Origin of the sequence: Pseudomonas sp. Y24-6 (assembly GCF_020295325.1) — a bacterium.
GTDB lineage: Bacteria > Pseudomonadota > Gammaproteobacteria > Pseudomonadales > Pseudomonadaceae > Aquipseudomonas > Aquipseudomonas gregormendelii.
Map to the genome: position 1 here is coordinate 1 of NZ_JACBXG010000010.1, position 57,543 is coordinate 57,543.

Below are 57,543 nucleotides of genomic sequence, written 5' to 3' on the forward strand. Positions count from 1 at the left end.
TTTCCGTTTCGACTGCGCCGGAAGTGGGGCGAATTATAGACCGTTACAATTCGCCGTCAAGCGCTTATTTCAGCTTTACTCGGATTTGAGCGTAATGCGCGCAAATGCCTTCTTGCCAGCCTGGCAAACGTGGGTTGCGCCCAGTACGTATATAAAGGTGCGATCAACCACTTCACCATCTATACGCACACCACCGGAATTGAGCAGGTCACGCGCCACTGCCGAATTCTTCACCAGGCCTGCCTTATTAAGGACGGCTGCGATCGGCATGTCTTCAGCTGCGGTCAATTCGATTTCAGGCAGGTCATCCGGCAACTCGCCCTCTTTCATCCGGTTGCCTGCAGCACGATGGGCATTGGCCGCCGCTTCTTCGCCGTGGAAACGCGCAACGATCTCCTCGGCCAGCTTGATCTTGATGTCACGCGGATTAGCGCCCGCTTCGACGTCGGCACGCAAGGCATTGATCTCATCCATCGAGCGGAAGCTGAGCAATTCGAAGTAGCGCCACATCAGCGCATCAGGAATCGAAACCAGCTTGCTGTACATCACGCCCGGTGCTTCCTGGATACCCACGTAGTTGCCCAACGACTTGGACATCTTCTTCACGCCATCCAGACCTTCCAGCAGCGGCATGGTCAGGATGCACTGAGGCTCCTGCCCGTAACCCCGCTGCAACTCACGCCCCATCAGCAGGTTAAACTTCTGATCAGTACCGCCCAACTCCACATCCGCGCGCAAGGCAACGGAGTCATAGCCCTGAACCAGCGGGTACAGGAACTCATGGATAGCGATTGGCTGGTTGGTGGTATAGCGCTTGTCGAAGTCATCGCGCTCGAGCATGCGAGCCACAGTGTATTGCGACGTCAGGCGAATGAAATCCGCCGGCCCCATCTGATCCATCCAGGTAGAGTTGAACGCCACTTCGGTCTTGGCCGGATCGAGGATCTTGAACACCTGGGTCTTGTAGGTCTCGGCGTTGTCGAGAACCTGCTCGCGCGTCAGCGGCGGACGCGTGGCGCTCTTGCCGCTCGGATCGCCGATCATCCCGGTGAAGTCACCTATAAGGAAGATCACCTGATGCCCCAGCTCCTGGAACTGGCGCAGCTTGTTGATAAGCACCGTGTGACCCAGGTGCAAATCCGGCGCAGTCGGATCGAAGCCGGCCTTAATACGTAGCGGCTGGCCACGCTTGAGCTTTTCGATCAGCTCGGACTCGACCAACAGTTCTTCCGCACCACGTTTGATCAGCGCTAGCTGCTCTTCAACCGACTTCATAACAGACCCGCAAGGCTCGAATTCAAAGGGAACCAACCATACAAGATCACGGGTCAAATACAAAGTTTGGCCGGCGCAATGACGCCAATCCGCCGGCAGAGTGACCGCGGACTTGCTTCAAGGATGATTTGGTTATATTTTATACAGTTATTTCATCTTCATCATGTCATTCATCTTTTCCAATTCATCTTTTTCAAAGTCAAAAATTACCTATGACCAAAGAATCGTCTAAAGCGCCACCGCTTTACCCGAAGACCCATCTGCTCGCTGCAAGCGGTATCGCCGCCCTGCTGAGCCTGGCACTTCTGGTATTCCCTTCCAGTGATGTAGAAGCCAAAAAGACAACCCTGAGCCTTGAACTGGAAAGCCCTGCTGAACAACTGACACAAGATCAAGACGCCGCAGAAGCCGTTCAAGCCACAAATGAAACCGCCGCTTCGCCTTTCGCACAGATCGACAACAGCGCTGAACAGCCCCAGGAAACCGCTCAAGCCGAGCCCGCGCCCGCGCCAGTGGTTGAAGAAAAGAAAGCGCCAACCCATCGGGAAGTGATAGTTGCCAAGGGGGACACGCTGTCCACCCTGTTCGAGAAAGTCGGCCTGCCCGCCACTTCCGTGCACGATGTTCTGGCCAGCGACAAGCAAGCCAAGCAGTTCAGCCAGCTCAAGCGCGGCCAGAAACTCGAATTCGAACTGACCCCGGACGGCCAGCTGACCACTCTGCACAGCAAGGTCAGCGATCTCGAAACCATCACCCTGACCAAGAACGACAAGGGTTATGCCTTCAACCGTGTTACCGCCAAGCCGAGCGTGCGCTCTGCCTACGTCCACGGCGTGATCAACAGCTCGCTGTCGCAGTCTGCCGCTCGCGCCGGCCTGTCCCACAGCCTGACCATGGACATGGCCAGCGTATTTGGCTACGACGTCGACTTCGCCCAGGATATTCGCCAGGGCGACGAGTTCGATGTGATCTACGAACAGAAAGTCGTCAACGGCAAGGCCGTGGGCAATGGCCCTATCCTCTCTGCGCGCTTCACCAACCGTGGCAAGACCTATACCGCTGTTCGCTACACCAACAAGCAAGGCAACAGCAGCTATTACACGGCTGACGGCAACAGCATGCGCAAGGCGTTCATCCGTACTCCGGTAGATTTTGCGCGCATCAGCTCCAAGTTTTCCATGGGCCGCAAGCACCCGATCCTGAACAAGATCCGTGCGCACAAGGGTGTCGACTACGCCGCCCCTCGCGGCACGCCGATCAAGGCCGCCGGTGACGGCAAGGTATTGCTGGCCGGTCGTCGCGGCGGCTACGGCAACACGGTGATCATCCAGCACGGCAACACTTACCGTACGCTGTACGGCCACATGCAAGGCTTCGCCAAGGGCGTGAAGACCGGCGGCTCCGTCAAACAGGGCCAAGTCATCGGCTACATCGGCACCACCGGCCTCTCCACTGGCCCGCATTTGCACTACGAATTCCAGGTCAATGGCGTGCACGTCGATCCCCTGGGCCAGAAAGTCGCGATGGCCGACCCGATTTCCAAGGCCGAACGCGCACGCTTCCTGGCCCAGAGCCAGCCGCTGATGGCCCGCATGGACCAGGAAAAATCCACCATGCTGGCTTCGAAGCGCTAAGCCATGACGCTCTACATAGGCGTGATGTCTGGAACCAGCCTGGATGGCCTGGACATCGCGCTGGTGGAGCTGGACCCGGCGATCAATCTGATCGCCACCCACTACATCCCCATGCCCGACCCCTTGCGCTGTGAGCTGCTGGCGTTGTGCGCCAGTGGCCCCGACGAAATAGCCCGCTCGGCAATTGCCCAGCAAAACTGGGTCAAGCTTGCGGCGCAGGGCATTGCCACCCTCCTCGCTGAACAGAACCTGCAGCCTGCAGATATCCGCGCGATCGGCAGTCACGGCCAGACCATTCGGCACGAACCGGCGCGGGGTTTCACGGTACAAATCGGCAACCCTGCCCTGCTCACCGAGCTGACCAACATTACCGTAGTCAGTGATTTTCGTAGCCGTGACGTAGCGGCTGGAGGTCAAGGTGCGCCGCTGGTTCCCGCTTTCCACGAAGCGCTATTTGAAGAACAGCCTGGCAACCGCGCAGTCTTGAATGTCGGCGGCTTTAGTAATCTGAGCCTGATCGAACCCGGCAAAGCGGTATCGGGTTTCGATTGTGGCCCGGGAAATGTGCTGCTGGATGCCTGGATTCACCAGCAACGCGGCGATAATTACGATCGTGATGGCCAGTGGGCGGCCAGCGGCAAGGTTGAACCAGCGTTATTGCGGGCCTTGCTGAGCGATCCATTCTTCGTGACCCAAGGCCCGAAAAGTACCGGGCGCGAGGTGTTCAACCTGCCATGGCTGACACAGCATCTGTCCCGGCTGACGGCATTCGCTGCACAAGACGTGCAGGCAACGCTGCTGGAGCTCACGGCACTGACCATCGTCGAGTCGCTGCAACAGGCGCAATCGGCGACTCGGGAACTGCTGGTCTGCGGAGGTGGCGCGCATAACCTCGCATTGATGGCACGCCTGGCCAGCCTGCTGCCGGACGCAACAGTCAGTAGCACCGGCGCCTATGGCGTAGATCCTGACTGGGTCGAGGCCATGGCTTTCGCCTGGCTGGCTCACTGCTGCCTTGAAGGCATCGCAGCCAATCGCCCTAGCGTCACCGGCGCTCGCGGCTTGCGCGTGCTTGGCGCCATCTATCCCGCCTGACCATCCACCGAATCCCGCACAGCAAAACGCCGCACAACCCAATGGGAGTGTGCGGCGCTTGATTTGGAATCGACGTGCGATCAGATCGAGAACGAAGAACCGCAACCACAGGTGGTCGAGGCGTTCGGATTCTTGATCACGAAGCGCGACCCTTCCAGCCCTTCCTGATAGTCGACCTCGGCACCCGCCAGGTACTGAAAACTCATAGGATCCACAACCAGGCTGACACCTTCGCGCTCGACGATGGTGTCGTCATCGGCCACTTCTTCATCGAAGGTGAAGCCGTACTGAAAACCTGAACAACCGCCGCCCGTAACAAATACGCGCAGCTTCAAGCGATCATTCCCCTCTTCATCGACCAGGCTCTTCACCTTGTGCGCAGCACCGTGGGTAAATTGCAAAGCCGTGGGGGTGAAGGATTCGACGCTCATGCTAACTATCTCCCGGCGTTACGCCGCCATAATGCGTGATGACGGGCATTATCCGCTTCTCCTAGAAAATTGGTCAACTATTGTTACGGTATATCAATCACACCTATTGTCAGACCAGAATGCAAAAAGGCCCGCTTTACGGGCCTTTTTGCCGATCAAGGGAAGGCGTTACGGCAGCATGCCCGCGTGGGACAGGCCCAGGCGCTCATCGAGGCCGAACAGGATATTGAGGTTCTGCACCGCCTGACCGGAGGCCCCCTTCACCAGATTGTCGATGACCGACAACACCACGACCAGATCACCATCCTGCGGACGATGCACCGCGATACGGCAGACATTCGCGCCGCGCACACTGCGGGTTTCCGGGTGGCTGCCAGCGGGCATTACATCGACGAACGGTTCGTTGGCATAGCGCTTTTCGAACAGCGCCTGCAGGTCGACGGAGCGATCGACAACCGTTGCATACAGCGTCGAGTGAATACCGCGAATCATTGGCGTCAGGTGCGGAACGAAGGTCAGACCGACTTCCTTGCCCGAGGCACGACGCAGGCCCTGGCGAATTTCCGGCAAATGACGGTGCCCTTTGACGGCGTAAGCCTTCATGCTTTCCGAGGTCTCGGAGTACAGCGAACCGACTGCAGCCCCACGACCGGCTCCGCTGACACCGGACTTACAGTCGGCGATCAGGCGAGAGGTGTCGGCCAGACCGGCTTCGAGCAGCGGCAGGAAACCCAATTGGGTAGCGGTCGGATAGCAACCCGGCACCGCGATCAGGCGCGCCTGGCTGATTTGCTCGCGGTTAACTTCCGGCAGACCGTATACCGCTTCCTCAAGCAACTGCGGGGCACCGTGAGGCTGGCCGTACCACTTGGCCCACTCATCTGCGTCCTGCAAGCGGAAGTCTGCCGACAGGTCGATGACCTTGGTGCCCGCCGCCAGCAACTCGCCAGCAAGGGCGTGCGCGACACCGTGGGGCGTGGCAAAAAACACCACGTCGCAGGCGCCCAGGGTCTTGATGTCCGGAACGCTGAAGGCCAGGCCGTCGTAATGACCGCGCAGGTTGGGATACATATCAGCCACGGCCAGACCGGCCTCGGATCGGGAAGTGATCACTGCCACTTCAGCTTGCGGATGCTGTGCCAACAGACGCAGCAGTTCGACACCGGTGTAACCCGTGCCGCCGACGATACCGACCTTGACCATAAACCTGCCCTCAACGAACCCACTGGAAAGCCGACGATAATAGGGCCCGTATCGTTCTGCGACAACCGGCAAGGTGACGTGCGGGCGCTCAAGCCTCTACTATTCGGGCTACCGTGAACCTGGGAATAACTAAAAATGCTTTATCTGTGGCTCAAAGCGCTTCATATCGTCAGCATGGTCTGCTGGTTTGCCGGCCTTTTCTACTTGCCGCGCCTGTTCGTGTATCACGCGCAAAGCGAGGACACCGTCAGCAAGGAACGCTTCAGCCTGATGGAACGCAAGCTGTACCGCGGCATCATGGGCCCGGCGATGATCGCCACGCTGGTCTTCGGTGTCGCTCTGATCTACCTCAACCCCAGCATCTTCACCCAGGGCGCCTGGATTCACGCCAAGCTCACGCTGGTCGTGTTGCTGATTGGCTACCACCACATGTGCGGCGCCCAGGTGAAACGTTTTGCCCGTGGCGAAAACACCCGCAGCCATGTCTTCTTTCGCTGGTTCAATGAAGTGCCGGTTCTGTTATTGCTGGCTATCGTAATTCTGGTAGTGGTTCGGCCGTTCTAAACTCAACAGACACAACTCACCGGGGTACTTCCAATGTCGCTGCCCGCTTTGCTCGAACAACGTCTGCGCCTGCCTGTTGTGGCGGCGCCGATGTTCCTGATCTCCAATCCGCAACTGGTGCTGGCCTGCTGCAGAAATGGCGTGGTTGGCAGTTTTCCAGCTCTGAACCAGCGCGAAAGCAGCGGCTTCAAGGCGTGGCTGGAAGAGATCGAAGCGGGCCTGGCGGTTCTGGACAACCCGGCGCCTTACGCAGTAAATCTCATCGTCCACAACAGCAACCCCAGGCTGCAGGCGGATCTGCACATTTGCGTCGAGCATAAAGTGCCGATCGTGATTACCAGCCTGGGCGCGGTCAAGGAGTTGGTAGACGCGGTTCACAGCTATGGCGGCCTGGTGTTTCACGACGTGACGACCCGTCGTCATGCCGAGAAAGCTGCCGAGGCAGGAGTGGACGGCCTGATCGCGGTAGCGGCCGGCGCCGGGGGCCATGCCGGAACATGGAGCCCGTTCTCGCTGATTGCGGAGATCCGCCAGTTCTTCGACAAGACGCTGCTACTGGCTGGCTGCCTGAACCACGGCCACGAGGTCCTCGCCGCGCAACTGCTGGGGGCTGATCTCGCCTATTTCGGTACACGGTTTATCGGTACGACCGAAAGTCATGCGCCTGAAGCCTATAAACAAATGCTGCTGAACTCCCGGGCGGCGGATATCGTCCATACTCCAGCCGTGTCGGGCGTGCCGGCCAGTTTCATGCGCCAGAGCCTGGAAGCGGCCGGATTCGATACCGCGGCTTTGCAGGGCAAGGGCGAAGTGAACTTCGGTGCCAAACTGAAGCCGATCAGCGACGAAGCCAAGGCGTGGAAGACGGTGTGGTCCGCGGGCCAGGGCGTTGGTGAAATCGACGACCTGCCAAGCGTGGATGAACTGGTGGCACGCCTTGATGCCGAATACCGCAAGGCACTGGAACTGGCCTCGACGCTGCCCAAACGCTGGCCACGATGAGCCCCCACCCGCCTCCTCAATGACCACTCGCGACAAGGATGCCTCGCAATGAGCGAAAACCGTTTCAAGATCATGTTCGACGGCGCTCTGCTGCCAGGCGTTGACATCACCACCGCCAAGCTCAACCTTGCCCAGCTGTTCAAGAGTGATGTAGCTGCCATCGAACGGCTGTTCAGCGGCCGACCGGTTGCGCTCAAACGCGACCTGTCGCACTCCGATGCCCAGACCTATCTGCAGGCACTGGCAAAAACCGGCATTGATGCACGGATCGAAAGCGAACCTTCGATCGAGCTGAACCTGTCTGACGTCCAGGAACGCGCCCCTGCGCCAGCCTTCGTCCAAGATCCGCAATCACCTTACGCGCCCCCGCACGCAGCAGTCGGTGAAACGGTGACGGGGTTCGCCCCACTCAAACCGTTCAGCTTCCAAGGTCGTATCGGTCGCTTGCGCTTTCTCGCCTGGACGATGGTACTGACGTTGGTGACACTTGGCCTGGGCACCCTATTGGCGCTCACAGGCCTGGCCGTCTTCAGTGCAGACTCGAGCGGCGGCCTGATTCTCGCCGGTCTGCTGGCTTTCGTCCTGATCGCCGCGCTCGGGTTCGTGAGCATTCAGTTCAGTGTCCAGCGCCTGCATGACATTGGTTGGTCGGGCTGGCTGTGGCTACTGAACCTGGTGCCTTTTGTTGGCAGCTTCTTTCCTTTCGTCATGATGATCATGCCGGGCAACACTGTCGCCAACCGCTATGGTGCTCCGCCTCCGCCCAACAGCAACGCTGTCAAAGTCCTGTCTTGCTTGTGGGTGGTCTTTATTGCCCTGGTTTTCATCGGCGGCCTGGCCGGTGGCCTCTCGGCCATTCAGGATGAGTACCAGAACGCGACCCAAAGCGCTTATGAAAGTGACTCCGTCAGCCCCTCCGAAATCGAAGATCAAACCGAAGTGGAAACAGAGCCGGTGCCGAATTCAGCTGACGATGCAGCCGAAGAAGCCCAGCCACCTGTAGACTCTGCGAAAGAATGAACAGCACTCCCCGCCGGTGACACCCGCGTCGCGGGTGCGGAGCTGTTGCGATGGAGAATTGCATGACCCGTTACGCTCTGATCACTGGTGCCTCCAGCGGTATCGGCCTGGCGATGGCCGAAGCGCTGGCCCGGCGCGGCCGTAGCCTGCTCCTGGTGGCCCGACAGCGTGATCAGCTGGAAAGCATTGCCATTGAACTGACTCAACGTTTTGGCGTGGAGGTGCTTTTTCGCGCCTGCGACCTGGGCGAGCCATTGCGGCTGTCCGGTTTCCTGCTGGAGCTTGAAGAAGGCGACCGGCAGATCGACCTGCTGGTGAACTGCGCCGGCATTGGCACCTGCGGCCCGTTCCTCGCACAGGACTGGATGACCGAGCAGGACCTGATCGAAGTGAACATCCTGGCGATGACTCGCCTGTGTCATGCCATCGGCAATAGCATGGCGCTGCACGGTGGCGGGCAAATCCTCAATGTGGCATCGGTCGCAGCCTTCCACCCAGGCCCCTGGATGAGCACCTATTACGCCAGCAAAGCCTACGTACTGAATTTCTCCGAAGGGTTGCGCGTAGAACTGAAGAAGTGTGCGATCCAGGTTTCGGTGCTTTGCCCTGGCCCTACCCGTACCGGATTTTTCCGCACGGCCCAACTGAACACCGACAAGCTGAACAACACCCGGCTGACAATGAGCCCCGAAGAAGTCGCGCTCTATACCGTTCGCGCCCTGGAAAAAAATCGCGCGATCATCATCCCGGGGCGACGCAACCGCTGGCGGGCCTTCCTGCCGCGCCTGGGTTCACGCTGGCTCAACCGGACAATCGCGGGCATGGTCAACAAGGCCTATTGCCCGCGCTGATACCCTGCAAGGTAAAACCCTGGGCCCGGACTAGCTCCGTGGGTACACTCAGGCCAGACCAAACAACGGAGAAAACAGCTGTGGATACTCTGTTCACCAAGATCATCAACCGGGAGATCCCGGCCAGGATCATTTACGAAGACGACCAGGTTCTGGCCTTCCACGACATCGCGCCACAGGCACCGGTGCATTTCCTGGTGATCCCGAAGAAGCCGGTGCGCACCCTCAACGACCTCACCGAGGAAGACAAAACGCTGGCCGGGCACATCCTCTTCACCGCCCAGCGCCTGGCACTGGAACTGGGTTGCGAGAAGGGTTTTCGCGTCGTGATGAACTGCAATGAAGATGGCGGGCAGACCGTTTATCACATCCATATGCACGTACTGGGTCAACGGCAGATGACCTGGCCGCCGGGCTGATCGGTGGGAGCAAGGCTTGCCCGCGACGGCATCCTCGAGACTGCCATCGCGGGCAAGCCTTGGATCCACAGAATCACCGGTATCAAAGGTATAGGTTCTGCCCCTCCCTCAAATGACCCAACGCAAACCTTCCCCGGCCGATTCGGTTAAACTGGCCGCCGAGATTCTTCCCGGAGGTCAGCATGACTACCCAACGTCACTACTCGCCCATTGACCGTCTACTGCTACAAGCCGATGCTGCCATGCGTACCCTGCTGCCCTTCAGTGGCCAGCCGTACCGCCCATCGCCCGCTATCGTGCAACCGGATGTGCAGATGAGCGACGAAGACACCCGGCATGTCGCCGGCCTGATGCGCATCAACCATACCGGCGAAGTCTGCGCCCAGGCGCTGTACCAAGGCCAGGCCCTGACCGCCAAGCTGCCGCACGTGCGCGCTGCCATGGAACATGCTGCAGAAGAAGAGATCGATCACCTGGTCTGGTGCGAACAACGCATCCACCAGTTGGGGAGCCACACCAGCATCCTCAACCCGCTGTTCTACGGGATGTCGTTCGGTATTGGCGCAGTGGCCGGTTTGATCAGCGACAAGGTGAGCCTGGGCTTCGTTGCCGCCACCGAACACCAGGTGTGCAAACACCTGAACGAACACCTTGAGCAGTTGCCGGCCGAGGACGAAAAGTCCCGGGCGATATTGCAGCAGATGCGCACTGATGAAGAACACCACGCGGAAAGCGCGCTGGATGCGGGCGGGTTTCGTTTTCCGGCGCCGGTGAAGTTCGGGATGAGCTTGTTGGCCAAGGTGATGACCAAGAGCACCTACCGGATCTGATCTGCTCCCACAAGAGCGCTGCATCAGCCAGAGGTGTGCGGAAACCATAAAAAAGGCGACTACCGTGAGGAAGTCGCCTTTTTTTGTACCCGTAAATCTTAGGTCGGCATGTTGCGCGCGTAGAAGATTTCCAGCATTTCGTGCTTCACACGGTCGGTCACCTGGGCGCGTTGCTCAGAGGACAGGCTGTTGGTGGCATCGCCGAACAGATAGTTATCCAGTTCGAAGTTCTTCAACAGCATTTTGGTATGGAACAGGTTTTCCTGGTACACGTTCACGTCGGTCATCTGGTAACTGGCGCGGGTGTCTTCGGAGAGGTAGTTCTGGATCGAGTTGATCTCGTGGTCGATGAAGTGCTTCTTGCCCTCAACGTCACGGGTGAAGCCGCGCACACGATAATCCACGGTCACGATGTCCGAATCGAACTGGTGAATCAGGAAATTGAGCGCTTTAAGCGGTGAAATGACGCCACAGGTCGACACGTCAATGTCTACACGGAACGTTGCAATACCGTCATCCGGATGGATTTCCGGGTAGGTGTGCACCGTGATGTGGCTCTTGTCGAGGTGGGCCAGGATAATTTCAGGCAACGGCCCCGGAGACTCTTCGATCTGGCTGTCGGTCGGGGTGACCGGCTCTTCCGAGATCAGAATCGTGACGCTGGCACCCTGGGGTTCATAGTCCTGACTGGCAATGTTCAGGATGTTGGCACCAATGATATCGACAACTTCAGTGAGGATCTGCGTCAGGCGCTTGGCGTTGTACTCTTTATTGATGTACTCGACGTAAGCCTGTTGGTCTTGCGGGGTTTCCGCGTAGCAGATGTCATAGATGTTGAAGCTCAAGGTCTTTGTCAGGTTATTGAACCCGTGGAGCTTGAGTTTGCTTTTCACCGTTAAAAACTCTCTATGTATTGCGGCCCGGGCCGCGTGATCAAGCATGCCCGTCAGATGCGAACAACGCAGCTGCGTAGGACGGTTAACACCTCTTCGCGATGGCGATTTTGGTTGTCTGTTCGGGTGAGTGGCCTGTCGGCAGACGGTCCACGACCCTGAAAAAAGTGGCGCATTATGCAGACGTCAGCTTGGGATCGCCAGAGTCTGCACTGCATTTATGATAGTTGAATGTCGATTCAACCGAGTTCGATGATTTCGTAGTCGTGGGTGATGGCCACGCCCGCCGCCCCGAGCATGATCGAAGCCGAGCAATATTTCTCTGCTGACAGCTCGATGGCACGCTTGACCTGAGCCTCTTTGAGCCCGCGGCCCTTGACCACGAAATGCATGTGGATCTTGGTGAATACCTTTGGATCCTCAATGGCGCGCTCGGCCTCGAGGAAGGCTTCGCAGCTTTCGACCGCCTGGCGCGACTTCTTGAGAATGCTGACTACGTCGAAATTGCTGCAACCGCCGACGCCCAGAAGGAGCATTTCCATCGGCCGGACGCCCAGATTACGGCCGCCGGCATCGGGAGGACCGTCCATGACCACGACATGACCGCTGCCGGATTCGCCGAGGAACATGGCTTCGCCAGCCCATTGGATGCGTGCCTTCATCGCCCAGACTCCACTACATAAAAAAGGGTCGCCAGCTTAGCACAGGGCCCGTGGTTGACAGCGTTCACCTGTGCAGGACATAACCACAGGCCCCAGGCAAAATCTCGAAAACTGCAGAAAGTGTCTGTTATGCTGGCGCCAAATCGCTGGCGCCTTGCCAGACCTGAAGCGAACAACAAGATCGTCCGATCGCGGCCAGAACTGTCGTCAGCTCCTGCACATAAATCCAACTTACCGCGCAGTCTTTTCGGGATACAACCATGGTTGCTATTGCCCCCACCCCCAAGATCAAGAACCTCGACAAGCTGCTCATGCACTGCCAGCGCCGTCGGTATCAGGCCAAGAGCAACATCATTTGTGCCGGCGACCGCTCCGATACCCTGTTCTTCATCATCAAGGGCTCGGTCACGATCCTGATCGAAGACGACGATGGCCGCGAGATGATCATCGCGTACCTGAACTCCGGGGACTTTTTCGGTGAGCTGGGCCTGTTCGAACAGGCCGGCCAGGAGCAGCAACGCAGCGCCTGGGTGCGGGCGAAGATTGAATGCGAAGTCGCGGAAATCAGCTATGCGAAATTTCGCGAATTATCCCTGCAGGACCCAGACATTCTTTACGTGCTCAGCGGACAGATCGCCCAGCGCCTACGCAATACCACCCGCAAAGTCGGTGACCTGGCCTTCTTCGACGTGACGGGCCGCGTCGCGCGCTGCCTGCTGGAACTGTGCAAGCAACCGGACGCCATGACTCATCCCGACGGGATGCAGATCAAGGTAACCCGTCAGGAAATCGGGCGGATTGTCGGGTGCTCCCGGGAGATGGTCGGTCGCGTGCTCAAGGATCTGGAAGAGCGCAACCTGGTAAACGTCAAAGGCAAGACCATGGTGATCTTCGGCACGCGTTAACCGCCGAACATCTGCTTGAGCATTTGCCGGTAGAGTTGGTCCAGTCGCATCAATGCTTGCGGTGCGGCGAATTTCTCATGCAATGCAATGTGGCTTTCGGCGCGTACTCGCTGCTCCAGGCCACAGGCTTGATTAAAACGATTGACCGCAGCCACCATGGATTCGCGCTGGTTATCGAGCAGCAACGCCCCATGCACCAGGCCGACCGGCCGCGTACCACCCTTGCTTTGCCGCCAGCGTTGAGCGGTGCCAACCATTTTCCGACCGTCCAGGTTGACGTTGAAGCGACCATCACAGAATGCGCCTTCCACTTCACCGATGGACGACGCCCCGCCCAACTCATCCAGCAACTGACAGATAGGATCGCAGAGGCGGCGATAGGCTGTTTCGATACGGTTCTGGTCACCCTCGCTGCGCGGTGGAGCATAAACCAACGCAATGTTGATCGTGGCAGCGGACTGCGGCACGGGCTCGCCTCCGGTTTCACGCAACAAGACTGGCCAACCGGCGGCAGCGGAAACTTCGCAGGCGGATTCGAACTGAGGCAGCCGATTGAGACGACGCGGCATGACCAGCGCCTGATCATTGGGCTGCCAGAACAGCAGGCCGAATTCCGATTCACCGGTGCAGATCTGCGCCAGCAGGTCCTGTTCGGCGAGCAAGCCGGCTTCTACAGAATGAGAGATTGGCTGGGGCATGGATGACTCAGCAAGACATGACGTCTGTGGGGTTCTTGATGGCCTCTTCGCGGGCAACCCCGCTCCCACAGGGATTGGGTTGCCTACGAAAATGCACTTAGTCGAGGGTAGAACCGCTGACTGCAGTACCACGCTCGGGGAAAAACAGACGCTGCAGTTCAGTACCCGGGCTTTCCGCGCGCATGAACGCTTCACCCACGAGGAACGCGTAGACGTCGCTGATTTCCATCAGTTCCACATCGGCACGGTTGAGAATGCCGCTTTCGGTAATCACCAAACGATCCCGCGGAATTCGCGGCAACAGATCCAGGGTAATCTCCAGGCTCACGTCGAAGGTATGCAGGTTGCGGTTGTTGATGCCCACCAGCGGAGTGTCGAGGGTTTTCAAGGCCCGCTCCAGCTCGTCTCCATCGTGAACTTCCACCAGTACGTCCAGGCCGACACCTTTGGCGACAGCCGCCAGCTCGGCCATTTTCACGTCGTCCAGGGCGGAAACGATCAACAGCACACAGTCGGCGCCCAATGCCCGGGCTTCGACGATCTGGTAAGGGTCGATCATGAAGTCCTTGCGGATTACCGGCAGTTTGCACGCCGCTCGCGCCTGCTGCAGGTAAGCATCGGCACCCTGGAAGTAATCGATATCAGTGAGTACCGACAGGCAGGTAGCGCCGCCCTTTTCGTAGCTTCTGGCGATATCGGCAGGTACGAAGTTCTCGCGGATCACACCTTTGCTGGGTGAGGCCTTCTTGATTTCAGCGATGACGGCAGGCTGCTTCGACTTGGCCTGGGCGATCAATGCGTTGGCAAAACCACGGGGGGCATCGGCCGCCTTGGCCAGGCTTTCCAGCTCGGCCAGACTCACACGAGCACTGCGCTCGGCGACTTCCTGGACTTTACGCGCCAGAATGTTTTCCAGAACCGTCGGTACACTCATCCTTCATTCTCCACTCTGAATACCGCGGTAAATGCACCCAGCTCCTCAAGCTTTTCCCGAGCAAGACCTGTGTGCAGCGCATCGTGCGCCAGGGCAACGCCCTCTTTCAAACTGGTGGCATGGTCGGCGGCGTACAACGCCGCACCGGCGTTGAGCACAATCATCTCGGCCGCTTTCTGACCGTTCTCGGTCTTGCGCTTGCCCAGGGCATCGCGAATCAGCTCCAGCGATGCCGCCGGACTCTCGACAGCCAGGCCGTGCAGGCTCTGGCTCTTCATGCCCAGGTCTTCAGGCTCTACCCAATACTCTGTGATCTGGTCGTTCTTCAATTCCGCAACGAAAGTCGGCGCGGCAAGACTGAATTCATCAAGGCCATCCTTGGAATGCACCACCAGCACGTGCTTGCTGCCAAGCCGCTGCAAGACTTCGGCCAAGGGACGGCACAACGCCTGGCTGAACACACCCACTACCTGATGTTTGACACCGGCCGGATTCGTAAGCGGGCCGAGCATGTTGAACATCGTGCGCAAGCCCAGCTCGCGGCGCGGGCCGGCGGCGTGCTTCATGGCACTGTGGTGGGTCTGGGCAAACATGAAGCCAATGCCGACGTTGTCGATGCAGCGCGCCACCTGGACCGGCGTCAGGTTCAGGTAGATACCGGCTGCTTCCAGCAGGTCCGCGCTGCCGCTTTTACCCGACACTGCGCGGTTACCGTGCTTGGCCACGGTGCAGCCGGCGGCCGCGACTACAAACGAAGACGCAGTCGACACGTTAAAGATGTTGGCACCGTCACCGCCGGTACCCACCACGTCGACCACACCGTCAAGAGTCTTGAGTTCGACCTTGTCTGCCAGCTCGCGCATGGCTGACACCGCGCCGACGATCTCGTCGATGCTCTCACTTTTCATGCGCATGGCCATCATGAATGCGCCGATCTGCGCATCCGTGCATTGTCCGGTCATGATTTCGCGCATCACATCGCGCATCTCGTCCGTGCTCAGGTCGAGTTGGCCGACGATACGGCTCAGGGCTGTCTTGATATCCATGGAAAGTCCTTAGCGCGTGCCGCCGGTTTGTTTGAGGAAGTTGGCGAACAGTTCGTGGCCCTGCTCGGTGAGGATCGACTCAGGGTGAAACTGCACCCCCTCGATGTTCAGCGTCTTGTGGCGCAAGCCCATGATTTCGTCGACCGAGCCATCTTCCAGCTGAGTCCAGGCCGTCAGCTCCAGACAGTCGGGCAGGGTCTCGCGCTTGACGATCAGCGAGTGATAACGAGTGACCGTCAGCGGTCGGTTCAGGCCGGCGAATACGCCCTTGTCCTCGTGGAATACCGGGCTAGTCTTACCGTGCATGACCTGGCGCGCGCGAACCACGTCACCACCAAAGGCCTGGCCGATGGATTGATGCCCGAGGCACACGCCCAGGATCGGCAGCTTGCCGGCGAAATGCTTGATGGCTTCGATGGAAATGCCGGCTTCGGTGGGTGTGCAAGGACCGGGGGACACCACGATGCGCTCAGGGTTGAGGGCTTCGATTTCGGCAATGGTGAGCTCATCGTTGCGCACGACTTTGACCTGGGAGCCGAGCTCACCAAGGTACTGCACAACGTTGTAGGTAAAGGAGTCGTAGTTATCGATCATCAGCAACATGGCGCTGGGAACCTCTTGAATTCACTGATTTTTGAACATGACCTTCAGATGATTACCCGCAGGGCGCTGCGCTTTGTCGGGTGCTGGAGTGGCGCCAGCGAAGCGGCAGGTAAAACGGGCAACGAAGGTCAATCGGTACAGGTCCGGCGAGGCCGGCAAAGAATTCAGGCGCGCCAACGCCAGCGGGCGTGTGCCTTGATGACTTGATCCAGGAGTTTGCTGATGATCAACACGGGGAAGGTCTCATTCATACGTCTTGGCACAGTAACTTAGCTGGGCGGAGCGTGCAATATCGCGGTGACGCCCGCAGGCGAATCATTAGAAGGGATCGCGACGGATGGCGAAAGGCCGGTTTTTTTTGGTACTGTCGTTTCGTTCACTACAACAATAAATAAACGGACTTGCTCATGATCAAACAGACGCTGTTTGTACCGCTCGCCGGATGCTTGCTCGCAATGGCCTGCACCCAAGCGATCGCCGCTCCCAACCCATACTCCAATTTTGTCGTGTTCGGCGACAGCCTCAACGATGCCGGGACCTTTACCGATTCGGGCGGGCCGGCAGGTGCGACCCAGCGCTTCACCAACCGGACGGGGCCGGTTTATCAGGATGGCAGCGGCGAGTCGCGCTCGCTCAACTCTACCCAATTGCTGGGTGGCCGACTCGGGTTCTCTGCCGACGAAACCGCAGCGTCGACGTCGGCCGTGCGGGCCAACCAGGGTTTGGCGGATGGTAACAACTGGGCGGTCGGCGGCTACCGCACCGACCAGATCCTTGACTCGATCACCACCCAGTCCGCTACAGGGGAGCGCACCCGGGTCGGTTATCTGCCGTCGAACAATTTCCAGGCTGACCCAAACGCGCTGTACTACCTCTCAGGAGGTGGTAACGACTTCCTTCAGGGGCGCATCCTCAACCCCGCCCAGGCGAACGCCGCCGCAGACCGCCTGGCCGACAGTGTGCAAGTGCTGCAGACCGCCGGCGCGAAATACGTGATGGTCTGGTTGCTGCCGGACATCGGCCTGACGCCGGCCATCAATGGCACCGGCCTGCAAACGGCCGCCACCCAGCTCAGCAATCAGTTCAACCTGCAGCTGGTGCAGCGCCTGCAGGGCATCAACGCCGAAATCATCCCGCTGAACATCCCCCTGCTGCTGCAGGAGAGCTTTGCGGATCCGGGACGTTTCGGCCTGGCGACTGACCAGAACCTGACGGCAACCTGCTTCAGTGGCAATGGCTGTACGGAAAACGCTACCTATGGCATCAACAGTGCAACGCCAGACCCGACCAAGCTGATCTACAACGATGGGGTCCATCCGACCGAAGCCGGGCAAAAGCTGATCTCCGATTACGCCTATTCCCTGCTCGCCGCGCCATGGGAGCTGACGCTGCTGCCGGAAATGGCCCACGCCACCTTGCGCGCGCATCAGGACGAACTGCGCAGCCAATGGCAATCGGACTGGGAAGACTGGCAAGCGGTCGGGCAATGGCGAGCGATTGTTGCCGGCGGCGGCCAGCATCTTGACCTCGACAGCCAGAGCAGCAGCGCCAGCGCCGACGGCAGCGGTTACAACCTGAATGTGGGCGGCAGCTACCGGCTCAATGACGCCTGGCGCGTAGGTGTGGCCGCAGGTTTCTACCGGCAGAACCTGGAAGCCGGCAATAACGACTCGGACTACAAGCTCAATAGCTACCTGGCTACGGCATTTGCCCAGTTCCAGCAGAACCGCTGGTGGGCGGATGCTGCACTGACAGGCGCAAAGCTGGACTACGACAACCTCAAGCGCAAGTTCGACCTGGGCGCCAGCGAAGGTGCCGAGAAAGGCGATACTGACGGGCATTTGTGGGCATTCAGCACGCGCATTGGCTACGACATTGCCCAACCAGGCAGCGAGTGGCACCTGTCACCGTTTGTCAGTGCCGATTACGCCAAGGTGGAAGTCGACGGTTACTCGGAGAATAGCAATCGCGCAACCGCGTTGAGTTTTGATGACCAGACCCGTAACTCGAAACGCCTGGGCGTTGGCCTGCAGGGCAAGTACCAGATCACCTCGCAAACCCGGGTGTTTGGTGAGTATGCCTACGAGCGCGAGTACGAGGACGATGTGCAGAAGATCAACATCGCCCTCAACAGCTTGCCGGCCAATGATTTCACCCTGCAAGGCTATACCCCGCAGAGTCATTTAAACCGGGTGAATCTGGGGGTAAGTCACAACCTCACCAGAGACCTCGCACTGCGCGCGAGCTACATCATTCGCAAGGATGACGACTTTACCCAACAAGGCGTAAACCTGGGTGTGGCGCTGGATTTCTGATCCGCCGGTCGACAGGCAAAAAAAAGCGGCGCCCTTTCAGGCGCCGCTTTTTTTTTGGGCCCCCCCCTTTGTGTCAACTCATGCGTCCGGGGTTTGCTCGGCCAGCGCCACCGCGCGGAACATGGCGCGTCGCTTGTTCAACGTTTCTTCCCATTCCAGTGCCGGCACCGAGTCGGCAACGATCCCGCCACCGGCCTGCACGTGCAGCTCGCCATCCTTGATCACCGCCGTGCGGATCGCGATGGCGGTGTCCATATTACCGTTCCAGGCAAAATAACCCACCGCTCCACCGTAGACTCCGCGTTTGACCGGCTCCAGTTCGTCGATGATCTCCATCGCACGAATCTTCGGTGCGCCCGATAAAGTGCCAGCCGGCAGAATTGCCCGCAGCGCGTCCATCGCGGTCAGCCCGGCTTTCAATTGCCCGGTGACGTTGGAAACGATATGCATCACGTTCGAATAACGCTCGATGACCATCTTCTCGGTGAGTTTCACCGAGCCGATTTCCGATACGCGACCGGTGTCATTACGTCCCAGGTCGATGAGCATCAAGTGCTCGGCGATTTCCTTGTCGTCGGACAGCAGGTCCTGCTCCAGCGCCAGGTCCGCTTCTTCGTTGGCGCCCCGTGGACGGGTGCCGGCGATCGGGCGCACGGTGATCAGGTTGTCTTCGACCCGCACCAACACTTCCGGTGAACTGCCAACGACGTGGAAATCACCGAAGTTGAAGAAGTACATGTAGGGCGTCGGGTTGAAGCAGCGCAGCGCCCGGTACAGATCAATCGGTGCCGCCTTGAAGTCGATCGACATGCGCTGGGAAGGTACGACCTGCATGCAATCACCAGCGAGGATGTATTCCTTGATGGTGTCGACGGCTTTTTCGTAATCGTCCTGGGTGAAGCTGGAGCGGAACACCGGGTCCGCCGCTTGCTGCTTGCTGAAGTCCAGGCCACGGCGCGGAGTGATTGGCTGGCGCAGTTGCTCCAGCAACTCCTGCAGGCGTGCCTGTCCCTGCTCGAATGCACCTTCCTGCGCTGGATCAGCCAGGACAATGGCGTGCATCTTGCCGGCCAGGTTGTCGAAAACCACCACCGCATCCGAGACCATCAGCAGGATATCCGGCACGCCCAGCGGGTCCGGGTTCGGGCACTTGCCCAGGCGTTTCTCGACATAACGCACGCAGTCATAACCGAAATAACCCACCAGGCCGCCATTGAAGCGTGGCAAACCAGCAATGGTAGGCACGTTGTAGCGCGCCTTGAATTCTTCGACGAAGGCCAGCGGGTCTTGCGTCTCGTGGGTTTCGATTTCGACTCCGTCGTGGGTCACGCTGACGTGGTGATCATGCACCCGCAACACAGTGCGGCACGGCAGGCCGATGATCGAATAACGGCCCCACTTTTCCCCGCCCTGCACCGATTCGAGCAAGTAGGAGTTCGGCTGGTCGGCCAGTTTCAGATAGATCGACAGCGGCGTATCGAAGTCGGCCAGGGTTTCGCAGGCCAGGGGAATGCGGTTATAGCCGGCAGCGGCCAAACGCAGGAATTCTTCGCGGATCATGGGGTAGCCTCGTGGCTTGAGGTGCTAACAGTCAGGTATGCACACGCGCCGGAAAGCCGGCCAGAATCGAGTCAGGCGCGCCAACGCCAGCGGGCCAGGGCCTTGATGACTTTCATCCAGAGTTTGCGGGTGACCACCACGATGGCGTTTCCATTTGGGGATTGAACAGCGTCGGGCAACGTTATCCCAGAGGCCGTATCCAGGCAACCGGGAATTAGCTTGCGCAGGTCGTCAATCACCAGTGCCGGCGATTCTTCGGCAATAGGCCGGCCGTGGTTATAGCCGTAGCTCAGCGCGACGCACTTGACCCCTGCCGCTTTCGCCGCCAGCACGTCGCTGCGCGAATCACCGACGAACAACGACTGCGAAGCCGGAATGTTGGCCATTTTCATCACAAAGAACAGCGCGGCCGGGTCGGGTTTTTTTTGCGGCAGGGTATCGCCGCCGATGATCCATTTGAAATAGCGACCGATCTTCATCTGGTCCAGCAGCGGCGCGACGAAACGCTCCGGCTTGTTGGTGATCAGCGCCATTTCCACGCCCTGCTTGTGCAACCATTTGAGCGTGTCGCGAACTCCAGGGTAGACCACCGTGAGCTCATGACTCTCGCTGTAGGCTTGCATGAAGATATCCAGCGCGCCTTCGGCTTCACCGTCATCTACCGTTGAGTGATCGATGTCACCGGCCAGCGCACGTCGTACCAGCACCGGCGCGCCGTTGCCGACCCACCTGCGCACCGACTCGAGGCCCGCAGGCTGGCGGCCGAGCTTGAGCAGCATGTTGTCCACGGCGACAGCCAGGTCGGGGACCGAATCGATCAGCGTGCCATCCAGATCGAACATCACCAGGCGCGGCAACGCCCCTGGGAACAGCTGCTCAAAGCCACTCATGGACGGGTCAACGCCAGTTCGGAGCGCATCTTCTCGATCACTTCCTGGTAGTTCGGCGCGTTGAAGATGGCCGAGCCGGCGACGAAGGTGTCAGCTCCCGCCGCCGCAATTTCACGAATGTTGTTCACGTTCACGCCGCCGTCGATTTCCAGGCGGATGTCGCGACCGCTGGCATCGATCAGTGCCCGCGCTTCGCGCAGCTTGTCGAGGGTGCCAGGAATGAACTTCTGCCCGCCGAAGCCGGGGTTGACGCTCATCAGCAAAATCATGTCGACCTTGTCCATCACGTACTTGAGTACGTCGAGCGGAGTCGCCGGGTTGAACACCAGGCCAGACTTGCAGCCGCCTTCGCGGATCAGTTGCAGGGAGCGGTCGACATGCTGCGTCGCTTCCGGGTGGAAGGTGATGTAGGTCGCGCCGGCTTCGATGAAGTCGCCGACTATGCGGTCTACCGGGCTGACCATCAGGTGCGCGTCGATAGGCGCGGTCACGCCGTATTTACGCAGCGCCGCGCAGACCATCGGACCAATGGTCAGGTTCGGCACGTAATGGTTGTCCATGACGTCGAAGTGGACGAAGTCGGCGCCAGCGGCCAGGACGTTGTCCACTTCCTCGCCCAGGCGGGCGAAGTCGGCGGAGAGAATCGACGGAGCAATTACGAAGGGCTGCATGACGCACCTTTTCTGAGCAGAATCACGATGGCGCGCATTGTATACCTCATGCTTTGACGCGTGCGACGTGACTGCGATGATCAGTAAGCCGCCCGGTAGATCTTCTCGATATCGACGGCGCCCAATTGACGAGGATTGTTGCGCATCAGGCGTTCGATCCCCGCGGCTTCCACGGCCATGGCCGGGATCGCATCCTCGGGAACGCCGAAACTGCGCAGGCCCTGGGGAATTTCAACCGCAGCGCACAATGCCGCCATTGCCTCGACGGCTTTGTGCGCGGCCTCATTGGCACTCAGATGAGCGGTCCGGACCCCCATGGCCTCGGCAATATCCTGCATTCGCTCTACGCAGGCCATCTTGTTCCACGTCATGACATGGGGAAGCAACAACGCATTGCTGACGCCATGGGCGATATTGAAGCGCCCGCCCAACGGATACGCCAGTGCATGCACTGCACCGACCCCGGCATTCCCGAACGCCATGCCGGCCATCAGGCTGGCAGTGGCCATGTCTTCGCGGGCCTGCAGATTGGACGGGTTGGCGTAGGCCTTGGGCAGCGCCCCGGAAATCAGCTTGATCGCGCCGATGGCCAGGGCATCGGTAATGGGCGAAGCATTAACCGAAAGGTAGGACTCGATGGCATGCACCAGCGCATCGACGCCGCTCGCTGCCGTGACGCCGCGCGGACAGGTCAGGGTCATCTGCGGGCTGACCAGCGCCACGTCCGGCAACAGATAGTCGCTGACAATTCCTTTTTTGAGCTGTGCGACCTTGTCGGACAGGATCGCCACATTGGTCACTTCCGAGCCGGTACCGGCAGTCGTGGGGATGGCGATCAACGGCGGGCCTTTGCGGGGCACCTGGTCGACACCGAACAAATCCTCAAGCGCACCGTGATAACCGGCATAGGCTGCGACACTCTTGGCGATGTCGATCGCACTGCCACCACCCAGGCCGATGAGCCCGTCGTGCCCGCCTTCGCGATAGACCTGCATGCAATCTTCAACGATGGCGATTTCCGGATCCGGCAACACCCGGTCAAAGATCTCATAAGTGCGACCGCCCAATTGCGCCAGCGCGAGCTCGACTGTGCCGGATTTAACCAGCGCAGCGTCGGTGACGATCAGGGGGTGGTCGATGTCCAGCCGGGTGAGCTCAGCGGCCAGCTGCTCGATGGCACCTGCACCGGTGATCAGTTTGTGGGCAATTTTGAAAGAGGAAAGACTCATGTGCGCAGCCTCTTATAGGTAGGAGCTGGGCAACAATAGTAGCTGGGGATTGGAGGTTGTCTTGTATTCAGGGTGTGAATGACCTGGGACACTCAATCCCGCACAAACCCTCTGTAGGAGCTGCCGAAGGCTGCGATCTTTTGACCTTGATTCCTAAGATCAAAAGATCGCAGCCTTCGGCAGCTCCTACAGGACGGATCGTGTCAGACCTGTGCGGTCCGCAGTTTTTCGCTGCGCCCGCGCAGCCATTCCAGGGTCAGCAGCAGGATCACCGAGAAGGCGATCAACAGCGTCGCAGCTGCGGCAATCGTCGGGCTGAGGTTTTCGCGAATCCCGCTGAACATCTGCCGTGGCAAGGTCGCTTGTTCAGGACCGGCCAGGAACAGCGTCACGACCACTTCATCGAACGAAGTCGCAAAAGCAAACAGCGCCCCGGAAATCACCCCCGGGGCAATCAACGGCAAGGTCACACGACGGAACGCAGTCAGCGGCGAAGCCCCCAGACTTGCTGCGGCGCGCACCAGGTTCTGGTTGAACCCCTGCAACGTCGCCGACACGGTGATAATCACAAAGGGCACACCCAACACCGCGTGCACCACGATCAGCGAAAAGAAACTGTTGCCCAGCCCCAGTGGTGCGAAGAACAGATAACTCGCCACGCCAATGATCACCACCGGCACGACCATCGGTGAAATCACCAGGGCCATCACCAGCGCCTTGCCCGGGAAATCGCCCCGGGTCAGGCCGATCGCTGCCAGTGTGCCGAAGATCATTGCCAGCACCGTGGCCGCCGGGGCCACGATGATGCTGTTCTTCAGCGCCCTCATCCACTCCGCCGAAGCGAAGAAGTCGTGGTACCACTGCAGCGAGAAGCCTTGCAGCGGATACACCAGGAAACTCCCCGAGTTGAATGACAGCGGGATGATCACCAGCACCGGCAGAATAAGGAACAGCAGGATCAGACCGCAGAGAATCCGCAAGCTGTAGAACCACACCCGTTCGATGGGCGACATGTAAGGACTCAGCATTTCGTTCTCCCCTTAGCTCAGGCGCAGGCGACTGGCGCCCACCAGCCAGCTGTAAATCAGATAAAGCACGACGGTCGCCAACAGCAGCAGCCCACCCAGTGCGGTCGCCATGCCCCAGTTGATACTGGTATTGGTGTAGAAGGCGACGAAGTAGCTGACCATCTGGTCGTTCGGGCTACCCAACAACGCGGGCGTGATGTAGTAACCGATGGCGAGGATGAACACCAACAGGCAACCGGCACCTACACCGGCATAGGTCTGCGGGAAGTACACCCGCCAGAAACTGGCGAACGGATGGCAGCCCAGGGAAATCGCCGCACGCATATAGGTAGGCGAGATGCCTTTCATCACGCTGTAGATCGGCAGGATCATGAACGGCAGCAGGATGTGCACCATCGAGATGTAGACCCCGGTACGGTTGAACACCAGTTCCAGCGGCTTGTCGATGATGCCCATGGCCATCAGCCCGCTATTGATCAGGCCGCCCGATTGCAGCAACACGATCCATGCTGCGACTCGCACCAGAATCGAGGTCCAGAAAGGCAACAGCACCAGAATCATCAACAGGTTGCTTTGCCGTGAAGGCAGGTTGGCCAGCAGGTAAGCCAGTGGATACGCCAGCACCAGGCAGATCGCCGTGATGACCAGACCCATCCAGAAAGTACGGGCGAAGATGTCGAGGTAGATCGCCTGGTCGGGAGTGGCCGGGGCGACTTCGCCGAGGTCGTCGATGCGGTGATCGACGGCCGCCAGCAGGTAATAAGGCGTGATGTTGCTGGTATTGCGGCGCACGGCTTGCCAATAGGCTGGGTCGCCCCAACGCTCGTCGAGGCTTTCCAGCGCTTCTTTATAAGAGGCTGGTTCCGTGGCGAACGGCAAGGCACGCGCAGTCTTGGTCAACAGGCTGCGGTAGCCGGCCAATTCCATGTTCAGGCGCTTGGACAGGTCACCCAGGGTCTGATTCTTGCGCGCTTCGGCAAGGTCTTCGCTGGCGGCTTTATAGACCGGTTCAGCGGGCAGGCCTCGACCATCCCAACTGGCGATGGCAGCCACGGTGCGCGGCATACCGCCGACCACCTCCGGGTTGCCAACACTTTTATAGAGCAGCGCCACAATCGGCACCAGGAACACCAGCAGCAGGAACAGCACCAGCGGCGCGATCAAGGCTTGCGCTTTCCAGCGGTTGATCCGCTCGGCGTGCTTGAGCCGCTGCTTCAAGGTGGGGTCAGTGCCCGCGTTCAGGGGAATGGCGGTGGCCATGGCGTACTCCGGAAATCTTTGGATGGGCGGCATCACCGAAGTAATGCCGCATTACATCAACATTCATGAAACACGCCGCCCCCTGTAGGAGCTGGCGCAGCCTGCGATCTTTTGGCGGCCTTGAGATCGCTGGAGATCAAGATCAAAAGATCGCAGCCTTCGGCAGCTCCTACTTGGCCGCCCAGGAATTGAAACGCTGCTCCAGTTGCTCACCGTTGTCAGCCCAGAAGCTGACGTCGATCTGCACCTGGTTGGCGATGTTTTCCGGGGTGGTCGGCATGTCCTTCAGGACATCCTTGGCCAGCAACGGTACGGCCTGGGTGTTGGCCGGGCCGTAGGCGATGTTTTCCGAGTAGGTCTTCTGCTGCTGTGGCTGCACCGAGAACGCGATGAATTTCTTCGCCGCTTCAGCACGCGCCTTGTCCAGACCTTTAGGAATGGCCCAGGCATCGAAGTCGTAGATGCCACCGTTCCACACGACCTTCAGGTTGCTTTCCTTCTGCACGGCAGCGATGCGGCCGTTGTACGCCGAGCTCATGACCACATCACCCGAGGCGAGGTACTGCGGCGGTTGTGCGCCCGCTTCCCACCACTGAATGCTTGGCTTGAGCTCGTCGAGCTTCTTGAACGCGCGGTCCTGACCGTCTTTACCCGCCAGCACTTTGTAGACGTCCTTGGGCGCTACGCCGTCGGCCATCAAGGCGAATTCCAGGGTGTACTTGGCGCCTTTACGCAGGCCACGCTTGCCCGGGAACTGCTTGGTGTCCCAGAAATCCACCCAACTGGTCGGCGCGGTTTTGAGCTTGTCGGCGTTGTAGGCCAGCACGGTCGACCACACAAAGAAGCCTACGCCGCATGGCTGGATGGCGCCCTTGACGTAGTCTTCGGTCTTGCCGAACAGTGCCGGGTCGAGTTGCTCGAACATGTCTTCGTCGCAGCCGCGGGACAGTTCTGGCGATTCAACTTCCACCAGGTCCCAGGACACGCTCTTGGTGTCGACCATGGCCTTGACCTTGGCCATCTCGCCATTGTATTCGCCCGCCACGATCTTGCCGTTGCCCGCCGCTTCCCAAGGTGCGTAGAAGGCTTTGACCTGCGCCGCCTTGTTCGCCCCGCCAAAGGACACGACAGTCAGGTCGGGACCTGCCGCCATTGCGTGTGCCGCACCGATCATGCCCATGACCAGGGCGGTGAATTTCAGGGATTTCAACATTTATATTGTTCTCCACGTGCAGGGTTGGTGTTGCAGGGGGCGATTAATTCGCCTCTAGAAGTGGGTCGAGCGCGCGAACGTGTTCGACTTGCCAGCCAAGCGGTACTACGTCGCCAACGGCCAGCGCGGGATCGAGCTCGGCAATCGGCTGTTTAACAAAGAAATCGGTCTTGCCGCAGACCTCCAGGCGTACCCGGACGTGGTCGCCCAGGTAGATGAATTCCGCCACCCGTCCTGAGAAGCGGTTGACGCAGGATTCGCTCGAACCGTTGAGGCTTATGCGCTCCGGGCGAATTGACAGCGTGACTGGCTCGCCGGTCTTGCCGACGTTCACTGCCAGGGCTTCAACCTTCTCGCCACGGCCCAACTCGACCACGCAGCGGTCACCGGTGTGGCTGTGCAGGCGGCCATTGAGGCGATTGTTCTCACCGATAAAGTTGGCGACGAAGGTGTTCTTCGGCTCTTCGTAGAGGCTGCGCGGCGGGGCGATCTGCTGGATTTCGCCTTGGTGGAACACGGCCACGCGGTCCGACATGGTCAACGCTTCTCCCTGGTCGTGGGTCACGTAGACCACGGTCACGCCCAAGCGCTGGTGCAGATGCTTGATCTCCATCTGCATGTGTTCGCGCAGTTGTTTGTCCAGTGCGCCCAGCGGTTCGTCCATCAGCACCAGTTGCGGCTCGAACACCAGCGCCCGGGCCAGGGCCACGCGCTGCTGCTGGCCACCAGACAGTTGCGCCGGATAGCGTTGGGCGAAGGCGTCGAGCTGAACCATGCTCAGCACTTTTTTCACCTTGTCGCTGACATCACTTTTGTTCAGGCCGCGCACGCTCAGCGGGAACGCAAGGTTCTCGGCGACCGTCATGTGCGGAAACAACGCGTAGTTCTGGAACACCATGCCGATGTCACGCTTGTGCGGCGGCACGTTGTTGATGGAGCGCCCGGCCAGCAGGATTTCGCCAGCGGTCGGGGTCTCAAAACCGGCGAGCATCATCAGGCTGGTGGTCTTGCCGGAGCCGGATGGCCCGAGCAACGTGAGGAATTCGCCTTTGCGAATATCCAGGTTGAGGTCTTTGACGATCAGGTTCTCGCCGTCGTAGCTCTTTTGCACTCCACGAAAGCTGACCAGAATGTCGCTGGCCCCTGCGCTTGAATCGACCTGGCTCATACCCACACCTTTGTTGTTGATGACTGCTGTGGACTAAGCCTAGTGGACGCTGGGGACCACGCAAATCGGGGGGCAGGAGAGAATCGCCTCAGCCGGCTGGAAGGTTGGGGGTAGGGATTGCCCTACAAGGATGGCGCGTTTGGGCAAATACACCGGCACCTTGCCAGCTACAGGCTTGAAGCACAGGTAAAAGCGGCTTGAAGGAATGTCGCAGATAGATATGTCGCCACATATCCCCGTACGGGTCTCAGCGCAACTAGAGCAGTTTGTGTTCCATCGCGTACTTCACCAGCTCCGCCAGGGAGGTGATGTTGAGCTTCTGCATCAGCCGCGCCTTGTGGGTGCTGATGGTTTTGCTGCTCAGCGCCAGTTGCTGGGCAATGTCGTTGACGTTGGCGCCCTGGGCCAGGCGCTCGAACACCGAGAATTCACGCTCCGACAGCAGCGAATGCAGCGGCCGCGAATCGGTCAGCCCCACCTCGAAGACCATTCGGTCAGCCAGGTCGGGGTCAATGTAGCGCCCGCCCGCTGCGACCTTGCGGATGGCCGTCAGCAGCAGCGCCGGGTCACTGTCCTTGGTCGCGTAGCCTGCCGCGCCTACTTTTAAAGCGCGGGCAGCCATTTGCGCCTCGTCATGCATCGATAGCACCAGGATGGCCGGGGGGTTGTTCAGCGCCCGAATCCGCGGAATGGCTTCCAGCCCATTGACCCCGGGCATGGAGATATCAAGCAGCACCACTTCGCAGGGAACATGACGCAGGGTCTCGAGCAACTGCTCGCCATTGCTCGCCTCCCCTACCACCAGCAAGTCTTTGGCCAGGCCGATCAACTGCTTGATGCCTTCGCGGACAATGGTGTGGTCTTCAGCTACCAGTACACGGATCACAGTGTTCTCCATTCTTCTTGTTTCAGATCCAGGATCATTCGCGGGCAAGCCCGCTCCCACAGGGAGACCGGTCGGGACACAGACCCCCATTACACTGCGACTACCGTGGTAGCGGACTTGCTCGCGAAGGCCTCATCGCTGACAACCCAAACCTTCAGGCCCCATCCAGCGGCACTCGCACCATCAGCGTCGTACCCTCACCCGGCTCGCTCTCAAGCGACAACTCGCCGCCCATGATCAACACTCGTTCGCGCATGCCCACCACGCCAAAGGAAGTAGGCCGACCGGTTGAGGCGACAAATCCTGCGCCATCATCGCTGACTGTCATGAGCAACGCGTTGCCCTCGCGCACCAGCGTCAGTTCGACAGTATGCGCCTGAGCATGACGCATGACATTGGTCAACGCTTCCTGAAGGATCCGGAACAGGCCAATGGCCATGGCGTCGCTGAGCACTGGCAGGTTGTCCGGCACCTGCACCAGGCAGGGAATATGGGTGCGCGCCTCGAAGCGCCGGGCCTGCCATTCAATCGCCGAGGCGATCCCGGCGTCGAGAATTGGCGGGCGCAACGCTGTCGCCACGTCCCGCACCAGCTGGAACAGCTGTGCAATCAGGCGCTTCATACTGTTCAAGCGATCCTGCAGGCCAGGATCAAGCTGCGCGTAGGACAGTTCGCACATCGAGGTCTCCAGCTTCAGCACGGTGAGCATTTGCCCCAGCTCATCGTGGACCTCCCGGGCGATCCGCGCCTTCTCCTCTTCCCGCACGCTTTCCAGGTGCGCGGACAACTCCCGTAGCTGCTCGCGCGAGCTGGCCAGCTCCAGTTCGATGCGCTTGCTCTCACTGATGTCCCAGACGATGCCATCCCAGACGTAGGCGCCGTCTTCCAGTTGACGGGTAATCGCCTTGATCTCGGCCCAGCGCTGTTCGCCCTGGCGGGTAAGTATTCGTCCTTGCCATGACCAGTCGCTGTCGGTGTCCAGCGCCAGGTCCTGGGTCCGGTGGTAGCTGGCCTTGTCATCCGGATGCACCAGGCTGCGCAGACCCTTGTCGCGATGGGCGAGAGTCGCCGGGGAGTAACCGACCAGGGTTTCGCTGCCTTCACTGATGTAGGCAAAGTCGATCTGCCCTGTCACCGGTGCCCGCTCCAGACGAAAGACCAATCCCGGGACGTTGGCGGCAATCCCCTGCAGCCGCGCTTCACTTTCCTGCAGTGCGGCCAGGGCACGGCGACGTTCAGTGACGTCGTTGAGGTAAACCACCAGGTACTCGCCTTCGCGAAATCGCAGGAAGCTCAACGACACGTCCGTTGGCAAGATACTGCCGTCCGCCCGCACGCAGTTGGTTTCGAAACTTTGCGGCCCCTCCTCGCTGGCACGGGCTCGCTTCCACAGGTTCAGCCAGCGATCCATGTGCAGGCCGGGTTCGAAATCGATCAATGGCCGGTCAATGATTCCGCCGGCGGCATAACCCAGCATGGTCTCGGCTGCGCGGTTGGCATAGCGCACATGGCTGTCCCAATTCACCCACAGGATGCCGACCGTACTTTGATCGATGGAAAACTGCGTGAGCCGCAGCGCTTCTTCGCTGGCTGCACGCAAGGCAATGTCTTCACGTGCCGCGACCAGCCGCTGCTCCAGGCTGTGCTGTTGGCGCCGTTGCCAGAAGACGATGGCCATGCTGCTGAACATCAGCACCGCAAACAACAGACACAGGTTTTGCCAGAAGCCTGGCGACTCGGCCAGCCGAGGGTATTTGGGCTGCAGCCACTGGTTGTGCAACTGCTCGAGGTCCTTGGCCGGAATCGCCCGCAACGCCGCCTCGACGATGCCTGCCAGCTCAGGCCAGTCACGGCGAGTCGCAACCCGCAGCAACTGCGGCAAGCCAATGTCACCCACCACCACCAATCCGGCAAACTCCGGTTCGGCGGACAATCGACCGAGCTGCGCCTCATCGACTACTGCGTAGCTGGCCTGCTGGCTGAGCAGCAGTTGCAAGGCCTGGCGCTCGATCGGCACGCCCTGCAAATTCAGATGCGGGTAATTGCCGCGCAGGTAGTCAGCGGTCGCACCAGGCATGCGCACCGCCACCCGGGTCTGGCTATCGAGTTTTTCCAGCTCTACCACGCCAGCGCTCTTCTGATCACTGACCACCAGCTGGGGCACCCGCATATAAGGGTCGGAAAACTGCCATAGCCGCAGACCTCCCGGCGTTTGCGTCAGTCCAGGGGCAATGTCGATTTCGTCTTCTCGGGCCGCTGCCTCCAGTTGCGCCAGGTCGGGGAAATTGCGCCAGCTCAATTCGACCTTGAGGGATTTGGCCACCCACTTCATCAGCTCGACATTGACCCCGGACAGCCGCTGCAAGCGCCGATCGTATTGGGCATAAGGCGTTTGCAGCACCACCCCGACGCGCAATTCGCCATGACTGGCCAACCACTGGCGCTGCGCCGGCGACAGTTGCGCAAGATGCTCGGGGGGCGCGGAGGCCGCCCAACCCGCCAGGGAAAAGCACAGACAGGCAATCATTAACAGGCAGCGCACAACCATCATTAAAGCCCCACACACTGACAAATACTGACTAACCCATTAGGCTGCCGGAATCACTTCTGGCCTGGAATATCCGATGCCCATTGTCTACCGCCTGGCACTGCCAGCATTGTGCCTGTCGCTGATCCTGCCTTGCGCGTTTTCCGTCAAGGCGGCCGACCCGGCCCCTGCTGCTGATTCCCCTGCTGCATCTGCGCCAACACAACGCCAACCGCTGCTTGAGCGTAGTCAGGAAGACGCGGCCGCACTCGAACGCACCTTGCCCGCGCAGGAACAGCAACAGCTGCAAGCGGGCAGCGAGACCTTCCTGGCGCTGTGGAAGCCGGCGAATACTGCAGAGCCCAAAGGTGCGGTGATTATCGTCCCGGGCGTCGGCGAGACAGCTGACTCACCGCAAGCGATCGGCCCATTGCGTCGTAAATTACCGGATGCCGGCTGGAGCAGCCTGAGTATCACCTTGCCGGACCTGCAAAGCGACGCCATTGCCCCTCGCGTCCTCGAAGTGCCCCCGGCGATCAAGGCCCCTGACACAGGGACCAAGGATTCGACCACTTCCACGCCCATCGAACAGGCCGCCGGCGGCGAGGCCGATGTGGCAGACAAGGCTGTGGTCGAAAGCGTCGACGAACAGCGAAGGGTCGATGCCGAACGGATTTTCGCGCGAATAGACGCGGCAGTGGCCTACGCCGAAGGGCAAAGCGCTCGCAGCATCGTCGTGCTGGGACATGGTACCGGCGGCTACTGGGCAGCCCGATACCTGAGCGAGAAGCAGCCGCCGCAGGTCGAGAAGCTGGTCATGGTCGCGGTCAAGACGCCGGCATCCACCAAGCCCGAGCTGGTCGAGCTGACCTCGACGCTCAAACTGCCCACCGCAGACATTTTCTACATGGACAAGCCGCTCGACCGCGATGAAGCGCTCAAGCGATTGCACGCGAGCAAGCGGCTGAAGACGGCAGCGTTCAGCCAGGTTTCGTTGAAAGCCTTGCCAGGAAATGCCAAGGATCAACAAGAGCAACTGGTCCGCCGGGTGCGGGGTTGGTTGAGCCCTCAGCCGGCGGATTGAGATCGCTAGCGAAAATCCCGACGCTGACGGATCACCGTGTAGGCGTTATGCAACTCACGGGTTTTGTCCGTCGCCTCGCGCACCTGCGACGTGGTGGCCCCACTGCCGGCGATCTTGTCCGGATGATGCCGACTCAGCAGGCGACGGTAGGCGCGCTTGATCTGCGCCGGCTCACTGGTAGCCGACACCCCCAGCAGCCGCATCGCGTCCTGATAGGTCAGCGCGCTGCTGATCGCAGGTCGTTTCTGCGGTTCATATTCGCTCGCCAGGGCCTGCACCTGCTGTGGTGTCCAGCCCAGCCAACGACCCCACTGGGCAATCAGCTCCAGCTCACTGCGACCGGCACGCCCATCCGCCCAGATCATGCGCCAACAGGCGCGCAACACGCCTTCGGCAGCGAAAGGTTGGGCGCTCAGGCGTTGCAGGTATCCGCGCAGCCGGTCATGTCCTGATTTGCCGCGATTGAATGCGACAATCGCCCGGCGTTGCGCGGACTCGGTCATTTCCAGCGATCGCATCTCCTCTCGGGCCTGCTGAATGTGACCTGCCACCACCTGTCCATCGCATTTGGCCAACCGCCCGAGCAGGATGAACAGCAGTTCATCGTTGCGCAGGACTGGCCGGCCGCCGAGCTTTTCCCGCAAGTGTCCCCAGCTCTGCAGCTGTAGACGCCGGTCCAGCGCCTGCCCCAATAGCGCGCCGAGCATGGCCCCCGGAATGCTGGCGATGGCAAAGCCCGCCCCGGCTCCAATCAGAGTCCCTGGCCACAGCATCTCAGCGACTCGCTTCTATCAGGGTTTCCACTTCTGCCAGGCGCTCGTGGGTGCCGACATCCACCCAGAGTCCATTGAGGCGTTCACCAGTCACCTGCCCCTGCGTCATGGCCGCGCGCAGCAACGGCGCCAGCTTGAACGCACCCGCTGAGCAATTTTTGAACAACTGCGGGTGCAGCACCGCAATCCCGCTGTAGGTCAGAGTCGCATCATCTGCTTGCCCATCGCGCACCAGCCCGTCGCGCAGGCTGAAATCCCCGGCCGGGTGATGCGCGGGGTTGTCCGCCAGTACCAGGTGCGCCAGGCCTTCGATGGGGCGATTCAACACGCTGAAGTCATAGTCGGTCCAGATATCGCCGTTGACCACCAGGAAAGCATCGTCACCCAGCAATGGCAGCGCCCGGAAGATGCCGCCGCCGGTCTCCAGCGGTTCGCCTTCGGGCGAGTAGTGAATCCGCACGCCGTATTGCGATCCGTCACCCAGGTAATTCTCGATCTGCTGGCCGAGCCAGGCATGGTTGATCACAATCTCGGTAAAACCGGCAATCGCCAGCGCCTTGAGATGATATTCGATCAACGGTATGCCGCCGGCACGCACCAGCGGTTTGGGAGTGGTCAGCGTCAGCGGGCGCATCCGTTCGCCCTTGCCTGCCGCGAGAATCATCGCCTTCATGCTTGAACTCCGGCACGCAAGCTATCAAGCAATGCACCCAGATCCGCCAGTTCCGGCCGGCGAGCGACCACAGCATCTATATAAGCAAAGAAGCGCGGCACGTCGGCCAGGTAGCGGGGCTTGCCATCACGGTGACAGATGCGGGCGAAGATGCCGATGACCTTCAGATGACGCTGCACGCCCATCAGGTCGCTGGCGCGCAGGAAGCTTTCGAAGTCCGATTGCACCGCAATGCCCAGGGCACCGGCCTGCTGCCAGTAATCTTCGAGCCAGCCGCGTATGCGTTCTTCGGGCCAGCTGAGAAAAGCGTCTTTGAACAGGCAGGTGACGTCATAAGTGACCGGGCCGTAGACCGCATCCTGGAAATCCAGCACGCCGGGATTCGGTTCGCTGAGCATCAGGTTGCGCGGCATATAGTCGCGATGCACCAGGACTTCTGGCTGCGCCAGCGCACTGTCGATCAACAGGTCGCTGGCCTGCTGCCACAGTGCCTGCTGGGTGGAGTCGAATTCGACGCCCAGTTCGTGCTTCACATACCAGTCCGGGAACAATTCCAGCTCACGGCGCAGCAAGGCCACGTCATAACTTGGCAGCGGCGCCACCATTGGCAGTTGCTGAAAGGCCAGCAAGGCTTGCAAGGCATCCTTGAACAAATCGTCGGCATTTTCACTGTCGATCACGTCCAGGTAGGTCTTGTTGCCCAGGTCATGGAGCAAAAGAAAACCGCGTTCCAGGTCTTCGGCGTAAATTTTCGGCACATTGATGCCGGATTTCGCCAGCAAAAAAGCGATGTCGACGAAGGGTTTGCAGTTTTCCTGGGGCGGCGGCGCATCCATCACGATAAAGCTGCGGCCCGCACCCTCCCAGCGGAAATAGCGCCGAAAACTCGCATCGCTACTGGCCGCAGTCAACGTGGCTGGGGGTACGGCTCCCCAGCCCTGCTCTGCAAAGAGGGTGGCCAACTGTTCTTCGAGCCAAACTTTCAGGTGTTGCAAACGTACATCTTGGTCAGGCATTGCAAGGGTCTCCGACGGCGCTAGCCGTCAAGCGGGTCATGCTTTATTATCCAGCATCTTTTTCAGACCATCGAGAGGCGTGCGGCCCACACCGCGGGCAGATGGCACGCAGGAAGCCCGGACTAATAAGATGGCATTGAAATCCCCCGCGTTTCGTAAAAAATTTCCGTTGTTGGTTACCGGCAGTCTGCTGGCCCTTCAACCTCTAGCCACTTCGTTCGTGGTCGCCGCGGAACAGTATGACTGCTCAGTCTCTGCTTCGGGTGCCTGGGACTGTGCGCCAAAATCCCCAGCCGCTGCTTTGCCACCTCGCCCCGTCCATGACGGCAGCGCGGTGAGTGCAAGCGGCGAGACGCCTGCCGACAGCGGTACGAGCGACGACACCGGCGCCAAACCGGCACTGGTGACCGAGGCCAAGGGCCGCGGCCTGAAGTCTCGCAGTGCAGACTACAGTCACCTCGACTGGGTTCCGCGCGAGAACCTCACCGCAGCGCAATTGGCTGAAACCGGCCCTTACTGCTCGGGTTCCTATATCGAACCCACTCGTCCTGGCATGAATGACAAGACGAATAAAAGTGACGCCCCGACCTTTATCGGCGCCAAGGCCTCTCGCTATAAGCAGGAAGAACAGGTTGCAGCGCTGGCCGGTGACGTCGTCATGCGCCAGGGCAGCATGCAGGTCGAAGCCGACGAAGCCAACCTGTACCAGGCCGAGAGCCGCGGCGAGCTGAGCGGCAACGTGCGCATCCGCGACAATGGTGCCCTGATCGTTGGCGATCACGCCGATGTACAACTGGACACCGGTGAAGCCAAGGTCGACAACGCCGAATACGTTCTGCACAAATCCCGTATCCGCGGTAGCGCCCTGTACGCCAAGCGTGCCGAAAACGCGATCATCCGCCTCAAGGACGGTACGTACACCACGTGCGAACCGAACAGCAATGCCTGGCAGCTCAAGGGTAATAACATCACCCTGAACCCGGCCACCGGCTTCGGAACCGCGACCAACGTGACCTTGCGGGTCAAGGACATTCCGGTCCTGTACACGCCGTACATCTATTTCCCGATCGACGACCGTCGCCAGTCCGGCTTCCTGCCGCCGACCATCGGCACGGGCACCGATACCGGCTTCATGCTGGTGACGCCTTACTACTTCAACCTGGCACCGAACTACGACGCCACGTTGTACCCACGCTACATGAGCAAGCGCGGCCTGTTGATGGAAGGCGAGTTCCGCTACCTGACGCCGTCCAGCGAAGGCCAGTTCGGCGCCGCGTACCTGAACGACGACGACACCGAGCGCAGCAAACAGACCGACTACGAAAAAACCCGCTACATGTACAACTGGCAGCACAAGGGTGGTCTCGATTCGCGGGTACTCACGCAGGTTGATTACACCAAGATCAGCGATCCTTATTACTTCCAGGATCTGCAGACTGACCAGATTGGCGTGAAAAGCGCGGATTATGTGAATCAGCAGGGGTCGGTTACGTACCGCGGTGATAGCTATACCGCTCGCGTGAATGCTCAGGCTTATCAGTTGGCGACTGTTTCGGACATCACACCGTACGATCGCCTACCTCAGGTGACTTTCGATGGAACACTGCCGTATAACCCCTCCGGGCTGGATTTCTCCTACAACACCGAAATCGTTCGGTTTGATCGAGATCTTAAAACAGGTAGGTTTATTGATGAAGACGGCGGACCGTTTAATGCGGATGGGACCGTCGGCACTGATCGGCTTGACACCAAAGTCTTCGGTCTTGCTCGGGCGAACGGTACTCGCCTAAATCTCGCCCCAACTGTGAGCCTGCCGATGAACGCGAGTTACGGCTTCTTGAAGCCGTCGCTGAAATATCAATACACCCAATACGATCTCGATCTCGATGGTACCGGCAAAGCAGATATCGCCAACCAAGGCTCCGAAGGTGATCGCCTCAACGGCACCTATGACCGCAATCAGAATCGAGCCGTACCAATCGCCAGCATTGACAGCGGTCTGTACTTCGACCGGAAAACCAGCTGGTTCGGTAAAAACTACAACCAGACGCTCGAGCCGCGCCTGTTCTATCTGTATGTTCCGGAAAAGGATCAGGCTGATATTCCAGTGTTCGACACCAGCGAGTACACCTTCAATTACTCGTCCCTGTTCCGTGACAACCGCTTCTCCGGGTCCGACCGGGTCGGCGACGAGAACAAACTTTCCCTGGGCATCACCAGTCGCTGGATCGAAGAGAACGGCTTTGAGCGTCAACGCATCAGCGTTGGCCAGGCGCTCTACTTCAAGGACCGTGAAGTCCAGTTGCCGGGTATCGATGCCAAGACCCGTGATGACGCGAAATCCAATGTTTCGCCTTACGCTCTGGAATATGAATACCGCTGGAACCGTGACTGGCGCACCACTGCCGATTACAACTGGGACCCGGACAGCCGCAGCCCTCGCTCGGGTAGCGCGATGTTCCACTACCAGCCTGAAGACAACCCGAACAAGGTCATCAACGCCGGTTATCGCTATCGCAATGACCAGGTTCGTTACGACCAGACCACGGGCAAATGGGCTGTGGGTGGCGGTGACTACGGCACCCCTGGCACGCCGGGCTACGTGAAGGACTACTACAAGATCCAGCAGCACGACTTCTCGGTTATCTGGCCGATCGTGCCGCAATGGAACGCTATCAGCCGCTGGCAGTATGACTACAACCGCAACCGTACCCTGGAAGCCTTTGGTGGCTTTGAGTACGACAACTGCTGCTGGAAACTGCGCGTGATCAACCGTTACTGGGTTGACTACGACGAAACCAGTCAAGACGCTCCGCAAAACGAAAAAGGCGACCATGGCGTCTTCCTCCAAATTGTTCTGAAGGGACTCGGCGGCCTCACCGGCGCCAAAGTAGAGAGCTTCCTCGACAAAGGCATCCAAGGTTATCGTGAACGTGAAGACCAAGCTTTCTGATTGTCTGCGCCCGCTCATGCTGGGCGCGCTGTTCCTGGGTACCGCGGCCAACGCCGCGGTGCAGTCCATCGATAGAGTGGTGGCCATCGTCGATAACGACGTGGTCATGCAGAGCCAGCTGGATCAACGGGTTCATGAAGTTCAGCAAACCATCGCCAAGCGCGGCGCTGCCGCGCCGCCGCCTGGCGTGCTGGACCAGCAGGTTCTTGAGCGCCTGATCGTCGAAAACCTGCAGTTGCAGATCGGCGAACGCTCCGGCATCCGCATTACCGATGAAGAACTGAACCAGGCTGTCGGCACCATCGCACAGCGCAACAACATGTCGGTGGATCAGTTCCGCGCCGCACTGACACGTGACGGCCTGTCCTACGATGACGCACGTGAGCAGATTCGTCGCGAAATGATCATCAGCCGCGTGCGTCAGCGCCGTGTGGCGGAGCGCATCCAGGTGTCCGAGCAGGAAGTGAAGAACTTCCTCGCTTCCGACCTGGGCAAGATGCAGCTGTCCGAAGAGTTCCGCCTGGCCAACATCCTGATTCCTACACCGGAAAGCGCCAACTCTGAAGCGATTCAGAATGCTGCCAAGCAGGCAGACTCGGTCTACCAGCAGCTCAAGCAAGGCGCTGACTTTGGTCAATTGGCCATCGCCAAATCCGCCAGCGAAACAGCACTGGAAGGCGGCGACATGGGCTGGCGTAAAGCTGCTCAATTGCCACCACCGTTCGACCGCATGCTCAGCACCATGGCCGTGGGCGACGTGACCCAGCCAATGCGCACACCAGGGGGCTTCATCATCCTGAAGATCCTCGACAAGCGTGGCGGTGAAGCCCAGGTGCGTGACGAAGTGCATGTACGCCACATCCTGGTCAAGCCAAGTCCGATCCGTGACGAAGCGAAGACCAAGGCACTGGTCGAGTCGCTCTACACCCGTATCGAGTCGGGCGAAGATTTCGCCGAGCTGGCAAAAAGCTATTCGGAAGATCCGGGTTCCGCCCTCAACGGCGGCGACCTCAACTGGATCGACCCGAACGCCCTGGTGCCAGAGTTCCGCGAAGTGATGGCCAATACCCCGCAAGGCAAGCTGTCCAAGCCGTTCCAGACCCAATATGGCTGGCACGTCCTGGAAGTCCTGGGTCGCCGCGCTACCGACAGCACCAACCAGGCCCGCGAACAGCAAGCCATGACCGTACTGCGTAACCGCAAATACGACGAAGAGCTGCAAACCTGGCTGCGTCAGATCCGTGACGAAGCGTACGTCGAGATCAAACTCCCTGGTGCAGACCAGGCAGCGCAGTGAACCCCAAACGTTTCGCGCTGACACCCGGCGAGCCGGCCGGCATAGGTCCTGACCTGTGCCTGCTACTCGCCTCGCAAGCCCAGCCACACCCCCTGATTGCCATCACCAGCCGTGACCTGCTCATTGAGCGGGCCGCGCAACTGGGAGTGGCCGTTAATCTGCTGGCAGTGACACCGGACAGTTGGCCAGACGCCCCGGCGCCAGCCAACAGCCTGTATGTGTGGGACACCCCGCTCAATGCCAAGGTCACTGCCGGGCAACTGGACAAGGCCAATGCCGCCTTCGTCCTGGAAACCCTGACCCGCGCTGGCCAAGGCTGCCTGGACGGGGATTTCGCCGGCATGATCACCGCCCCGGTACACAAGGGCATCATCAACGAGTCGGGCATCGCCTTTTCCGGGCACACCGAATTTCTCGCTGACCTGACCCACACGGCACAAGTGGTAATGATGCTCGCGACCCGTGGCCTGCGCGTGGCGCTGGTCACCACTCACCTGCCGCTGCGCGAGATCGCCGACGCCATCACGCCTGAGCGCCTGGAGCGCGTGACACGTATCCTGCACACCGACCTGAAAGAGAAATTCGGCATCGCCCAGCCACGCATCCTGGTTTGCGGTCTCAACCCGCACGCCGGTGAAGGCGGTCACCTGGGCCATGAAGAAATCGACATCATCGAACCTACATTAGAGCGCTTGCGCGGTGAGGGCATGGACCTTCGCGGCCCCCTTCCCGCCGACACTCTGTTTACCCCCAAATATCTGGAGCACTGCGACGCAGTGCTGGCGATGTACCACGACCAGGGCCTGCCGGTGCTCAAGTACAAAGGCTTCGGCGCGGCAGTCAATGTGACCCTCGGCTTGCCGATCATCCGCACGTCGGTCGACCACGGCACCGCCCTGGACCTGGCCGGCAGCGGCAAAATCGACACCGGCAGCCTGCAAGTCGCCCTGGAAACCGCCTACCAGATGGCAGAGACCCGTTTATGACCGAGCATTACCAACACAAGGCGCGCAAACGCTTTGGCCAGAACTTCCTGCACGATGCCGGCGTCATCGACCGCATCCTGCGCTCCATCCATGCCAAGGCTGAAGATCGCCTGCTGGAAATCGGCCCCGGCCAGGGCGCGCTGACCCAAGGCCTGCTCAGCAGCGGCGGCCAGCTCGACGTGGTGGAACTGGACAAGGACCTGATCCCGATCCTCAACCAGCAGTTTGCCGGCAAGAGCAATTTCAACCTGCACCAGGGCGATGCACTGAAGTTCGACTTCAACAGCCTGAACGCAGCGCCTGCCAGTCTTCGGGTGGTCGGCAACCTGCCGTACAACATCTCTACCCCGCTGATCTTCCACCTGCTGCACAACGCCCACCTGATCCGCGACATGCACTTCATGCTGCAAAAAGAAGTGGTCGAGCGCATGGCGGCAGGCCCGGGGGGCGGAGACTGGGGCCGTTTGTCGATCATGGTTCAGTATCACTGCCGGGTCGAGCACCTGTTCAATGTCGGCCCTGGCGCGTTCAATCCGCCGCCCAAGGTTGATTCGGCGATCGTGCGTCTGGTGCCTCACGCGGTGCTCCCGCATCCGGCAAAAGACCACAAGCTGCTGGAGCGCGTGGTTCGCGAAGCCTTCAACCAGCGCCGCAAGACCCTGCGCAACACCCTCAAGCTGCTGCTGAGCAATGACGAAATCGAAGCCGCCGGCGTGGATGGCAGCCTGCGTCCGGAGCAACTCGACCTGGCCGCCTTCGTGCGCCTGGCCGACAAGCTCAGCGAGCAGGTACCCCAGGCGCCTGCTGCCGACTGACCAGCGATGAGCGCTATCGGGTAGGACGCCAGTCTGGTTTACTACCCGGTACTTGGCCTAGACTGACTCCCTCAGCTACGCCCCGCGTCCCGCTTCGTTTTTAAGGCCTCTTGCATGTCCGATCCTCGCTATCAGGTCGACGTCAGCGTCGTCACCCGCTATCTGGCAGAACAATCGCAACCCGAGCACGAACGCTTTGCCTTCGCCTACACCATCACCGTGCAGAACAATGGCCAGCTACCGGCCAAGCTGTTGTCGCGGCACTGGGTGATCACCGATGGCGACGGGCATGTCGAGGAGGTTCGCGGTGCGGGCGTCGTCGGCCAGCAGCCGCTGATCGATCCTGGCAAGAGCCACACCTACAGCAGCGGTACGGTCATGACCTCCAAGGTCGGTACCATGCAGGGCACCTACGAAATGATTGCCGACGACGGCAAGCACTTCGACGCCGTCATAGCGCCGTTCCGCTTGGCGGTGCCCGGAGCCCTGCACTGATGGCAACGTACGCCGTCGGAGACCTCCAAGGCTGCCTTGACGCACTGCAATGCCTGCTCAAAAAAGTTGCCTTCGACCCGATTCATGACCGGCTATGGCTGGTCGGCGATCTGGTCAACCGTGGCCCGCAGTCGCTGCAAACCCTGCGCTTCCTCTACGGCATGCGCGAGTCACTGGTGTGCGTACTGGGCAACCACGACCTGCATTTGCTGGCAGCCGGGAGGAACATCGAGCGCCTGAAAAAAGGCGACACCCTGCGTGAAATCATCGATGCGCCCGATTGCGCAGACCTGCTGGACTGGTTACGCCAGCAAAAGCTCATGCATTACGACGAACAGCGCAACATGGCGCTGGTGCATGCGGGTATCCCGCCACAATGGTCGCTGCGCAAAGCCTTGAAATGTGCCGCCGAAGTCGAGACCGCCTTGCGCGACGACAACCTGTTGCCACCCTTTCTCGACGGCATGTACGGCAATGAACCAGCGAAATGGGATAGCGAACTCAAAGGCGTCACGCGCCTGCGAGTGATCACCAACTATTTCACCCGCATGCGTTTCTGCACGGCCGAAGGCAAGCTTGACCTCAAGAGCAAGGAAGGCCTGGACTCGGCACCACCGGGCTACAAGCCCTGGTTCCAGCACAAAGAACGCAAGACCAAAGGTTTGAAGATCATCTTCGGCCATTGGGCAGCGCTGGAGGGCAAAGTTCTGGAGCCGGGCATCTCGGCCCTCGACACAGGCTGCGTCTGGGGCGGCGCCCTGACCCTGATGAACGTCGACACCGGCGAGCGCCTGTCCTGCAAATGCGACGCGCACGGCCATGTCGCCGCTGCGCCCATCACTCCCACACTCACCGCATCATCGTCAGTCAGCATTCAGCGCTAGGCTGCGCTTTCAGCCGAGCCACAGGAGCCCGCCATGAGCGAATTCAAACGTATCCCCCCAGAGCAGGCACAAGCCCTGCGCGAACAAGGCGCTGTAGTGGTCGACGTCCGCGACCCCGCTACTTTTGCCGCGCTGCACATCGTAGGTTCCAGGCACCTGGATAATCACTCCCTGCACGCTTTCATCCAGGGCGCCGACCTCGATGCACCGACGGTGGTTGTGTGTTACCACGGCAATTCCAGCCAAGGCGCGGCCGCTTATCTGATCAGCCAGGGCTTCTCAGATGTCTACAGCATGGATGGCGGTTTTGAGCTGTGGCGTACGACTTATCCTGCGGAAACCGCGCAAGGCACCTCGGAATAATTTTTTTGTAACGTGTAAGCCCCAGCCACTGTGGGCTAGCGCCGTGGCAGACGAACGGTCTGCCACAACTAATTACGTATCTCGCCTTTACCTCCCGAATTCCCAACTATCCTTAAGCCCAGGCCATCCAAAACAGGGGAGAGCCGGTACACCGGCGCGCGGGTCATCGGGAGTAGCTTTCGGAGTCGTCAGCTCTGAAAGAGTTCTGGGGGGTAAACAGCGACCGCCTGTTCGGTTGCTGCCAGCATCGACTGAGTGATCCGGCGTCGGCTCCACGTATCGAGCGAGGTGACGTCATGAGTATCTTTAGCCACTTCCAACAACGCTTCGAGTCCACACGCCAGGAAGAACTCTCGCTGCAAGAGTATCTTGAGCTGTGCAAACAGGACCGCAGTGCCTACGTTTCCGCCGCCGAGCGTCTTTTGCTGGCCATCGGAGAACCGGAACTGCTGGACACCTCGACCAACTCGAGGCTGTCGCGAATCTTTTCCAACAAGGTGATCCGTCGCTACCCGGCCTTTGAAGACTTCCACGGGATGGAAGAATGCATCGACCAGATCGTGTCGTATTTCCGCCATGCCGCTCAGGGCCTGGAAGAGAAGAAACAGATTCTTTACTTGCTCGGCCCCGTCGGTGGCGGTAAATCGTCCCTGGCCGAGAAGCTCAAACAGCTGATCGAAAAAGTGCCCTTCTACGCGATCAAGGGCTCGCCGGTCTTCGAGTCACCCCTGGGTCTGTTCAACGCTACAGAAGATGGTGCGATCCTCGAGGAGGACTTTGGTATTCCACGGCGCTACCTCAATACCATCATGTCGCCATGGGCCACCAAGCGCCTGGCTGAATTTGGTGGCGACATCAGCCAGTTCCGTGTAGTGAAACTCTACCCGTCGATCCTCAACCAGATCGCCGTGGCCAAGACCGAACCTGGGGACGAGAACAACCAGGACATCTCGGCACTGGTGGGCAAGGTCGATATCCGTAAACTGGAAGAATTCCCGCAGAACGACGCCGACGCCTACAGCTACTCGGGGGCCCTGTGCCGGGCCAACCAGGGCCTGATGGAATTCGTCGAAATGTTCAAGGCGCCGATCAAGGTGCTGCACCCATTGCTGACCGCCACCCAGGAAGGTAACTACAACAGTACCGAAGGCCTGGGCGCGATTCCGTTTACCGGGATCCTGCTCGCCCACTCCAACGAATCGGAATGGCACACCTTCCGCAACAACAAGAACAACGAAGCCTTCATCGACCGGATCTACATCGTCAAAGTGCCTTACTGCCTGCGCGTCAGCGACGAAGTGAAAATCTACGACAAGCTGCTGTTCAATAGCTCGCTGGCCAAAGCCCACTGCGCACCTGACACCCTGAAAATGCTCGCCCAGTTCACGGTGCTCTCGCGCCTCAAAGAGCCGGAAAACTCGAACATCTACTCGAAGATGCGGGTGTACGACGGCGAAAACCTCAAGGACACCGATCCGAAGGCCAAGTCGATCCAGGAATATCGTGACAATGCAGGCGTCGATGAAGGGATGAACGGCCTCTCGACCCGCTTCGCGTTCAAGATCCTGTCCAAGGTCTTCAACTTCGATCCGCACGAGATCGCCGCCAACCCGGTGCATCTGCTCTATGTGCTGGAACAACAGATCGAGCAGGAACAGTTCCAGGCCGAAACACGCGAACGTTATCTGCGGTTCCTCAAGGAATACCTGGCCCCGCGTTACATCGAATTCATCGGCAAGGAGATCCAGACCGCCTACCTCGAGTCCTACAGCGAGTATGGGCAGAACATCTTCGATCGTTATGTGCTGTATGCGGATTTCTGGATTCAGGATCAGGAGTATCGCGACCCGGAAACCGGCGAGATCCTCAACCGTGTAGCGCTGAACGAAGAGTTGGAGAAAATCGAAAAACCGGCAGGCATCAGCAATCCGAAGGATTTCCGCAACGAAATCGTCAACTTTGTCCTGCGTGCCCGTGCCAATAACAACGGCAAGAATCCGACCTGGCTCAGCTACGAAAAACTGCGGGTGGTCATCGAGAAGAAAATGTTCTCCAACACCGAAGACCTGCTGCCAGTCATCAGTTTTAATGCCAAGGCCAGCAAAGAGGACCAGCAGAAACACAACGACTTCGTTACACGAATGGTCGAGCGTGGATACACCGACAAACAGGTACGGCTGCTATCCGAGTGGTATCTGCGGGTGAGAAAGTCCCAGTAAGGGAGCTGCAGGCGGCAAACGACGAACCCTCCACAGATACGCGGTGTTTGCGTATTTGTGGCCATATGTCGCGCGCCGCTTGTTTCTGAAGCTTCTGTCTTGCAGCTTGAAGCTTATGACTCGAAGCTCCCCGGAGGGCCTATGAGCTATGTGATCGACCGGCGTCTCAATGGCAAGAACAAGAGCACGGTGAACCGCCAGCGGTTTTTACGGCGCTACCGTGACCACATCAAGAAAGCCGTCGAAGAGGCGGTGAGCCGGCGTTCCATTACCGATATGGAACACGGCGAGCAGATCAGCATCCCTGGTCGCGATATCGATGAGCCAGTGCTTCACCACGGCCGTGGTGGCAAGCAGACCGTCGTGCACCCGGGCAACAAGGAGTTCACCAGCGGCGAGCACATTGCCCGTCCACCGGGCGGTGGCGGCGGTAGAGGGCCCGGCAAGGCCGGCAATTCCGGTGAGGGCATGGACGAATTCGTCTTCCAGATCACTCAGGAAGAATTCCTCGAATTCATGTTCGAGGACCTGGAGCTGCCCAACCTGGTCAAGCGCAACCTGACCGGTACCGACACCTTCAAGACCGTCCGCGCGGGCATCAGCAACGAAGGCAATCCGTCGCGGATCAACATCATCCGCACCCTGCGCTCGGCCCATGCACGGCGTATTGCCCTGTCTGGCAGCAGCCGGGCCAAATTGCGCGAAGCCAAGGAAGAGTTACTGCGGCTGAAGCGGGATGAACCGGACAACTTCGGCGATATTCAGGAAATAGAGGCAGAAATCGAAAAACTCAGTGCGCGCATCCATCGCGTGCCCTTCCTGGACACTTTCGACCTCAAGTACAACTTGCTGATCAAGCAGCCCAACCCCAGTTCGAAGGCGGTCATGTTCTGCCTGATGGACGTTTCAGGCTCCATGACCCAGGCGACCAAGGACATCGCCAAGCGCTTTTTCATCTTGCTGTATCTGTTCCTGAAACGTAACTACGACAAGATCGACGTGGTGTTCATTCGCCACCACACCAGCGCACGGGAAGTGGACGAAGAAGAGTTTTTCTATTCTCGCGAAACCGGCGGCACCATCGTTTCCAGCGCCCTGAAGCTCATGCAGGAGATCATGCAGGAACGGTATCCGAGCAATGAGTGGAACATCTATGCGGCACAGGCCTCCGACGGGGACAACTGGAACGACGATTCACCGATCTGCCGCGACATCCTGATCAATCAGATCATGCCGTTCGTGCAGTACTACACTTATGTCGAGATTACCCCTCGGGAGCACCAGGCCCTGTGGTTCGAATACGAACGCATTGCCGAAGCCTTCTCTGACACTTTTGCCCAGCAGCAACTGGTCTCGGCCGGAGATATCTATCCGGTCTTCCGTGAACTCTTCCAGCGCAGGTTAGTGACATGACCGCCAAAGAGCAGAAGCGCCAACCCATTTCCACCGGCTCCGAGTGGACGTTCGAGCTGATCCAGGCCTATGACCGCGAAATCAGTCGTATCGCCGCTCGCTACGCACTCGATACCTATCCCAACCAGATAGAAGTGATCACCGCCGAACAGATGATGGATGCGTATGCATCAGTGGGCATGCCGCTGGGCTATCACCATTGGTCCTACGGCAAGCACTTCCTCAGCACCGAGAAATCCTACAGCCGCGGCCAGATGGGGCTGGCCTACGAGATCGTGATCAACTCCGACCCGTGCATCGCGTACCTGATGGAAGAAAACACCATCTGCATGCAGGCACTCGTGGTAGCGCATGCCTGCTATGGCCACAACAGCTTCTTCAAGGGCAACTACCTGTTCCGCACCTGGACCGACGCCAGTTCGATCATCGATTACCTGGTGTTTGCCAAGCAGTACATCATGCAGTGCGAAGAGCGGCATGGCATCGACGCGGTCGAGGACCTGCTGGATTCCTGCCATGCGCTGATGAACTACGGGGTCGACCGCTACAAGCGCCCCTACCCTATTTCAGCCGAGGAAGAACGCCGCCGTCAGAAGGATCGCGAAGAGCATCTGCAGAAGCAGATCAACGACCTGTGGCGCACCATTCCCAAAGGCGCGGACAAATACAGCGAGAAGGATAATGCGCGCTTCCCCGCCGAACCTCAGGAAAACATCCTGTACTTCATCGAAAAACATGCACCGTTGCTGGAGCCCTGGCAGCGCGAGATCGTGCGCATCGTGCGCAAGATCGCCCAGTATTTTTACCCGCAACGCCAGACCCAGGTCATGAACGAAGGCTGGGCTACGTTCTGGCATTACACGCTGATGAACGATCTTTACGATGAAGGCCTCGTCACTGATGGTTTCATGATGGAGTTCCTGACTTCTCACACCAGCGTGGTCATGCAACCGGGGTTCGACAGCCCGTACTACAGTGGCATCAATCCTTACGCCCTGGGCTTTGCGATGTACCGCGACATCCGCCGCATGTGCGAAAGCCCCACCGAGGAGGACTACCGCTGGTTTCCAGACATTGCCGGTACGGACTGGCTTTCGAGCATCAAATTCGCCATGAGCAGCTTCAAGGACGAGAGTTTCATCCTGCAGTACCTGTCACCCAAAGTGATACGTGACCTGAAGTTGTTCAGCATTCTCGACGATGATCAGAAAGACGATCTGCTGGTCCCGGCCATTCACGACGAAGGCGGTTACCGCACCATCCGGGAGACCCTGGCGGCGCAGTACAACCTCGGCAATCGTGAACCCAACGTGCAGATCTACAGCATCGATCGGCGCGGTGACCGCTCCCTGACCCTGCGCCATCAGCAGCACGATCGTAAACCGCTGGGAGAGTCGACCGACGAGGTTCTCAAACATCTTCACAGGCTGTGGGGCTTCGATATTCATCTGGAAACCCTGCAAGGGGACCAGGTGATGAAAACCCAACATGTGCCTCCCAAAGGCGAACACGCTGAAGGTGATTACGGCCGGCTGGACCTGGCTGTCATTCATCTTTGAATCCGTTTGTGCCTCCGGTGGTTCGACGCAAAGGTTATTCTGTCGAGCTAACGGAGGTTTTTTATGCAGATTTATAAAGTCGGCGGTGCAGTGCGCGATCGCCTGCTGGGTATTCCGGTCACCGATATCGATTGGGTAGTGGTAGGCGCCACCACCGAAGAAATGCTCGCCAAGGGTTTCCGGCCCGTGGGCGCAGACTTTCCGGTGTTCCTGCATCCCAAAAGCGGCGAAGAATATGCCCTCGCCCGCACCGAGCGCAAAAGCGGGCGCGGCTACGGTGGTTTCACCTTCCATGCCAGCCCTGAAGTCACCCTCGAAGAAGACCTGATCCGCCGCGACCTGACGATCAACGCCATGGCCGAGGACGATCAGCAGAATCTGACCGACCCCTACCACGGCCAGCAGGACCTGGAAGACCGCCTTCTGCGCCATGTTTCACCTGCGTTCGCCGAAGATCCGCTCAGGGTACTGCGCGTTGCCCGCTTTGCAGCTCGCTACGCCGGGCTCGGGTTTACGGTGGCTCCGCAAACGCTGGAATTGATGCGCCAGCTCGCGGATTCCGGTGAGTTGCAGGCGTTGACGGCTGAGCGCAGCTGGAAGGAAATCTCCCGCGCACTGATGGAAGACCAGCCGCAAATATTTATCGAGGTGTTGCGCGAATGTGGCGCGCTCAAGGTGTTGATGCCTGAAGTCGACGCCCTGTTCGGGGTACCGCAACCGGAAGCCCATCACCCGGAAATCGACACCGGGGTGCATACCTTGAGCGTGTTGCAGCAGTGTGCCCTGCACAAGCACCCCCTGACCGTGCGCTGGGCCTGCCTGCTGCACGATCTGGGCAAAGGGCTAACCCCCACGGAAGAATGGCCGCGTCATATCGCCCACGAGCACACGGGGCTGAAGCTGATCAAGGCGGTCAACGAACGCTTCAAGGCACCGAAGGACTGTCAGGAACTGGCGTTGCTGGTGGGCCAATACCATACTCATGGCCACCGCGCGCTGGAGCTGAAGCCCTCGACCTTGCTGGAGCTGTTGCAGAGTTTCGATGTGTACCGCCGGCCACAGCGGTTCGAGGAGTTTATTGCGGCGTGCGAGATGGATGCGCGCGGGCGCAAGGGGCTGGAGCAGCGAAGTTATCCGCAGGCGGACTACCTGCGCGGGGCGGCAGCGGCAGCCCGCGGTGTGGCGGTTCAGCCGCTGCTGGAGCAGGGATTCAAAGGGCCTGAGCTGGGAGAAGCGATCAAGCGTGAGCGGCTCAAGGCTTTGAAGGCTTACAAAGAGACTGCGTCGATCTGATTGACGCCATCGCGGGCAAGCCCGCTCCCACAGGAATTTGCAGCGTACCTGTGGGAGCGGGCTTGCCCGCGATGGCGCCATAACTGTCACAACAAATCTAAAGGCGTCAGTTGCTCTCCGCGCCACTCAAACGCCACCGGGGCCAACACCTGATCAATCTGAGCTTCACTCCACAAGGTCGCAAAGCTTTTGCCTACACCCGGATGTACCCGGTCCGGGGCAATCAGCGACAACGGCCACAACACAAAGGCATTTTTAAGGATTTCTGCCCTCGGCAGCACCAGGCCATCGAAGTTGCCCACCAGCTCACCGAACAGCAACACGTCGATATCCAGGGGCAAACCTCGTCGATCTGGCGCATAACGACCATTATCCGCCTCGATGAACTTGAGCCGACGGTCCAGCTCGATTAACGGCAGATCAGTCCAGGCCGATACCACGAAATTGAAAAACGGCCCGCTCTTGATGCCCACCGGCTGGCTTTCGAACACCGCCGAGCAGCGTATATCCACCAGAAAACCCGCAAGGGCTTCCAGGCCCGCCTGCAGATGGGCTTCGCGCTCGATATTGCTACCGAGCCCGAGATAAACCTGGGTCAGCGACATCCGCGCTCGATCTCCACACCCACACCCCCGGTCGCCGCCGGGACAGCACCTGGCTTGGTCAGTTTGAGCCGCACCCAGGTGATCTCGAATTCGCTCATCAGGACTTCCACCAGACGCTCGGCAAAAGTCTCGACCAGTTGGTACTGCGCCTGCTCGGCAAAAGCCTGGATGCGCGCTGAAACGCTGGCGTAATCGAGTGCCAGGGTCAGGTCGTCTCCCGCAGCAGCCGGGCGGTTATCCCAGGCAAAACTCAGATCCAGGCGCAAGCACTGCCGGATGCCTCGCTCCCAGTCGTAGGCACCAATGACGGTGTCGACTTCCAGGCCCTCGATAAACACTCTGTCCAAGCACTTTTCTCCGCTGCACGACAAGGGCGCAATGCGCCGTTAGAATCAGGGCGTCCTCGCCCGGAATAGTTAGCATGTTTTGGTTACTGGCGACTCTCGCCTACCTGCTCGGCTCGCTGTCCTTTGCCATCTTGCTCAGCCGCCTGACCGGCAACCCCGATCCGCGAATGAGTGGCTCGGGCAATGCCGGCGCCACCAACATGTTGCGTCTGGCCGGCAAGAAACTGGCGGTCCTGACCTTGATCGGAGACCTCTGCAAAGGCCTGGTGCCCGTGCTCATCGCGGGCGTCGCCGGCCTTTCACTGCAGGAGCAAGCCTGGATCGGCGTCTGCGCCGTGATCGGCCATCTGTTCCCGTTGTACTTCCGGTTTCGCGGCGGCAAGGGTGTCGCCACCGCTGCCGGGATGCTGCTGGGGCTTTACCCCCCAGCGGCATTACTGGCCGTTTGCGCCTGGCTGCTGACGTTCTACCTGACCCGCACCAGCTCGCTGGCCGCGTTGATTGCCACCCCTCTGACCCTGCCACTGCTGGCGTGGCAAGAGCCCGCTGCCCTGCTACCGATGAGCGCGCTTACCGGCCTGATCGTCTGGCGTCACCGTGGCAATCTACGCGACCTGTTTGCCGGGCGCGAACGGCATTTCTAATCCAGCCGTTGAGCGCCGTGCATCGCAGGCGGCTCAAAGCGCCGACAACTGTTCCATCGGCCAGCGGGCCTGCACACTGATCGCCAGGCTTTCATGCTGGCCAGCCTGCAAACGCTGACAACCGGCAAACGCGATCATCGCACCGTTGTCAGTGCAGAATTCCGGACGCGCATAAAACACATCGCCTTGCATTTCGCCGAGCATTTTTTCCAGCGAGGTGCGCAGTGCCTTGTTGGCGCTGACGCCCCCAGCGATCACCAGGCGCTTCATGCCGGCCTGTTTCAGGGCCCGCTTGCACTTGATGGTCAAAGTCTCCACCACGGCCTGCTGGAACGCCAGCGAGATGTCGCAACGGGCTTGATCACCGTCGTCCCCGGCGCTCACGCACTGCTGCCAGGTGTTCAACGCGAAGGTTTTCAAGCCGCTGAAGCTGAAGGCCAGGCCCGGGCGGTCGCACATTGGCCGCGGAAAGGTGAAACGTCCGGCGACGCCCTGCTCGGCCAGACGCGAAATTTCAGGGCCACCCGGATAATTGAGCCCCATCATCTTCGCGGTCTTGTCGAAAGCTTCACCGGCAGCATCGTCGAGGGTCTCGCCCAAGAGGGTGTATTGGCCGATCCCGTCGACCTGGACCAGCTGCGTATGACCGCCCGACACCAACAAAGCGACGAACGGGAATTGCGGCGGTTGCGACTCCAGCATGGGCGCCAGCAAGTGACCTTCCATGTGATGTACGCCGAGCGCCGGAATACCCCAGGCAAAGGCCAGCGCCTGGGCACAAGACGCCCCCACCAGCAACGCGCCGACAAGCCCGGGACCTGCGGTGTAGGCGATCGCATCGATCTCGGTAGGCACGCAGTCGGCCTCGGCCAGCACCTGGCGAATCAAGGGCAGCATGCGCTTGACGTGGTCACGCGAGGCCAGCTCCGGGACCACACCGCCATAGGCGCGATGCAGGTCTATCTGGCTGAACAGCGCGTCGGCGAGCAGACCGCGCTCACTGTCGTATAATGCGACACCTGTTTCGTCGCAAGAAGTCTCTAATCCCAGTACTAGCATGGGTTTGCGCCTTGTTTAGGCTGAATTCGAAGGCGCGCATAATAGTCGCCACGCGATGCCCCGACCAGCGGTTTTCGATCAGAGGCTTTGCATTCCGAGCGATGAGGGGTTAACATCCGCAACCCTTAAAAACCGACGTCTTCAAGTGCTCTTTTGCCACGAGGATGTTGACCCCGGTAATGAATGAAGGTAGCTCTGGATGCCAGCCGTCAAAGTAAAAGAGAACGAACCCTTCGACGTAGCTCTGCGTCGTTTCAAGCGCTCCTGCGAAAAAGCCGGTGTACTGGCTGAAGTTCGTAGCCGCGAATTCTACGAGAAGCCTACTTCTGAGCGTAAACGTAAAGCAGCAGCCGCTGTTAAGCGTCACGCCAAGAAAGTACAGCGCGAACAGCGCCGCGCCGTTCGTCTGTACTAATACACAGACGTTCGTAGCAAGCTTCTGCCAAGCCCGGCCCTCAGCCGGGCTTATGGCATTTGCGGAAAACGCTTGATGCTTCACCGTCAAAGCCGCAGACGCGACCTAGACAAAATCCGCTTCACAGCGTCAGACCTGGCTCTTTTGCCAGCGGTGCACGTCTTTTCTGACGAGCCTTCCAAGGCTACTGACGAGCACACCCACTGATTCCTCTCACGACGATCAGCCCAAGGCACCCTCTTGCGTGCCAGCTTATGAGCTATCCGAGGCCACCGACTGGCGGTAGCGGATTTCAGCGCAATATTTTCAAATGATCGAATACTGATGGGCACTAACGTCAGTTGATTTTCGACAGATACACTTCCCTATGGCGATTACGCAAACGACAGGTTCGAGCCGCCTTAACACGCGCCTCAAGCAACGGACCGCGCTCGCTCGCCGCAGGTTTTGGATCCATTCAGCGCAGATGACGAGAACGCCATGGCCGGGCTAATTCCCCAGAGCTTCATTGACGACCTTCTGAACCGCACCGACATCGTCGATGTGGTGAGCTCGCGCCTGCAAATGAAAAAAGCCGGCAAGAACTACACTGCCTGCTGCCCGTTCCACAAAGAAAAAACCCCGTCTTTCAGTGTCAGCCCCGACAAGCAATTCTACTATTGCTTCGGCTGCGGTGCTGGCGGTAACGCCCTCGGCTTCATGATGGACCACGACAACCTGGATTTCGTCCAGGCCGTCGAAGAGCTCGCCAAAGCCGCAGGCATGGAAATCCCCAGGGAAGAAAGTGGCCGGCCGCACAAACCGCGACAGCCCACCGACTCCCCGCTATATCCCCTGCTGACTGCCGCCGCCGAATTTTATCGTCAGGCGCTCAAGAGCCATCCGTCGCGCAAGGCCGCCGTGGATTACCTGAAGGGGCGCGGCCTGACCGGCGAAATAGCCCGGGACTTTGGCCTTGGTTTCGCTCCGCCTGGCTGGGACAACCTGTTCAAGCATTTGAGCAGCGACACCTTGCAGCAGAAAGCCATGGTCGATGCCGGCCTGCTGATCGAGAACGCCGAAACCGGCAAACGCTATGACCGCTTCCGCGATCGCGTAATGTTCCCGATCCGCGACAGCCGTGGCCGCATTATTGCCTTTGGCGGCAGGGTGCTGGGCGACGACAAGCCCAAATACCTGAACTCGCCGGAAACCCCGGTGTTTCACAAAGGCCAGGAACTCTACGGCCTCTACGAAGCACGCAAGAACAACCGCAATCTCGATGAAATCATCGTGGTTGAAGGCTACATGGACGTCATCGCCCTGGCGCAGCAAGGCCTGCGCAACGCCGTGGCAACGCTGGGCACAGCCACCAGCGAAGAACACTTGAAGCGACTGTTTCGCGTCGTGCCCAACGTGCTGTTCTGCTTTGACGGCGATCAGGCCGGCCGCAATGCCGCCTGGCGCGCGCTCGAAGCGACGCTGCCGTGCCTGCAGGACGGGCGGCGTGCGCGGTTCCTGTTCCTGCCCGAAGGCGAGGACCCGGATACCCTGGTCCGCTCGGAGGGCACCGATGCCTTCCGCGCAAGGATCAACCAGCACGCACAACCGCTGGCCGACTATTTTTTCCAGCAGTTGACTGAAGAATCGGATCCGCGCTCGCTCGAAGGCAAGGCCCATATGGCCACGCTGGCCGCGCCGCTGATCGACAAGGTGCCCGGCGCCAACCTGCGCATCCTGATGCGCCAGCGCCTGAGTGAAATCACCGGACTGACTGGCGAAGCCGTCAGCCAGCTGGTGCAAAGCGCTCCACAAGATGCGCCGCCGGCCTACGATCCAGGCATCGACTATGACGCCATGCCCGACTACAGCGACTACCATCAGCCGCAATCACCCGACATGTACACGCCGCAGCAGGAGTGGACGCCGAAGAAACCCGGCGCCGGCGGCAAGAAGTGGGACAAGAAGCCCTGGGACAAGAATGGCAAGCGTGGCGGTGATCGCGATCAGCAGAGCGCACCACGCACGCCGATCGCTGTCGAAGCCCCTACACTGATTGCACTGCGCACGCTGATTCATCATCCGCAGCTGGCCGGCAAGGTGGAAACCGCCGACCATTTCGCCAATGAAAGCAATACCTACGCACAACTGCTGGTCGCCCTTATCGAGGCGGTGCAGAAAAATCCTAAGCTAAACTCTATCCAGTTGATGGCCCGCTGGCACGGCACCGAACAGGGTCGCCTGCTCAAGGCTTTGGCGGAAAAGGAGTGGCTGATTGACGGCGACAACCTTGAACAACAGTTTTTAGACACCATTACTAGGTTATCAGCAGGTCAACACACAGACAGCCTGGAAGTTCTGATCAGGAAAGCAAGGCAGCCAGGATTGACTGCCGAGGAGGCAAATCAGATCGCAAATCAGATGCGCGACCTATTAAAACGCAATGTGGCTGTATCAAACCCGACCTCAACTGGCGCGTGAGGTCATAGCTCAGGTATAATCCTCGGCTTGTTTTTTGCCCGCCAAGACCTTCAGTGGATAGGGTGTTATGTCCGGAAAAGCGCAACAGCAGTCTCGTATCAAAGAGTTGATCACACTTGGTCGTGAGCAGGGCTACCTGACTTACGCGGAGGTCAACGACCACCTGCCGGAGGATATTTCAGATCCGGAACAGGTGGAAGACATCATCCGCATGATCAACGACATGGGGATCAACGTATTCGAGGTTGCGCCAGATAAGGATTCCCTTATGCTGGCCGACGCCGATACCGACGAAGCTGCGGCCGAAGAGGCAGCAGCAGCGTTGGCAGCGGTCGAGACCGACATTGGTCGCACCACCGACCCAGTGCGCATGTACATGCGTGAAATGGGTACGGTAGAGCTCCTCACTCGTGAAGGCGAAATTGAAATCGCCAAGCGTATTGAAGAGGGCATCCGCGAAGTGATGGGCGCAATCGCGCACTTCCCTGGCACGGTTGACCATATTCTCTCCGAGTACACTCGCGTCACCACCGAAGGTGGCCGCCTGTCCGACGTCCTGAGCGGTTATATCGACCCGGACGACGGTATTGCGCCGCCTGCTGCAGAAGTGCCGCCGCCAGTCGATCCGAAAGCCGTGAAAGCGGATGACGACACCGATGACGACGACGCCGAAGCAACTGACGACGAAGAAGAAGCCGAAAGCGGTCCGGATCCGGTCATCGCAGCACAGCGTTTTGGCGCTGTCTCCGACCAGATGGAAGTCACCCGCAAGGCCCTGAAAAAGCACGGTCGTGGCAACAAGCTGGCGATTGCCGAGCTGGTGCTTCTGGCTGAGCTGTTCATGCCGATCAAACTGGTGCCGAAGCAATTCGAAGGCCTGGTCGAGCGTGTTCGCAGTGCCCTGGATCGTCTGCGTCAGCAAGAGCGGGCGATCATGCAACTGTGCGTTCGTGATGCCCGTATGCCGCGTGCCGACTTCCTGCGCCAGTTCCCAGGCAATGAAGTTGACGAAAGCTGGACCGATGCACTGGCCAAAGGCAAAAGCAAATACGCTGAAGCCATTGGTCGCCTGCAGCCGGACATCATTCGTTGCCAGCAGAAGCTGATCGCGCTGCAAACCGAAACCGGTTTGACGATTGCCGAAATCAAGGACATCAACCGTCGCATGTCGATCGGTGAGGCCAAGGCCCGCCGCGCGAAGAAAGAGATGGTTGAAGCGAACTTGCGTCTGGTGATCTCCATCGCCAAGAAGTACACCAACCGTGGCCTGCAATTCCTTGATCTGATCCAGGAAGGCAACATCGGCTTGATGAAGGCGGTGGACAAGTTCGAATACCGTCGCGGCTACAAATTCTCGACTTATGCCACCTGGTGGATCCGTCAGGCGATCACTCGCTCGATCGCCGACCAGGCCCGCACCATCCGTATTCCGGTGCACATGATCGAGACGATCAACAAGCTCAACCGTATTTCCCGGCAGATGTTGCAGGAAATGGGTCGCGAACCGACCCCGGAAGAGCTGGGCGAACGCATGGAAATGCCTGAGGACAAGATCCGCAAGGTATTGAAGATCGCTAAAGAGCCGATCTCCATGGAAACCCCGATCGGTGATGACGAAGACTCCCACCTGGGTGACTTCATCGAAGACTCGACCATGCAGTCGCCAATCGATGTAGCCACTGTTGAGAGCCTTAAAGAAGCGACTCGCGAAGTACTATCCGGCCTCACTGCCCGTGAAGCCAAGGTACTGCGCATGCGCTTCGGTATCGACATGAATACCGACCACACCCTCGAGGAGGTTGGTAAGCAGTTCGACGTAACCCGTGAACGGATTCGTCAGATCGAAGCCAAGGCGCTGCGCAAGCTGCGCCACCCGACGAGAAGCGAGCATCTGCGCTCCTTCCTCGACGAGTGATCACAAAACCCCCGGCCCAGGCCGGGGGTTTTGCTTTATGCAGATTAAATCCCCCGCACTTCCCTCCCGCCGAATTGCCCGTCTACACTCGAAACATTCCCCCGAGCCATAACGAGAGCGTTATGCCCAGACTGCCGACCGTGCTTTTTTTACTGTCGCTGATCACCTGGACCACAACGGCTGGCGCTCTGACTCTAACCGACGAAGAACGTAGCTGGCTGGACGCCCATCCGCACCTGCGCCTGGGTGTCGATGCGTCCTGGCCACCTTTCGAGTTTCGGGACGACCAGGGCCGCTACCAGGGTCTTGCCGCGGACTATATCGACGTGATTCGGCAACGCCTGTCGGTCGACCTCAAACCGGTCGAGCCCGTCAGCTGGACGGTGGTCCTGGAGCAGGTCAGGCAAGGCAAGCTGGATCTGCTGCCGGGCATCATGTCGACCCCGGAACGCCAATCTTATTTATCCTTCACGCGCCCTTACCTGGACTTTCCGATCGTCATCCTCGCCCACGTGGGGGGCGCCCAGCCGCGCAAAATCGCGGACTTGTACGGGCTGAAAATTGCCGTGGTGGACAACTACGCCCCCCATGAACTGCTGCGCACCCATCCCGACCTGAACCTGGTGGCCATGCCCAACGTCAGCTCGGCGCTGCAAGCGCTGGCGACGGATGAAGTGGACGCCGTGGTCGGCGATCTCGCCTCCAGCGTCTGGAGCCTGCGCCAATTGAAGCTCGACGGCCTGTATGTGAGCGGCGAGACGCCCTACCGCTATCAACTGGCCATGGCCGTGCCCAAGGACAACAAAATACTGGTTGGCATCCTGGACAAGGTCCTGGCGGACATGAGCCCGGCTGAAATCAGCGCCATTCAGGAGCATTGGGTCGGCAATGTGCTGGACCACCGTACATTCTGGTCCGACCTGCTGGTTTACGGCCTGCCGGGATTATTGCTGCTGATCACCGTGCTGGCGGTCGTCATCAGGATCAATCGCCGACTGAGCTCGGAAATTTCCCGCCGGGTCGATCTCGAACAGGAATTGCGCAGCAGCGAGTATCACTACCGCGGCCTGGTCGAGAGCCTTTCGGCCATTGCCTGGGAAGCGCGGATCAGCGACTTCACCTACAGCTACGTGTCGCCGCATGCCGAAGAACTGCTCGGCTACCCGCTCTCACACTGGCTGATCCCTGGATTCTGGCGCAACATCATTCACCCTGCAGACCTGACCCGAGCCCAAACCTTCTGCGACCACGAAGTCCTGGCCGGGCGTGATCACACGGTCGATTACCGCGTGATCACCGCCGACGGTCGCTGCCTGTGGGTACGCGACATCGTCAGCCTGATCGAGCATGGGCACGAGCCGGTGCTGCGCGGCCTGATGATCGACATCAGCGACGCCAAACGCACCGAAGAAGCGCTACGCCTGTCCGAGCAGAAGTTCGCCTCGGTCTTCCAGCAGTGCCCT

Annotated in this window: 52 protein-coding genes (1 of these 52 only partly in view); 27 read left to right on the top strand and 25 right to left on the bottom strand. The window is 59.6% G+C overall.

Annotation, left to right across the window (positions count from 1 at the left end; genetic code table 11):
• Positions 1–75: 75 nt before the first annotated feature.
• Positions 76–1,275: a tyrosine--tRNA ligase gene (tyrS, locus tag HYI44_RS19050; RefSeq protein ID WP_045060002.1), complete on the bottom strand. Its 1,200-nt coding sequence runs from the start codon at positions 1,273–1,275 to the stop codon at positions 76–78.
• A 212-nt stretch (positions 1,276–1,487) separates the two neighbouring features.
• Here tyrS and HYI44_RS19055 point away from each other — a divergent pair, with 212 nt between their 5' ends.
• Together HYI44_RS19055 and HYI44_RS19060 are read left to right on the top strand one after the other, a co-directional pair.
• Positions 1,488–2,909 carry a peptidoglycan DD-metalloendopeptidase family protein gene (locus tag HYI44_RS19055; RefSeq protein ID WP_122841274.1) on the top strand — a complete coding sequence of 474 codons (1,422 nt, stop codon included), beginning with the start codon at positions 1,488–1,490 and terminating at the stop codon, positions 2,907–2,909.
• A 3-nt stretch (positions 2,910–2,912) separates the two neighbouring features.
• Entirely contained in the window at positions 2,913–4,004 is a 1,092-nt protein-coding gene (locus HYI44_RS19060; RefSeq protein ID WP_225570202.1) for an anhydro-N-acetylmuramic acid kinase, read from the top strand.
• Positions 4,005–4,084: 80 nt separating this feature from the next.
• Here HYI44_RS19060 and erpA read toward each other — a convergent pair whose 3' ends face one another.
• Together erpA and argC are read right to left on the bottom strand one after the other, a co-directional pair.
• Entirely contained in the window at positions 4,085–4,435 is a 351-nt protein-coding gene (erpA, locus tag HYI44_RS19065) for an iron-sulfur cluster insertion protein ErpA (protein WP_007947969.1), read from the bottom strand.
• Between the two features lie 168 nt (positions 4,436–4,603).
• Positions 4,604–5,638 carry an N-acetyl-gamma-glutamyl-phosphate reductase gene (argC, locus tag HYI44_RS19070; RefSeq protein WP_045059999.1) on the bottom strand — a complete coding sequence of 345 codons (1,035 nt, stop codon included), beginning with the start codon at positions 5,636–5,638 and terminating at the stop codon, positions 4,604–4,606.
• A 135-nt stretch (positions 5,639–5,773) separates the two neighbouring features.
• On the opposite strand from argC, the gene hemJ reads away from it, so the two are divergent.
• From hemJ to coq7, 6 genes are all read left to right on the top strand, one after another.
• Positions 5,774–6,202 (top strand): protoporphyrinogen oxidase HemJ, encoded by a 429-nt coding sequence (gene hemJ, locus HYI44_RS19075; RefSeq protein WP_045059998.1) that lies wholly within the window; start codon positions 5,774–5,776, stop codon positions 6,200–6,202.
• Between the two features lie 33 nt (positions 6,203–6,235).
• Positions 6,236–7,204, top strand: a complete 969-nt coding sequence (locus HYI44_RS19080) for an NAD(P)H-dependent flavin oxidoreductase (protein WP_225570203.1) — start codon at positions 6,236–6,238, stop codon at positions 7,202–7,204.
• 48 nt (positions 7,205–7,252) lie between these two features.
• Positions 7,253–8,224 (top strand): DUF805 domain-containing protein, encoded by a 972-nt coding sequence (locus HYI44_RS19085; RefSeq protein WP_225570204.1) that lies wholly within the window; start codon positions 7,253–7,255, stop codon positions 8,222–8,224.
• A gap of 62 nt (positions 8,225–8,286) precedes the next feature.
• On the top strand, positions 8,287–9,075 hold the full coding sequence (locus HYI44_RS19090; protein ID WP_225570205.1) for an SDR family NAD(P)-dependent oxidoreductase: 789 nt from the start codon (positions 8,287–8,289) through the stop codon (positions 9,073–9,075).
• A gap of 80 nt (positions 9,076–9,155) precedes the next feature.
• The gene (locus HYI44_RS19095) at positions 9,156–9,494 is read left to right on the top strand and encodes a histidine triad nucleotide-binding protein (RefSeq protein ID WP_045059994.1); all 339 of its coding nucleotides are present in this window, start codon (positions 9,156–9,158) and stop codon (positions 9,492–9,494) included.
• Positions 9,495–9,676: 182 nt separating this feature from the next.
• Positions 9,677–10,324 (top strand): 2-polyprenyl-3-methyl-6-methoxy-1,4-benzoquinone monooxygenase, encoded by a 648-nt coding sequence (gene coq7 / locus HYI44_RS19100; RefSeq protein ID WP_045059993.1) that lies wholly within the window; start codon positions 9,677–9,679, stop codon positions 10,322–10,324.
• Between the two features lie 98 nt (positions 10,325–10,422).
• On the opposite strand, the gene speD is transcribed toward coq7, so the two are convergent.
• Complete coding sequence (speD, locus tag HYI44_RS19105; RefSeq protein ID WP_122841271.1) at positions 10,423–11,217, bottom strand: adenosylmethionine decarboxylase; 795 nt, start codon at positions 11,215–11,217, stop codon at positions 10,423–10,425.
• Between the two features lie 239 nt (positions 11,218–11,456).
• A complete protein-coding gene (locus HYI44_RS19110) occupies positions 11,457–11,879 on the bottom strand; it encodes an OsmC family protein (RefSeq protein ID WP_225570206.1) in 423 nt (140 codons plus the stop codon).
• Between the two features lie 260 nt (positions 11,880–12,139).
• Here HYI44_RS19110 and crp point away from each other — a divergent pair, with 260 nt between their 5' ends.
• Positions 12,140–12,784: a cAMP-activated global transcriptional regulator CRP gene (gene crp, locus HYI44_RS19115; protein ID WP_045059990.1), complete on the top strand. Its 645-nt coding sequence runs from the start codon at positions 12,140–12,142 to the stop codon at positions 12,782–12,784.
• On the opposite strand, the gene HYI44_RS19120 is transcribed toward crp, so the two are convergent.
• The 4 genes from HYI44_RS19120 to HYI44_RS19135 form a co-directional block, all read right to left on the bottom strand.
• Positions 12,781–13,482, bottom strand: a complete 702-nt coding sequence (locus tag HYI44_RS19120) for a biotin/lipoate A/B protein ligase family protein (RefSeq protein ID WP_122841270.1) — start codon at positions 13,480–13,482, stop codon at positions 12,781–12,783. The two genes, crp and HYI44_RS19120, sit on opposite strands and share 4 nt — an antisense overlap.
• A 97-nt stretch (positions 13,483–13,579) precedes the next feature.
• Entirely contained in the window at positions 13,580–14,416 is an 837-nt protein-coding gene (gene trpC / locus HYI44_RS19125) for an indole-3-glycerol phosphate synthase TrpC (protein ID WP_122841269.1), read from the bottom strand.
• Positions 14,413–15,462 (bottom strand): anthranilate phosphoribosyltransferase, encoded by a 1,050-nt coding sequence (gene trpD, locus HYI44_RS19130; RefSeq protein ID WP_045059987.1) that lies wholly within the window; start codon positions 15,460–15,462, stop codon positions 14,413–14,415. The genes trpC and trpD overlap by 4 nt, the downstream gene beginning before the upstream one ends.
• Before the next feature lie 9 nt (positions 15,463–15,471).
• Positions 15,472–16,065 carry an aminodeoxychorismate/anthranilate synthase component II gene (locus HYI44_RS19135; RefSeq protein WP_007980194.1) on the bottom strand — a complete coding sequence of 198 codons (594 nt, stop codon included), beginning with the start codon at positions 16,063–16,065 and terminating at the stop codon, positions 15,472–15,474.
• A 407-nt stretch (positions 16,066–16,472) separates the two neighbouring features.
• Here HYI44_RS19135 and estP point away from each other — a divergent pair, with 407 nt between their 5' ends.
• Complete coding sequence (estP, locus tag HYI44_RS19140; protein ID WP_225570207.1) at positions 16,473–18,380, top strand: esterase EstP; 1,908 nt, start codon at positions 16,473–16,475, stop codon at positions 18,378–18,380.
• Positions 18,381–18,458: 78 nt separating this feature from the next.
• Here estP and trpE read toward each other — a convergent pair whose 3' ends face one another.
• The 10 genes from trpE to HYI44_RS19190 form a co-directional block, all read right to left on the bottom strand.
• Positions 18,459–19,940, bottom strand: a complete 1,482-nt coding sequence (gene trpE / locus HYI44_RS19145; protein WP_122841266.1) for an anthranilate synthase component I — start codon at positions 19,938–19,940, stop codon at positions 18,459–18,461.
• A 71-nt stretch (positions 19,941–20,011) separates the two neighbouring features.
• Positions 20,012–20,830 carry a phosphoglycolate phosphatase gene (locus HYI44_RS19150; RefSeq protein WP_122841265.1) on the bottom strand — a complete coding sequence of 273 codons (819 nt, stop codon included), beginning with the start codon at positions 20,828–20,830 and terminating at the stop codon, positions 20,012–20,014.
• Positions 20,827–21,501, bottom strand: coding sequence for a ribulose-phosphate 3-epimerase (gene rpe / locus HYI44_RS19155; RefSeq protein WP_028621492.1), 675 nt, complete (start codon positions 21,499–21,501; stop codon positions 20,827–20,829). The genes HYI44_RS19150 and rpe overlap by 4 nt, the downstream gene beginning before the upstream one ends.
• Before the next feature lie 80 nt (positions 21,502–21,581).
• Positions 21,582–22,730 carry an iron-containing alcohol dehydrogenase gene (locus HYI44_RS19160; RefSeq protein WP_225570208.1) on the bottom strand — a complete coding sequence of 383 codons (1,149 nt, stop codon included), beginning with the start codon at positions 22,728–22,730 and terminating at the stop codon, positions 21,582–21,584.
• A gap of 203 nt (positions 22,731–22,933) precedes the next feature.
• A complete protein-coding gene (locus tag HYI44_RS19165; RefSeq protein WP_122841263.1) occupies positions 22,934–23,758 on the bottom strand; it encodes an ABC transporter permease in 825 nt (274 codons plus the stop codon).
• A gap of 12 nt (positions 23,759–23,770) precedes the next feature.
• Complete coding sequence (locus HYI44_RS19170; protein WP_045059980.1) at positions 23,771–25,018, bottom strand: ABC transporter permease; 1,248 nt, start codon at positions 25,016–25,018, stop codon at positions 23,771–23,773.
• Positions 25,019–25,187: 169 nt separating this feature from the next.
• Positions 25,188–26,231 (bottom strand): ABC transporter substrate-binding protein, encoded by a 1,044-nt coding sequence (locus HYI44_RS19175; RefSeq protein ID WP_045059979.1) that lies wholly within the window; start codon positions 26,229–26,231, stop codon positions 25,188–25,190.
• Positions 26,232–26,274: 43 nt separating this feature from the next.
• The gene (locus HYI44_RS19180) at positions 26,275–27,399 is read right to left on the bottom strand and encodes an ABC transporter ATP-binding protein (RefSeq protein WP_045059978.1); all 1,125 of its coding nucleotides are present in this window, start codon (positions 27,397–27,399) and stop codon (positions 26,275–26,277) included.
• A 256-nt stretch (positions 27,400–27,655) separates the two neighbouring features.
• On the bottom strand, positions 27,656–28,297 hold the full coding sequence (locus tag HYI44_RS19185; RefSeq protein ID WP_205940127.1) for a response regulator transcription factor: 642 nt from the start codon (positions 28,295–28,297) through the stop codon (positions 27,656–27,658).
• 142 nt (positions 28,298–28,439) lie between these two features.
• Positions 28,440–30,836: a PAS domain S-box protein gene (locus HYI44_RS19190; protein ID WP_122841262.1), complete on the bottom strand. Its 2,397-nt coding sequence runs from the start codon at positions 30,834–30,836 to the stop codon at positions 28,440–28,442.
• A 73-nt stretch (positions 30,837–30,909) separates the two neighbouring features.
• Here HYI44_RS19190 and HYI44_RS19195 point away from each other — a divergent pair, with 73 nt between their 5' ends.
• Positions 30,910–31,896 (top strand): alpha/beta hydrolase family protein, encoded by a 987-nt coding sequence (locus HYI44_RS19195; protein ID WP_201148896.1) that lies wholly within the window; start codon positions 30,910–30,912, stop codon positions 31,894–31,896.
• Positions 31,897–31,901: 5 nt separating this feature from the next.
• On the opposite strand, the gene HYI44_RS19200 is transcribed toward HYI44_RS19195, so the two are convergent.
• From HYI44_RS19200 to HYI44_RS19210, 3 genes are read right to left on the bottom strand one after another with little or no spacing between them, the layout of a single operon-like run.
• A complete protein-coding gene (locus HYI44_RS19200; RefSeq protein WP_122841260.1) occupies positions 31,902–32,669 on the bottom strand; it encodes a DnaJ domain-containing protein in 768 nt (255 codons plus the stop codon).
• A 1-nt stretch (position 32,670) separates the two neighbouring features.
• Positions 32,671–33,342 (bottom strand): N-acetylmuramate alpha-1-phosphate uridylyltransferase MurU, encoded by a 672-nt coding sequence (gene murU / locus HYI44_RS19205; RefSeq protein WP_201148895.1) that lies wholly within the window; start codon positions 33,340–33,342, stop codon positions 32,671–32,673.
• A complete protein-coding gene (locus HYI44_RS19210) occupies positions 33,339–34,358 on the bottom strand; it encodes an aminoglycoside phosphotransferase family protein (protein WP_225570209.1) in 1,020 nt (339 codons plus the stop codon). The genes murU and HYI44_RS19210 overlap by 4 nt, the downstream gene beginning before the upstream one ends.
• Positions 34,359–34,488: 130 nt before the next feature.
• Between HYI44_RS19210 and HYI44_RS19215 the strand changes: the two genes are divergently transcribed.
• The 11 genes from HYI44_RS19215 to HYI44_RS19265 all read left to right on the top strand — a co-directional run bounded on the left by HYI44_RS19215 (position 34,489) and on the right by HYI44_RS19265 (position 48,635).
• Entirely contained in the window at positions 34,489–37,311 is a 2,823-nt protein-coding gene (locus HYI44_RS19215) for an LPS-assembly protein LptD (RefSeq protein WP_225570210.1), read from the top strand.
• A complete protein-coding gene (gene surA / locus HYI44_RS19220; RefSeq protein WP_045059971.1) occupies positions 37,292–38,608 on the top strand; it encodes a peptidylprolyl isomerase SurA in 1,317 nt (438 codons plus the stop codon). The genes HYI44_RS19215 and surA overlap by 20 nt, the downstream gene beginning before the upstream one ends.
• Positions 38,605–39,594 (top strand): 4-hydroxythreonine-4-phosphate dehydrogenase PdxA, encoded by a 990-nt coding sequence (gene pdxA / locus HYI44_RS19225; protein WP_122841256.1) that lies wholly within the window; start codon positions 38,605–38,607, stop codon positions 39,592–39,594. Before surA ends, pdxA begins: the two co-directional genes overlap by 4 nt.
• Positions 39,591–40,409 carry a 16S rRNA (adenine(1518)-N(6)/adenine(1519)-N(6))-dimethyltransferase RsmA gene (gene rsmA, locus HYI44_RS19230; protein ID WP_122841255.1) on the top strand — a complete coding sequence of 273 codons (819 nt, stop codon included), beginning with the start codon at positions 39,591–39,593 and terminating at the stop codon, positions 40,407–40,409. The genes pdxA and rsmA overlap by 4 nt, the downstream gene beginning before the upstream one ends.
• 114 nt (positions 40,410–40,523) lie before the next feature.
• Complete coding sequence (apaG, locus tag HYI44_RS19235; RefSeq protein ID WP_045059968.1) at positions 40,524–40,904, top strand: Co2+/Mg2+ efflux protein ApaG; 381 nt, start codon at positions 40,524–40,526, stop codon at positions 40,902–40,904.
• The gene (locus HYI44_RS19240) at positions 40,904–41,788 is read left to right on the top strand and encodes a symmetrical bis(5'-nucleosyl)-tetraphosphatase (protein ID WP_225570212.1); all 885 of its coding nucleotides are present in this window, start codon (positions 40,904–40,906) and stop codon (positions 41,786–41,788) included. Before apaG ends, HYI44_RS19240 begins: the two co-directional genes overlap by 1 nt.
• A 33-nt stretch (positions 41,789–41,821) precedes the next feature.
• On the top strand, positions 41,822–42,151 hold the full coding sequence (gene glpE / locus HYI44_RS19245) for a thiosulfate sulfurtransferase GlpE (protein WP_225570213.1): 330 nt from the start codon (positions 41,822–41,824) through the stop codon (positions 42,149–42,151).
• Between the two features lie 296 nt (positions 42,152–42,447).
• Positions 42,448–44,370, top strand: a complete 1,923-nt coding sequence (locus HYI44_RS19250; RefSeq protein WP_045059965.1) for a PrkA family serine protein kinase — start codon at positions 42,448–42,450, stop codon at positions 44,368–44,370.
• A gap of 141 nt (positions 44,371–44,511) precedes the next feature.
• Positions 44,512–45,783: a YeaH/YhbH family protein gene (locus HYI44_RS19255; protein ID WP_045059964.1), complete on the top strand. Its 1,272-nt coding sequence runs from the start codon at positions 44,512–44,514 to the stop codon at positions 45,781–45,783.
• Positions 45,780–47,342 carry a SpoVR family protein gene (locus tag HYI44_RS19260; RefSeq protein WP_225570214.1) on the top strand — a complete coding sequence of 521 codons (1,563 nt, stop codon included), beginning with the start codon at positions 45,780–45,782 and terminating at the stop codon, positions 47,340–47,342. Before HYI44_RS19255 ends, HYI44_RS19260 begins: the two co-directional genes overlap by 4 nt.
• Positions 47,343–47,405: 63 nt before the next feature.
• The gene (locus HYI44_RS19265) at positions 47,406–48,635 is read left to right on the top strand and encodes a multifunctional CCA addition/repair protein (RefSeq protein ID WP_122841252.1); all 1,230 of its coding nucleotides are present in this window, start codon (positions 47,406–47,408) and stop codon (positions 48,633–48,635) included.
• Positions 48,636–48,721: 86 nt separating this feature from the next.
• Here the strand turns inward: HYI44_RS19265 and folK are convergent, their stop codons facing one another.
• Entirely contained in the window at positions 48,722–49,240 is a 519-nt protein-coding gene (gene folK / locus HYI44_RS19270) for a 2-amino-4-hydroxy-6-hydroxymethyldihydropteridine diphosphokinase (RefSeq protein ID WP_225570215.1), read from the bottom strand.
• The gene (folB, locus tag HYI44_RS19275; RefSeq protein WP_045059960.1) at positions 49,231–49,587 is read right to left on the bottom strand and encodes a dihydroneopterin aldolase; all 357 of its coding nucleotides are present in this window, start codon (positions 49,585–49,587) and stop codon (positions 49,231–49,233) included. Before folB ends, folK begins: the two co-directional genes overlap by 10 nt.
• Before the next feature lie 74 nt (positions 49,588–49,661).
• Between folB and plsY the strand changes: the two genes are divergently transcribed.
• Entirely contained in the window at positions 49,662–50,231 is a 570-nt protein-coding gene (gene plsY / locus HYI44_RS19280) for a glycerol-3-phosphate 1-O-acyltransferase PlsY (RefSeq protein ID WP_045059959.1), read from the top strand.
• Between the two features lie 33 nt (positions 50,232–50,264).
• Here plsY and tsaD read toward each other — a convergent pair whose 3' ends face one another.
• Positions 50,265–51,290 carry a tRNA (adenosine(37)-N6)-threonylcarbamoyltransferase complex transferase subunit TsaD gene (gene tsaD, locus HYI44_RS19285; protein WP_045059958.1) on the bottom strand — a complete coding sequence of 342 codons (1,026 nt, stop codon included), beginning with the start codon at positions 51,288–51,290 and terminating at the stop codon, positions 50,265–50,267.
• 199 nt (positions 51,291–51,489) lie between these two features.
• Between tsaD and rpsU the strand changes: the two genes are divergently transcribed.
• From rpsU to HYI44_RS19305, 4 genes are all read left to right on the top strand, one after another.
• Complete coding sequence (gene rpsU / locus HYI44_RS19290) at positions 51,490–51,705, top strand: 30S ribosomal protein S21 (RefSeq protein ID WP_002551877.1); 216 nt, start codon at positions 51,490–51,492, stop codon at positions 51,703–51,705.
• Between the two features lie 480 nt (positions 51,706–52,185).
• Positions 52,186–54,165 (top strand): DNA primase, encoded by a 1,980-nt coding sequence (dnaG, locus tag HYI44_RS19295; protein WP_122841250.1) that lies wholly within the window; start codon positions 52,186–52,188, stop codon positions 54,163–54,165.
• Between the two features lie 67 nt (positions 54,166–54,232).
• Positions 54,233–56,080: an RNA polymerase sigma factor RpoD gene (rpoD, locus tag HYI44_RS19300; protein ID WP_045059956.1), complete on the top strand. Its 1,848-nt coding sequence runs from the start codon at positions 54,233–54,235 to the stop codon at positions 56,078–56,080.
• Between the two features lie 122 nt (positions 56,081–56,202).
• Positions 56,203–57,543, top strand: partial view of an EAL domain-containing protein gene (locus HYI44_RS19305; RefSeq protein ID WP_225570216.1) — the beginning only. The gene runs 2,403 nt beyond the window's last position; only the first 1,341 of its 3,744 coding nucleotides appear in the window; it begins with the start codon at positions 56,203–56,205; its stop codon lies beyond the right edge, outside the window.

What these genes read in the sequence shown, in the direction of transcription:
- tyrS (WP_045060002.1), bottom strand. Translation starts at nt 1,275, where the DNA reads ATGAAGTCGGTTGAAGAGCAGCTAGCGCTGATCAAACGTGGTGCGGAA.
- HYI44_RS19055 (WP_122841274.1), top strand. Translation starts at nt 1,488, where the DNA reads ATGACCAAAGAATCGTCTAAAGCGCCACCGCTTTACCCGAAGACCCAT.
- HYI44_RS19060 (WP_225570202.1), top strand. Translation starts at nt 2,913, where the DNA reads ATGACGCTCTACATAGGCGTGATGTCTGGAACCAGCCTGGATGGCCTG.
- erpA (WP_007947969.1), bottom strand. Translation starts at nt 4,435, where the DNA reads ATGAGCGTCGAATCCTTCACCCCCACGGCTTTGCAATTTACCCACGGT.
- argC (WP_045059999.1), bottom strand. Translation starts at nt 5,638, where the DNA reads ATGGTCAAGGTCGGTATCGTCGGCGGCACGGGTTACACCGGTGTCGAA.
- hemJ (WP_045059998.1), top strand. Translation starts at nt 5,774, where the DNA reads ATGCTTTATCTGTGGCTCAAAGCGCTTCATATCGTCAGCATGGTCTGC.
- HYI44_RS19080 (WP_225570203.1), top strand. Translation starts at nt 6,236, where the DNA reads ATGTCGCTGCCCGCTTTGCTCGAACAACGTCTGCGCCTGCCTGTTGTG.
- HYI44_RS19085 (WP_225570204.1), top strand. Translation starts at nt 7,253, where the DNA reads ATGAGCGAAAACCGTTTCAAGATCATGTTCGACGGCGCTCTGCTGCCA.
- HYI44_RS19090 (WP_225570205.1), top strand. Translation starts at nt 8,287, where the DNA reads ATGACCCGTTACGCTCTGATCACTGGTGCCTCCAGCGGTATCGGCCTG.
- coq7 (WP_045059993.1), top strand. Translation starts at nt 9,677, where the DNA reads ATGACTACCCAACGTCACTACTCGCCCATTGACCGTCTACTGCTACAA.
- HYI44_RS19110 (WP_225570206.1), bottom strand. Translation starts at nt 11,879, where the DNA reads ATGAAGGCACGCATCCAATGGGCTGGCGAAGCCATGTTCCTCGGCGAA.
- crp (WP_045059990.1), top strand. Translation starts at nt 12,140, where the DNA reads ATGGTTGCTATTGCCCCCACCCCCAAGATCAAGAACCTCGACAAGCTG.
- HYI44_RS19120 (WP_122841270.1), bottom strand. Translation starts at nt 13,482, where the DNA reads ATGCCCCAGCCAATCTCTCATTCTGTAGAAGCCGGCTTGCTCGCCGAA.
- trpC (WP_122841269.1), bottom strand. Translation starts at nt 14,416, where the DNA reads ATGAGTGTACCGACGGTTCTGGAAAACATTCTGGCGCGTAAAGTCCAG.
- trpD (WP_045059987.1), bottom strand. Translation starts at nt 15,462, where the DNA reads ATGGATATCAAGACAGCCCTGAGCCGTATCGTCGGCCAACTCGACCTG.
- HYI44_RS19135 (WP_007980194.1), bottom strand. Translation starts at nt 16,065, where the DNA reads ATGTTGCTGATGATCGATAACTACGACTCCTTTACCTACAACGTTGTG.
- estP (WP_225570207.1), top strand. Translation starts at nt 16,473, where the DNA reads ATGATCAAACAGACGCTGTTTGTACCGCTCGCCGGATGCTTGCTCGCA.
- trpE (WP_122841266.1), bottom strand. Translation starts at nt 19,940, where the DNA reads ATGATCCGCGAAGAATTCCTGCGTTTGGCCGCTGCCGGCTATAACCGC.
- HYI44_RS19150 (WP_122841265.1), bottom strand. Translation starts at nt 20,830, where the DNA reads ATGAGTGGCTTTGAGCAGCTGTTCCCAGGGGCGTTGCCGCGCCTGGTG.
- rpe (WP_028621492.1), bottom strand. Translation starts at nt 21,501, where the DNA reads ATGCAGCCCTTCGTAATTGCTCCGTCGATTCTCTCCGCCGACTTCGCC.
- HYI44_RS19160 (WP_225570208.1), bottom strand. Translation starts at nt 22,730, where the DNA reads ATGAGTCTTTCCTCTTTCAAAATTGCCCACAAACTGATCACCGGTGCA.
- HYI44_RS19165 (WP_122841263.1), bottom strand. Translation starts at nt 23,758, where the DNA reads ATGCTGAGTCCTTACATGTCGCCCATCGAACGGGTGTGGTTCTACAGC.
- HYI44_RS19170 (WP_045059980.1), bottom strand. Translation starts at nt 25,018, where the DNA reads ATGGCCACCGCCATTCCCCTGAACGCGGGCACTGACCCCACCTTGAAG.
- HYI44_RS19175 (WP_045059979.1), bottom strand. Translation starts at nt 26,231, where the DNA reads ATGTTGAAATCCCTGAAATTCACCGCCCTGGTCATGGGCATGATCGGT.
- HYI44_RS19180 (WP_045059978.1), bottom strand. Translation starts at nt 27,399, where the DNA reads ATGAGCCAGGTCGATTCAAGCGCAGGGGCCAGCGACATTCTGGTCAGC.
- HYI44_RS19185 (WP_205940127.1), bottom strand. Translation starts at nt 28,297, where the DNA reads ATGGAGAACACTGTGATCCGTGTACTGGTAGCTGAAGACCACACCATT.
- HYI44_RS19190 (WP_122841262.1), bottom strand. Translation starts at nt 30,836, where the DNA reads ATGATGGTTGTGCGCTGCCTGTTAATGATTGCCTGTCTGTGCTTTTCC.
- HYI44_RS19195 (WP_201148896.1), top strand. Translation starts at nt 30,910, where the DNA reads ATGCCCATTGTCTACCGCCTGGCACTGCCAGCATTGTGCCTGTCGCTG.
- HYI44_RS19200 (WP_122841260.1), bottom strand. Translation starts at nt 32,669, where the DNA reads ATGCTGTGGCCAGGGACTCTGATTGGAGCCGGGGCGGGCTTTGCCATC.
- murU (WP_201148895.1), bottom strand. Translation starts at nt 33,342, where the DNA reads ATGAAGGCGATGATTCTCGCGGCAGGCAAGGGCGAACGGATGCGCCCG.
- HYI44_RS19210 (WP_225570209.1), bottom strand. Translation starts at nt 34,358, where the DNA reads ATGCCTGACCAAGATGTACGTTTGCAACACCTGAAAGTTTGGCTCGAA.
- HYI44_RS19215 (WP_225570210.1), top strand. Translation starts at nt 34,489, where the DNA reads ATGGCATTGAAATCCCCCGCGTTTCGTAAAAAATTTCCGTTGTTGGTT.
- rsmA (WP_122841255.1), top strand. Translation starts at nt 39,591, where the DNA reads ATGACCGAGCATTACCAACACAAGGCGCGCAAACGCTTTGGCCAGAAC.
- apaG (WP_045059968.1), top strand. Translation starts at nt 40,524, where the DNA reads ATGTCCGATCCTCGCTATCAGGTCGACGTCAGCGTCGTCACCCGCTAT.
- HYI44_RS19240 (WP_225570212.1), top strand. Translation starts at nt 40,904, where the DNA reads ATGGCAACGTACGCCGTCGGAGACCTCCAAGGCTGCCTTGACGCACTG.
- glpE (WP_225570213.1), top strand. Translation starts at nt 41,822, where the DNA reads ATGAGCGAATTCAAACGTATCCCCCCAGAGCAGGCACAAGCCCTGCGC.
- HYI44_RS19250 (WP_045059965.1), top strand. Translation starts at nt 42,448, where the DNA reads ATGAGTATCTTTAGCCACTTCCAACAACGCTTCGAGTCCACACGCCAG.
- HYI44_RS19255 (WP_045059964.1), top strand. Translation starts at nt 44,512, where the DNA reads ATGAGCTATGTGATCGACCGGCGTCTCAATGGCAAGAACAAGAGCACG.
- HYI44_RS19260 (WP_225570214.1), top strand. Translation starts at nt 45,780, where the DNA reads ATGACCGCCAAAGAGCAGAAGCGCCAACCCATTTCCACCGGCTCCGAG.
- HYI44_RS19265 (WP_122841252.1), top strand. Translation starts at nt 47,406, where the DNA reads ATGCAGATTTATAAAGTCGGCGGTGCAGTGCGCGATCGCCTGCTGGGT.
- folK (WP_225570215.1), bottom strand. Translation starts at nt 49,240, where the DNA reads ATGTCGCTGACCCAGGTTTATCTCGGGCTCGGTAGCAATATCGAGCGC.
- plsY (WP_045059959.1), top strand. Translation starts at nt 49,662, where the DNA reads ATGTTTTGGTTACTGGCGACTCTCGCCTACCTGCTCGGCTCGCTGTCC.
- tsaD (WP_045059958.1), bottom strand. Translation starts at nt 51,290, where the DNA reads ATGCTAGTACTGGGATTAGAGACTTCTTGCGACGAAACAGGTGTCGCA.
- rpsU (WP_002551877.1), top strand. Translation starts at nt 51,490, where the DNA reads ATGCCAGCCGTCAAAGTAAAAGAGAACGAACCCTTCGACGTAGCTCTG.
- dnaG (WP_122841250.1), top strand. Translation starts at nt 52,186, where the DNA reads ATGGCCGGGCTAATTCCCCAGAGCTTCATTGACGACCTTCTGAACCGC.
- rpoD (WP_045059956.1), top strand. Translation starts at nt 54,233, where the DNA reads ATGTCCGGAAAAGCGCAACAGCAGTCTCGTATCAAAGAGTTGATCACA.